Annotated in this window: 49 protein-coding genes and 1 pseudogene; 15 read left to right on the top strand and 35 right to left on the bottom strand. The window is 38.2% G+C overall.

All coding sequences use genetic code 11. The annotated features are described in order from the left end of the window. Positions 1 to 119 precede the first annotated feature (119 nt). Positions 120 to 1,205, bottom strand: a complete 1,086-nt coding sequence (locus CCE82_RS03320; protein ID WP_086428013.1) for a Glu/Leu/Phe/Val family dehydrogenase — start codon at positions 1,203 to 1,205, stop codon at positions 120 to 122. A gap of 577 nt (positions 1,206 to 1,782) precedes the next feature. Between CCE82_RS03320 and scdA the strand changes: the two genes are divergently transcribed. Beyond that, positions 1,783 to 2,457, top strand: coding sequence for an iron-sulfur cluster repair di-iron protein ScdA (gene scdA, locus CCE82_RS03315; RefSeq protein WP_086428012.1), 675 nt, complete (start codon positions 1,783 to 1,785; stop codon positions 2,455 to 2,457). 176 nt (positions 2,458 to 2,633) lie between these two features. Here scdA and CCE82_RS03310 read toward each other — a convergent pair whose 3' ends face one another. From CCE82_RS03310 to CCE82_RS03290, 5 genes are all read right to left on the bottom strand, one after another. Next, a complete protein-coding gene (locus CCE82_RS03310) occupies positions 2,634 to 3,167 on the bottom strand; it encodes a hypothetical protein (RefSeq protein WP_086428011.1) in 534 nt (177 codons plus the stop codon). A gap of 4 nt (positions 3,168 to 3,171) precedes the next feature. Further along, entirely contained in the window at positions 3,172 to 4,317 is a 1,146-nt protein-coding gene (locus tag CCE82_RS03305) for a glycerate kinase family protein (protein WP_086428010.1), read from the bottom strand. A gap of 193 nt (positions 4,318 to 4,510) precedes the next feature. Next, positions 4,511 to 5,113 carry a class A sortase SrtA gene (srtA, locus tag CCE82_RS03300; RefSeq protein ID WP_086428009.1) on the bottom strand — a complete coding sequence of 201 codons (603 nt, stop codon included), beginning with the start codon at positions 5,111 to 5,113 and terminating at the stop codon, positions 4,511 to 4,513. A 394-nt stretch (positions 5,114 to 5,507) separates the two neighbouring features. Next, positions 5,508 to 6,773, bottom strand: a complete 1,266-nt coding sequence (locus CCE82_RS03295; protein ID WP_086428008.1) for a pyruvate MFS transporter — start codon at positions 6,771 to 6,773, stop codon at positions 5,508 to 5,510. Between the two features lie 243 nt (positions 6,774 to 7,016). After that, positions 7,017 to 8,204, bottom strand: coding sequence for an MFS transporter (locus tag CCE82_RS03290; RefSeq protein ID WP_086428007.1), 1,188 nt, complete (start codon positions 8,202 to 8,204; stop codon positions 7,017 to 7,019). A 516-nt stretch (positions 8,205 to 8,720) separates the two neighbouring features. On the opposite strand from CCE82_RS03290, the gene CCE82_RS03285 reads away from it, so the two are divergent. The 5 genes from CCE82_RS03285 (at position 8,721) to CCE82_RS03265 (ending at position 14,954) form a co-directional block, all read left to right on the top strand. Beyond that, a complete protein-coding gene (locus CCE82_RS03285) occupies positions 8,721 to 10,676 on the top strand; it encodes a fructose-1,6-bisphosphatase (protein WP_086428006.1) in 1,956 nt (651 codons plus the stop codon). A 960-nt stretch (positions 10,677 to 11,636) separates the two neighbouring features. Then, positions 11,637 to 13,025, top strand: coding sequence for an alanine/glycine:cation symporter family protein (locus CCE82_RS03280; RefSeq protein WP_086428005.1), 1,389 nt, complete (start codon positions 11,637 to 11,639; stop codon positions 13,023 to 13,025). Positions 13,026 to 13,235: 210 nt separating this feature from the next. Beyond that, positions 13,236 to 13,664, top strand: a complete 429-nt coding sequence (locus CCE82_RS03275; RefSeq protein WP_086428004.1) for a pyridoxamine 5'-phosphate oxidase family protein — start codon at positions 13,236 to 13,238, stop codon at positions 13,662 to 13,664. A 19-nt stretch (positions 13,665 to 13,683) separates the two neighbouring features. Continuing rightward, positions 13,684 to 14,064, top strand: coding sequence for a VOC family protein (locus tag CCE82_RS03270; protein ID WP_086428003.1), 381 nt, complete (start codon positions 13,684 to 13,686; stop codon positions 14,062 to 14,064). Positions 14,065 to 14,213: 149 nt separating this feature from the next. Continuing rightward, a complete protein-coding gene (locus CCE82_RS03265; RefSeq protein ID WP_086428002.1) occupies positions 14,214 to 14,954 on the top strand; it encodes a MerR family transcriptional regulator in 741 nt (246 codons plus the stop codon). Positions 14,955 to 15,723: 769 nt separating this feature from the next. Here CCE82_RS03265 and CCE82_RS03260 read toward each other — a convergent pair. The 4 genes from CCE82_RS03260 to CCE82_RS03245 all read right to left on the bottom strand — a co-directional run bounded on the left by CCE82_RS03260 (position 15,724) and on the right by CCE82_RS03245 (position 22,079). Then, complete coding sequence (locus tag CCE82_RS03260; RefSeq protein WP_086428001.1) at positions 15,724 to 17,502, bottom strand: ABC transporter ATP-binding protein; 1,779 nt, start codon at positions 17,500 to 17,502, stop codon at positions 15,724 to 15,726. Beyond that, complete coding sequence (locus CCE82_RS03255) at positions 17,483 to 19,276, bottom strand: ABC transporter ATP-binding protein (RefSeq protein WP_086428000.1); 1,794 nt, start codon at positions 19,274 to 19,276, stop codon at positions 17,483 to 17,485. The genes CCE82_RS03260 and CCE82_RS03255 overlap by 20 nt, the downstream gene beginning before the upstream one ends. Before the next feature lie 114 nt (positions 19,277 to 19,390). Then, complete coding sequence (locus CCE82_RS03250) at positions 19,391 to 20,668, bottom strand: (Fe-S)-binding protein (protein ID WP_086427999.1); 1,278 nt, start codon at positions 20,666 to 20,668, stop codon at positions 19,391 to 19,393. Then, complete coding sequence (locus CCE82_RS03245) at positions 20,658 to 22,079, bottom strand: FAD-binding oxidoreductase (RefSeq protein ID WP_086427998.1); 1,422 nt, start codon at positions 22,077 to 22,079, stop codon at positions 20,658 to 20,660. The genes CCE82_RS03250 and CCE82_RS03245 overlap by 11 nt, the downstream gene beginning before the upstream one ends. 219 nt (positions 22,080 to 22,298) lie before the next feature. Here CCE82_RS03245 and CCE82_RS03240 point away from each other — a divergent pair, with 219 nt between their 5' ends. Beyond that, on the top strand, positions 22,299 to 22,727 hold the full coding sequence (locus CCE82_RS03240) for a 6-pyruvoyl trahydropterin synthase family protein (RefSeq protein ID WP_086427997.1): 429 nt from the start codon (positions 22,299 to 22,301) through the stop codon (positions 22,725 to 22,727). A gap of 351 nt (positions 22,728 to 23,078) precedes the next feature. Here the strand turns inward: CCE82_RS03240 and CCE82_RS03235 are convergent, their stop codons facing one another. The 11 genes from CCE82_RS03235 to CCE82_RS03185 all read right to left on the bottom strand — a co-directional run bounded on the left by CCE82_RS03235 (position 23,079) and on the right by CCE82_RS03185 (position 34,911). After that, the gene (locus CCE82_RS03235) at positions 23,079 to 23,810 is read right to left on the bottom strand and encodes a trypsin-like serine peptidase (RefSeq protein ID WP_086427996.1); all 732 of its coding nucleotides are present in this window, start codon (positions 23,808 to 23,810) and stop codon (positions 23,079 to 23,081) included. 410 nt (positions 23,811 to 24,220) lie between these two features. After that, positions 24,221 to 24,955: a trypsin-like serine peptidase gene (locus CCE82_RS03230; RefSeq protein ID WP_086427995.1), complete on the bottom strand. Its 735-nt coding sequence runs from the start codon at positions 24,953 to 24,955 to the stop codon at positions 24,221 to 24,223. Between the two features lie 447 nt (positions 24,956 to 25,402). Beyond that, entirely contained in the window at positions 25,403 to 26,113 is a 711-nt protein-coding gene (locus CCE82_RS03225) for an HAD family hydrolase (protein WP_086427994.1), read from the bottom strand. A 119-nt stretch (positions 26,114 to 26,232) separates the two neighbouring features. Continuing rightward, positions 26,233 to 26,982, bottom strand: coding sequence for a tryptophan synthase subunit alpha (trpA, locus tag CCE82_RS03220; RefSeq protein WP_086427993.1), 750 nt, complete (start codon positions 26,980 to 26,982; stop codon positions 26,233 to 26,235). Between the two features lie 2 nt (positions 26,983 to 26,984). Then, the gene (gene trpB, locus CCE82_RS03215; RefSeq protein ID WP_086427992.1) at positions 26,985 to 28,190 is read right to left on the bottom strand and encodes a tryptophan synthase subunit beta; all 1,206 of its coding nucleotides are present in this window, start codon (positions 28,188 to 28,190) and stop codon (positions 26,985 to 26,987) included. 2 nt (positions 28,191 to 28,192) lie between these two features. Next, a complete protein-coding gene (locus CCE82_RS03210) occupies positions 28,193 to 28,816 on the bottom strand; it encodes a phosphoribosylanthranilate isomerase (RefSeq protein ID WP_086427991.1) in 624 nt (207 codons plus the stop codon). 1 nt (position 28,817) lies between these two features. Continuing rightward, positions 28,818 to 29,597 (bottom strand): indole-3-glycerol phosphate synthase TrpC, encoded by a 780-nt coding sequence (gene trpC / locus CCE82_RS03205; RefSeq protein ID WP_086427990.1) that lies wholly within the window; start codon positions 29,595 to 29,597, stop codon positions 28,818 to 28,820. Beyond that, positions 29,594 to 30,598 (bottom strand): anthranilate phosphoribosyltransferase, encoded by a 1,005-nt coding sequence (trpD, locus tag CCE82_RS03200; RefSeq protein ID WP_086427989.1) that lies wholly within the window; start codon positions 30,596 to 30,598, stop codon positions 29,594 to 29,596. The genes trpC and trpD overlap by 4 nt, the downstream gene beginning before the upstream one ends. Next, complete coding sequence (locus tag CCE82_RS03195; protein WP_086427988.1) at positions 30,582 to 31,166, bottom strand: anthranilate synthase component II; 585 nt, start codon at positions 31,164 to 31,166, stop codon at positions 30,582 to 30,584. Before CCE82_RS03195 ends, trpD begins: the two co-directional genes overlap by 17 nt. Further along, positions 31,163 to 32,566, bottom strand: a complete 1,404-nt coding sequence (locus CCE82_RS03190; RefSeq protein WP_086427987.1) for an anthranilate synthase component I — start codon at positions 32,564 to 32,566, stop codon at positions 31,163 to 31,165. The genes CCE82_RS03195 and CCE82_RS03190 overlap by 4 nt, the downstream gene beginning before the upstream one ends. 701 nt (positions 32,567 to 33,267) lie before the next feature. Further along, positions 33,268 to 34,911, bottom strand: coding sequence for an alpha-keto acid decarboxylase family protein (locus CCE82_RS03185; protein ID WP_086427986.1), 1,644 nt, complete (start codon positions 34,909 to 34,911; stop codon positions 33,268 to 33,270). A 307-nt stretch (positions 34,912 to 35,218) separates the two neighbouring features. Here CCE82_RS03185 and CCE82_RS03180 point away from each other — a divergent pair, with 307 nt between their 5' ends. Further along, positions 35,219 to 36,208 carry a YeiH family protein gene (locus tag CCE82_RS03180; protein ID WP_086428238.1) on the top strand — a complete coding sequence of 330 codons (990 nt, stop codon included), beginning with the start codon at positions 35,219 to 35,221 and terminating at the stop codon, positions 36,206 to 36,208. A 790-nt stretch (positions 36,209 to 36,998) separates the two neighbouring features. Then, complete coding sequence (locus tag CCE82_RS03175; RefSeq protein ID WP_086427985.1) at positions 36,999 to 38,129, top strand: sugar diacid recognition domain-containing protein; 1,131 nt, start codon at positions 36,999 to 37,001, stop codon at positions 38,127 to 38,129. Positions 38,130 to 38,382: 253 nt separating this feature from the next. Here the strand turns inward: CCE82_RS03175 and CCE82_RS03170 are convergent, their stop codons facing one another. The 3 genes from CCE82_RS03170 to CCE82_RS03160 form a co-directional block, all read right to left on the bottom strand. Continuing rightward, positions 38,383 to 38,778: a hypothetical protein gene (locus CCE82_RS03170; protein ID WP_086427984.1), complete on the bottom strand. Its 396-nt coding sequence runs from the start codon at positions 38,776 to 38,778 to the stop codon at positions 38,383 to 38,385. A gap of 71 nt (positions 38,779 to 38,849) precedes the next feature. Continuing rightward, on the bottom strand, positions 38,850 to 40,007 hold the full coding sequence (locus CCE82_RS03165; protein WP_086427983.1) for an FAD/NAD(P)-binding protein: 1,158 nt from the start codon (positions 40,005 to 40,007) through the stop codon (positions 38,850 to 38,852). Positions 40,008 to 40,227: 220 nt separating this feature from the next. After that, the gene (locus CCE82_RS03160; protein WP_086427982.1) at positions 40,228 to 41,112 is read right to left on the bottom strand and encodes an SDR family oxidoreductase; all 885 of its coding nucleotides are present in this window, start codon (positions 41,110 to 41,112) and stop codon (positions 40,228 to 40,230) included. A gap of 390 nt (positions 41,113 to 41,502) precedes the next feature. Here CCE82_RS03160 and CCE82_RS03155 point away from each other — a divergent pair, with 390 nt between their 5' ends. Beyond that, complete coding sequence (locus CCE82_RS03155; protein ID WP_086427981.1) at positions 41,503 to 43,020, top strand: M4 family metallopeptidase; 1,518 nt, start codon at positions 41,503 to 41,505, stop codon at positions 43,018 to 43,020. Between the two features lie 223 nt (positions 43,021 to 43,243). Here CCE82_RS03155 and CCE82_RS03150 read toward each other — a convergent pair. Together CCE82_RS03150 and CCE82_RS03145 are read right to left on the bottom strand one after the other, a co-directional pair. Further along, positions 43,244 to 43,570, bottom strand: a pseudogene (locus CCE82_RS03150) (aldehyde dehydrogenase family protein); the annotation flags it as partial. A gap of 57 nt (positions 43,571 to 43,627) precedes the next feature. Beyond that, complete coding sequence (locus CCE82_RS03145) at positions 43,628 to 44,752, bottom strand: hypothetical protein (protein ID WP_086427980.1); 1,125 nt, start codon at positions 44,750 to 44,752, stop codon at positions 43,628 to 43,630. A 190-nt stretch (positions 44,753 to 44,942) separates the two neighbouring features. Between CCE82_RS03145 and CCE82_RS03140 the strand changes: the two genes are divergently transcribed. Further along, positions 44,943 to 45,152, top strand: a complete 210-nt coding sequence (locus tag CCE82_RS03140; protein WP_086427979.1) for a hypothetical protein — start codon at positions 44,943 to 44,945, stop codon at positions 45,150 to 45,152. 195 nt (positions 45,153 to 45,347) lie between these two features. On the opposite strand, the gene CCE82_RS03135 is transcribed toward CCE82_RS03140, so the two are convergent. Further along, positions 45,348 to 46,223 (bottom strand): alpha/beta fold hydrolase, encoded by an 876-nt coding sequence (locus CCE82_RS03135; protein WP_086427978.1) that lies wholly within the window; start codon positions 46,221 to 46,223, stop codon positions 45,348 to 45,350. Between the two features lie 121 nt (positions 46,224 to 46,344). Beyond that, positions 46,345 to 47,763: a phosphate--AMP phosphotransferase gene (locus tag CCE82_RS03130; RefSeq protein WP_167370956.1), complete on the bottom strand. Its 1,419-nt coding sequence runs from the start codon at positions 47,761 to 47,763 to the stop codon at positions 46,345 to 46,347. 422 nt (positions 47,764 to 48,185) lie between these two features. Here CCE82_RS03130 and CCE82_RS03125 point away from each other — a divergent pair, with 422 nt between their 5' ends. Both CCE82_RS03125 and CCE82_RS03120 read left to right on the top strand, forming a co-directional pair. Then, positions 48,186 to 48,893 carry a transglycosylase SLT domain-containing protein gene (locus CCE82_RS03125; RefSeq protein WP_086427976.1) on the top strand — a complete coding sequence of 236 codons (708 nt, stop codon included), beginning with the start codon at positions 48,186 to 48,188 and terminating at the stop codon, positions 48,891 to 48,893. 168 nt (positions 48,894 to 49,061) lie between these two features. After that, on the top strand, positions 49,062 to 49,619 hold the full coding sequence (locus CCE82_RS03120) for a M23 family metallopeptidase (RefSeq protein WP_086427975.1): 558 nt from the start codon (positions 49,062 to 49,064) through the stop codon (positions 49,617 to 49,619). Between the two features lie 341 nt (positions 49,620 to 49,960). On the opposite strand, the gene CCE82_RS03115 is transcribed toward CCE82_RS03120, so the two are convergent. Both CCE82_RS03115 and CCE82_RS03110 read right to left on the bottom strand, forming a co-directional pair. Then, on the bottom strand, positions 49,961 to 50,680 hold the full coding sequence (locus CCE82_RS03115; protein WP_086427974.1) for a GTP pyrophosphokinase: 720 nt from the start codon (positions 50,678 to 50,680) through the stop codon (positions 49,961 to 49,963). A gap of 339 nt (positions 50,681 to 51,019) precedes the next feature. After that, positions 51,020 to 51,649: a nitroreductase family protein gene (locus CCE82_RS03110; protein ID WP_086427973.1), complete on the bottom strand. Its 630-nt coding sequence runs from the start codon at positions 51,647 to 51,649 to the stop codon at positions 51,020 to 51,022. A 142-nt stretch (positions 51,650 to 51,791) separates the two neighbouring features. Here CCE82_RS03110 and CCE82_RS03105 point away from each other — a divergent pair, with 142 nt between their 5' ends. Continuing rightward, complete coding sequence (locus CCE82_RS03105) at positions 51,792 to 52,241, top strand: MarR family winged helix-turn-helix transcriptional regulator (protein ID WP_086427972.1); 450 nt, start codon at positions 51,792 to 51,794, stop codon at positions 52,239 to 52,241. A 226-nt stretch (positions 52,242 to 52,467) separates the two neighbouring features. Here CCE82_RS03105 and CCE82_RS03100 read toward each other — a convergent pair whose 3' ends face one another. From CCE82_RS03100 to cidR, 5 genes are all read right to left on the bottom strand, one after another. Next, a complete protein-coding gene (locus CCE82_RS03100; RefSeq protein ID WP_086428237.1) occupies positions 52,468 to 53,292 on the bottom strand; it encodes a hypothetical protein in 825 nt (274 codons plus the stop codon). Positions 53,293 to 53,607: 315 nt separating this feature from the next. Then, entirely contained in the window at positions 53,608 to 53,784 is a 177-nt protein-coding gene (locus tag CCE82_RS13025; RefSeq protein ID WP_167370955.1) for a hypothetical protein, read from the bottom strand. 197 nt (positions 53,785 to 53,981) lie between these two features. After that, positions 53,982 to 54,668 carry an LrgB family protein gene (locus CCE82_RS03095; protein WP_086427971.1) on the bottom strand — a complete coding sequence of 229 codons (687 nt, stop codon included), beginning with the start codon at positions 54,666 to 54,668 and terminating at the stop codon, positions 53,982 to 53,984. Beyond that, entirely contained in the window at positions 54,665 to 55,057 is a 393-nt protein-coding gene (locus CCE82_RS03090; RefSeq protein WP_086427970.1) for a CidA/LrgA family protein, read from the bottom strand. Before CCE82_RS03090 ends, CCE82_RS03095 begins: the two co-directional genes overlap by 4 nt. A 77-nt stretch (positions 55,058 to 55,134) precedes the next feature. Then, positions 55,135 to 56,064: a cidABC operon transcriptional activator CidR gene (cidR, locus tag CCE82_RS03085; protein WP_086427969.1), complete on the bottom strand. Its 930-nt coding sequence runs from the start codon at positions 56,062 to 56,064 to the stop codon at positions 55,135 to 55,137. A 157-nt stretch (positions 56,065 to 56,221) separates the two neighbouring features. Here cidR and CCE82_RS03080 point away from each other — a divergent pair, with 157 nt between their 5' ends. Further along, positions 56,222 to 57,451, top strand: coding sequence for an MFS transporter (locus CCE82_RS03080; RefSeq protein ID WP_086427968.1), 1,230 nt, complete (start codon positions 56,222 to 56,224; stop codon positions 57,449 to 57,451). The last annotated feature ends 220 nt before the right edge of the window (positions 57,452 to 57,671 follow it).

The following is a 57,671-nucleotide window of genomic DNA, read 5'->3' as shown; positions in this document are numbered from 1 at the left end:
AACTGCCCTCCTCTCACGCAAAAAAAGGAAAAGGGACTAGAACATAACATTGTCCCAATCCCTTTCCATTTAATGTGTATATATCATACGAAAACCTTTAACTTAATTCAGGTTTCATTTTATGATTGTTGTGGTGTTGCAGAATATTTACTATGTACACGCATCATCGTATCAATTCGTGTTTCTGCTAAATGTTCAGCGGCTTGTAAAGGTAAAATACCTTCTTCTTTCGCAATCGTGAAAATTTTGTCCATTTGCTCGTAAATGTTTTTCACTTTCTTTTCAGCACGTTCACGATTATATTGACCGTATAATTCATCGGCAACGTTAATCACACCGCCACTATTAGCCACAAAGTCAGGTGCATAAATAATGCCGCGTTCTTCTAACATTTGACCATGCTTATCTTCTTCTAACAATTGGTTATTTGCACTCCCACATACCATTTTGACTTTAAGCTCTGGAATCGTATGATCGTTTAAAATACCACCGAGTGCACATGGCGCAAAGATGTCAGCTTCAACTTGATAGATATCGTTAATACCCACTGCTTCGGCATTAAAATCATTCACTGCACGCTGCACTGCTTCTTCATTGATGTCTGTGACGATGAGTTTCGCGCCTTCCTCATGTAAAAATTTACACATATGATACGCAACATTACCTACACCTTGTACAGCAACAGTTTTCCCGTCTAAACTGTCAGAGCCGAATGCTTCTTTCGCTGTACGTTTCATCGCATAGTAAACACCTAATGCCGTCATAGGACTTGGGTTACCACTTGAACCGTAAGACTCACTCACACCCGTAACATGTGGTGTTTCTAAGCGAATCAAATCCATGTCTTCTACCGTTGTCCCTACATCTTCGGCAGTAATATAACGGCCGTCTAAACTGTCAATGTAGCGACCGAGTGCTCTAAAGAATGCTTCAGATTTATCTGTTTTTGGATCACCTAATACAACAGTTTTTGCACCACCTAAGTTAAGGCCGGCTGCTGCATTTTTATATGTCATCCCTTTAGCTAAACGCATGACATCGACTATCGCATCTTCTTCACTTTCGTAATTCCAAAAACGACAGCCCCCTAATGCTGGACCTAAAGTTGTGTCGTGAATACAAATAATTGCTTTTAATCCTGTTGTCTCGTCGTGGCAAAAAACTAACTGCTCGTAATCAGCTTGTGCCATTTTTTCGAAAATCATTGCCATTCCTCCTTTGTGTTTCACATTTCCCGTCGATGAAACCACATCATTTTAGAATGGAACGTCTTATCTATTCTATTAAGTGAGATATCCGTCCCACTCCACATTATCCAATATATCACATTTACTATTTTTTGACCCCTTCAGCAAATGTGGGACATGGATGTAAGCGGTTCCAATTTCTTATTATAGCATATTTGCATATTTTTGTATTAATGTACATTTGTATGATCAAGATATTTTTAGTATTCATTTTTAACACTCGTTACACATTTGACCATGTTTCAATACAAACACACTTTTTGATGGTTGGTCATAAGACGGTTTAAGTACTTCAAGATTCGCATAATATTTGATTGTTGTGACGACGCTACAAATCGGTCATCTCTATGCTGGCTCATTTTATGTCTGGTTATTACACTTTTACATTAATTGTCATTCTTAATTTTTTGAGATAAGGAGATAATTCTACAAAATATAGCCTTTTTTTCTGTTTAAACTCATCCATTTCCCTAATGTTCATTTTTTCACAATAAACCTATAATGAATGTATTCAAAGACGAAAGGAAGTTTTAGTATGATTGCGACCCAAGATATAGTGGCTGATGTCGTTACACGTTACCCTAAAACAGCTGATGTTTTCCGAAAACACGGTATCGATTTTTGCTGTGGTGGACAAATATCCATTGACGAAGCTGTCTCAAGTAATCCAAAATTGTCTCTCGCACCACTACTTCAGGAATTAGAAAGTGCAAGTCAGCAACAAGGTGAAGGGATGCAACCACAATATTTATCTGTTCCTTCATTAATTCAATATATACAAGCACGTTATCACGACACGTTAAGAGAAGAGTTCAAACAACTCACACCATACGTGACAAAACTCTCACGCGTACATGGTCCAAATCATCCGTATTTAGTGACATTAAAGTCAACATTTGATGAATTTAAATCAGCGATGTTGACACATACAGATGAAGAAGACCAAATCGCTTTTCCTAAACTGGTCCGTGCCGCAAATGGTGACGATGTGGAGGATATAGATGCCGTTGTTCAATCGCTTGTCGATGATCATGATGGTGCAGGTGCGTTACTTCAACAGATGCGTCAATTGACTCACGACTTTCAACCTCCAGCAGAAGCGTGTGGCACATGGCGTCTTGTTTACGACCGAATCGCACATTTAGAACGAGAAACCCATGCACATGTCCATTTAGAAAATCATGTGCTTTTCCCTAAAATAACAAGTTGATGACTATTGTTTCATTGCTATTTATATGTCATGCGCACGCTTGAATACGATTATAAATGATATTGTCACTGAGACGTAAATGGTTTCAGTGACTTTTTATTTTATGTCATTGTAGGTATAAATATTGCGTATCGAACTAAGACAGAAAAGTAAGTATAATGATGATAGTTTCAGCTTTAATGACTTTTTCTCGCGATGGACATAAATTCTTGTCCTGCTTGAAATAGTAATATCCATAATGCTGGATTTTTAACACTTTCGCGAATTTCAATACGATACTCAGGCTTTAATTTAAAAATTGAAGCATCGACATACATCACATCACGTGCCGATTCATCTTGCACTTCAGCATTGTATGTAAAAAAATGAAATTTAAACTTAAAGCGATGGCCTTCCTCCGTGTCAAAGTAGAAACGGGTTGGCAAAAGATGATTTACACGGAAACGGCCCATATACTGCTCATTTTGATATACCTTCCACTTCGGCAAAAACCAACCGAGAAAACCTTTGTCACGTGTTAAGTACAAGCGATTTTCTCCATCTTGAATTTCGTATTCTTGCCAAAAGTAACTACTGAATAATCGCATTTTAAAGCGTTGTTGTCCGCGTCCTAACTTCATTTGATACACTTGTTCATCTTTATCATTCCATACAGGTATGATTTTTTCTGTAACATCCCAAAAATGTTCTTTGTAATGAAATTTTTGCATACGATTACCCCTTCTCTTTAATGAGTTGATAAAATTTTGCCATATGGTATGCCCACTGTCTTAAGTGCACAGGACCTTCTTTTAAAGCTTGTGCGAGCGACATCGGTCCTGGCGACAAACTATATACCGCGTCGATACCGTGTCCTTCAACCGCTTCATACCCTGCACCCAATGTGCCAGCAACCGCGATAACAGGTTTACCATGTTTTTTCGCAGCTTTGGCGACGCCTACTGGTGTTTTGCCATACACGGTTTGTCCATCTATCGCACCTTCCCCAGTAATAACAAGATCTGCTTGTTGTACATGGTGGTCAAAGTGTGTGACTGACAACACAATGTCAATCCCACGTTTCAGTTCGACAGGGAGACAAGCCAACAAACCAGCCCCCAATCCCCCGGCAGCACCCGCACCTGGGATATCGGCCACTCGTCGCTTTAAATCTTGTTCAATGACAGTATGAAACCGTGTCAAAGCATGCTCTAAAATGACTTGTTCTTTCTCATCTGCACCTTTTTGTTGACTGTAAATCGCAGTTGCCCCATTTGGCCCAAGCAATGGATTATCGACATCACAAGCGACTTCTAGTTGGATGTGATGAAAACGTGGATCTAATTGTGACACGTCAATATGTGCTAATTGTGCTAAACCTTGACCCCCTCGAGGAATCGACTGGCCAACGTCATCTAAAAATTGAACACCTATCGCTTGAAGTAGACCTGCACCCCCATCATTTGTCGCACTGCCTCCGATACCTAAAATAATGTGTGAAACACCTTGTTCAAGTGCATCTAATAACATTTGTCCTGTCCCATATGTAGACGTCACGAGCGGATTCCGTTCTTCTGGTGTGACTAAATCTAATCCAGAAGCTGCAGCCATTTCAATGATTGCGGTTTGTCCTTGATTCGCGAGACTATATGTAGCTGAAATCGATCGACCTAAAGGATCTTGGACGGTTATCGTTCGCCATTCACCACTTAGCGCATCATGCAAAGACTGTGTTGTCCCCTCTCCACCATCTGCCATAGGGATTTTATGAAAAGTTGTCGTATCTCCTGTCACGTCACGCCAGCCTTGTTCGATTGCTTCAGCGGCTTGCATGGCGGTCATAGATTCTTTAAATGAGTCAGGCGCAATAAGTATGTGCATCGGTCAACCTCCTTCTATATGTTAATTCCTATATTACATGGCGAACGATAAGAATTCAAAAGATGCTCGAACCTTTGTCAACCACTATACACGCCCAAAACATTCATCGTCCTTTCCCAAAAATAAAAAGGCGATGTCCCGCATTCGCGATACGACATCACCTTTTAATAGTTAATATGATTTACACTTCATTTTACGAGTTCACGCGTTCTGCAACATAAATTTTACGCGTGAGCCACTGCCCTGTTTTCTCATCGTAATCATCACATGTAATGAGTGTGAGTTGATCTTTATCTTTCTTCATTTCATCTAACACTTCAACTTGATATGGGTTGACATCCTTGATAGATGTAATCTTGTATTTGCGTGTTTCTTTACCGACTTTAAAAGTCACCTCAGCGCCCTTTTTCGCTTTATGCAACTCTGTAAATTGATAGTTCAGACTATAATTGGTATGACCGGCAATAGAAATATTTTGGTCTTTCAGTGATTCATCCTTTTCTGCAAAACTGACACCTCGCTCAAGTTGTTCAGGTGTCGCTGGCCCAGGGTAAACCGCTTCTTTAATATGAACGGAAGGCACTTCTAATACACCGACCACTTTCGACGGATCTTTCGGAATTTCAGGCACTTCAGCTTTCTCTTTCTTTTGCTTTGCTTCATATTCTTCAATTTTTTGTTCATTTTGTTTATTCGTCAAATACGCATCAATTTTGGGCTTAAAAATAAGATAAATCCCTCCTACAATCAGTGCGATACCGATAATCGGGACAATCCAACGTGTTAACTTTTGCATTAACTAACCTCTTTCAAGATAATTTTATGCCTCTTATTATATCATGATTTTGCGTAACACCATCAAAAAAGGGAATTGGGCATAAAACTTTTTCCTGCGATTGGTGCAATATTTTTGTTAAACTTGCCCTTTCGCTATGAATTTTGTTTTTGATTGCCCTCATGGCTTTGCGTTCTTAGAGCAAGTTTATGAAATGAAGACAACTCACAGCATCCAATGATTACATCCAATTCATCCTCATTTTTGACGGTGTTATCATCAATAATGGGAATAAGTCCGTTCATTGAAGGAAATTGGACGGTCTAGTTCAGTGACGTCAACTTTGATTATTGACCCCTTGACAAATCGTAGGAATGGGCTGGGGTAACTTAATGTCCCAGCCCATTCTTATCAATTATGCTTCGTCTTTAATTAATGGTTGGTCTGGTTTAACGAAGAACCATAACACAATCGCAACGACAACTAAAACGAGCATCGAACGTAATGTTGGAATCCAACCGATCATTTCAGCAAGGTAACCGGCAAATATCGGACTCAACACCGCACCGATATTCCCCCATAAGTTCATCCATCCTGAAACTGTACCCGAATAGTTACGTCCTAAGTCGGCTGCTGAAGCCCAACTCATCACCATTGCTAAACCGATACTACTTAAACAGAGTGACATCCAAACGATATTTTTCACTAATGAATCTGATATAATCGCAAAGTTCAATGCAATGCCAAAAATAACAAATCCTGCAATCGCGATAATACCACGTGCCGCAAAGCGTGACTTACCACTACTTAAAATCTTATCTGAAATCGTACCGCCACTTAAAATGAACACGAACATCACTAACCAAGGAATACCCGCGATTTTACTCATCGTATCACGGTCAACATGGAATTGCTCCATTAAATAAGTTGGATACCAATATAAAAATAGTGTAATAGTGAATTGTACTACAAAATACTGTAGCGCAATCGCATAAAAACTAAAGCGTGAGAAAAATGTGCCCCATGGTGGTGTTGATTTTTTTGTTTTAACCACGTCACGATTTTCCATAATGAAGTGTTTCTCCGCTTCATTAACCATTTTATGTTGCTCTGGTAAGTCTTTTGCGATAATTGCCCATAAAATCGCAATTAAGAAACCTATCGCACCAAAAATATAAAATACTGCTTGCCAACCAAATGCATTATATATAGTGATTGTAACAATTGGCGCTACAACAGGACCAAAATAAGAACCTGCCAATAACGCGCTTGCCGCACGGCCTTTTTCATGTTTACTAAACCAATATGTATTGAATACCGCATTGGATGGAAACATTGGTGATTCACCCGCACCAAATAGAAAGCGGATGAAGAATATCAAACCATGATTTTTTACCATACCTGTAAAGATTGTAAATGCACTCCACCATACTAACGCAATCGTAATCATCTTTTTAGGGCCATATTTCTCAGCTAAAAACCCTGATGGCACTTGCATCAACGCATAACCTAAATAGAAAAATGAACCTAACAGTCCGAACTGTCCTTTTGTAAGGTGTAAGTCTTCCATCATTGGCGCAGCGATATATGAAATATTTGTACGATCCATATAGGCAATCACACCAATTAAGAAAAATATACCTGCAAATAGCCAGCGGACATTCGTTTTCTTTTGACTCATAATTTTGACCTTCTTTCATTTGGTCACCTGATGACCTTTCATGTAGCTATCTGAATATACCACATGAAGAAAGCGGTTACAATATAAATTTGAACATTTTTTGAACGTTTTTAGAAAATTCTTTAATAAATTACACTTTTATTAACCAAAAACGGCTTAACTCCCTTTAGTTGCAGGGAATTAAGCCAATTTTAAAATAAATTCGTTTTTATTTTTTGAAACTTTTACTATGCATGACAACTATTATGTCGCTTTTGGTTTATGTGGCTGACGGTGGCCGTGAATCACCGCATATAAGATGATGCATAATAATAAAATGATACCAATCGCCAAGTACATCATACGATAACCTATTGACGGTAAGATGAGCCCTATTAATGCCGGACCAAAACCAATGCCGACATCTAAGCCGATAAAGAATGTCGATGTTGCCAGACCGACTTGATCCGCACGAGATACTTTGACTGCTACCACATTACCGACTGCTGTCATACTTCCATAACCGATTCCAACGAGCGCACCGGATAACAGCAATGCCCATCCACTTTGTGCCATTGCTAACACTAAAATTCCTAATCCAAATAAGACTAACGCTGGATAAGCGACCCAATTTTCATGAAAACGATCCAAAATGCGTCCTACAAATGGGCGTGTCACTACAGAGGTCACCGCATAAAAGATAAAGTAGTAACTTGCCACTGTTGCTAAATCAATTTCTGCAGCATAAAGTTGTAAAAATGATAAGACTGACGCATAGCCTAAACCACAAATTAATACAACGATAGCAATCGGAATCGCTGGTACTGAAATAAATTGTGAAATGTGAAAGCCTTGATGTTCTGATTGTTGTTCAGCCATCGCAACATTGATTTTTAGAAACAATGCAAAAATTAAAGCTAATATCGCAACAACAAGACAAACTGTAAACAGCACAAATGTCGGATAAATATCCGCTAAATACAATCCTAAAAATGGACCAATTGCCGCACCAATCACTAAACTCAAACTAAATAAGCTAATTGCAACACCTCGACGTTCAACGGGTGCGATAAGCGGCACAATTGTCCCTGTCGCAGTCGTCGCAACAGCAAGCGCAATCCCATTTAAAAAGCGGGTCAAAAATAAGAAAACGAGACTGCCTTCAATAAAATAAAAACATTGCGTGATAATAAATAATACTAAACCGATCATCAACAAGCGTTTAGGACCGACTTCGTGAATAAAGCGCCCTGCCACAAAGCGCCCGATTAAAGCACCGACGATAAAAATACCTGTAATCAGTCCGGCAACACCTGTAGAAACGTCATATCGTTGAATCGCATATTGCGCAATGACAACAATGAGTAAATACATGGCTAAATAGACAAAAAAACTAACTAAAAAGTTGTAAATGTAATTTCTCATAAAGTGCTGACTCCCTTGATTTTGCACTTGTATTCCTCCTTCTCAATTTAGTGAGCTAGGCTAACTAATAACTTTGATATTATATCGTGCTTATAGCATAAAATCAAGCCCCTAACTCACAAATTAAGAATGGCACAATAGAATTGAATGACATGGTGTATGTTCATTGTATACAATCTATATATAAACAGGTTCGTTTAACTTCTATAAATAATATGGTTTAATAGAATTGAAACGGTTAGACACAGGTCAACTTCATATTCGATATATAAGGGCATCTTGGCTTGTCACGGTGATTTAAGACGGGTAAGAAAGATTCGTATTGTGCTAGCCGTACGACTTGATTTGAACGTGCGATTGAACACAAGAAATCATGCTGGTCTCAATAACGCGCATGATGTTTGCGAACACAACTCCCCACTTCTTAACTCCCTCTATGACTTAAGTCCATCCATTTTCAGTCATCTTGAAAAACAGATGTGTATCATTTATGCCCTGCAATAATTTAAAAGACAAACAATTATGGGTAAAGGAGAAATTCAAATGTCATCTCAAACAGAAAAAGAGTTAAAAAGACAGTATTTAGATTTAATCGCTGAAAAATACGATTCAGAAGAAAAAGTTGCGACCGAAATTATCCATTTAGAGTCGATTTTGGATTTACCTAAAGGCACAGAACACTTTGTCAGTGACTTGCACGGTGAATATCACGCATTCCAACACGTGTTACGTAATGGATCTGGTAATTTACAATCAAAAATCCATGACATCTTCCAATCGCGTTTAGATCCAAAAGAAATGAATGAATTGATTGCGTTAGTCTATTATCCCGAAGAAAAAATTAAGCGTATTAAAAATGGTTTTAACACAAAAGAAGAGCGCCACGATTGGTATGAAAAAACAATCAATCGACTACTCGAATTAGTAAAATATACATCATCGAAATATACTCGTTCTAAACTGCGTAAATCATTGGCGCCTGAATATACATTTATCATTGAAGAATTACTCTATAAAAGTAACCAATTTAACAACAAAAAAGCTTATTACGATGCGATTTTGAAACAAATTATCCAACTGAATCAAGCCGATAAACTCATTATCAGCTTGGCAAACACAACACAAAGATTAGTCGTGGATCACCTTCATGTTGTGGGTGATATTTACGATCGTGGGCCACACCCAGACAAAATTATAGATACGCTCATTGACTACCATTCTGTTGATATTCAATGGGGAAACCATGATGTGTTATGGATGGGCGCGTACTCTGGTTCAAAAGTGTGTCTTGCGAATTTACTGCGCATTTGTGCACGTTATGACAACCTCGATATTATTGAAGATGCATATGGGATTAACTTACGTCCATTATTAACATTGGCAGAAAAATATTACGATGATAATTTGGCATTCCGTCCGAAAAAACATCCAGAGAAAAATCCATCTGAATCCGAAATTTTACAGATTACTAAAATTCATCAAGCCATTGCGATGATTCAATTTAAATTAGAAGGCCCTATCATTAAACGCCGTCCAGAATTTGAAATGAATGAACGTTTATTGCTTGATCGCGTCAACTATCGTAATCGTACAATCGAAATTAACGGAAAAGTTCATCCGATTGAAAATACTTGCTTCAGAACAGTAGACCCGCGCCAACCTACTGCGTTACTTGAAGAAGAACAAGAAGTCATGGATAAACTGCTAACATCCGTACAAGAATCTGAAAAACTACGTCGTCACGTGGACTTCCTCATGAAAAAAGGTAATTTATATTTACGTTACAACGGCAATTTACTCATTCACGGTTGCATTCCAATTGATGAGCAAGGTGAAATGGAAGGGATGACGATTGATGGTCGTTTTGTCACTGGACGTGAATTGATTGATGAATTTGAAACACATGTCCGTCACGCTTATGAAAATAAAGAAGTGGAAGATGACCTTTCAACAGACTTAGTATGGTATTTATGGACAGGTAAATATTCATCATTATTCGGTAAACGTGCCATGACGACATTCGAACGTTACTTTATTAAAGATAAAAGCACTCACAAAGAAGAGAAAAATCCATATTATCGCTTGCGTGAAAATGAAGACGTTGTGAAAAAGATGTTGGAAGAATTCGATATGAATCCAGAACAAGGCCGTATCATTAATGGGCATACGCCTGTCAAAGAACGAGATGGTGAAAATCCTATTAAAGCAAACGGTAAAATGCTTGTTATTGATGGTGGTTTCTCTAAAGCGTATCAATCGACAACAGGTATTGCAGGCTACACCTTGCTGTATAACTCATTTGGTATGCAACTTGTGGCGCATCAACATTTCAATTCAAAAGAGAATATGTTAGAGACGGGCGAAGATGAGTTGTCTATTCGCCGTGTTGTGGATAAAGAATTGGAGCGTAAGTTGATCCGTGATACGAATGAAGGGGCTGAGTTACAGAAAGAGATTGATATGTTGAAGGCGTTGATGTCTTATCGTTATATGAAATAATGTTGTTTGAAAACGTAATCTACAGATAAATGAATAATTCTTGATATATAAGCTGCTCTTATTGATTGCTATCATAGGCTTGCGTTCATAGGGACTTACCTCAACTCAATTTGGCTTGATTGAAATGGACACTTGATGGAAGCCATATTGGATTTTGGGAGTAGTACAGAAATCTCATGTGTAACAAAGTTTTCGTCGTACTGCCCCCGCAAGGCTGACTAGACTTCTCAAAAGCGAACGCATTGAGAAGTCAGACAGCTACTGCGTTAAACAGTAACCCCTATCAAAGTTAAAAGACGACATTTTTTTAACTATATCCCACAGGAGCCTCGCCTTGTTCTGCAATTCAATAAGGCAGCTTTTTTCTATGTACGACCCGTTCATTCATCTTTCATTTGCCCTTTAAAACAAAGTAAAAATTACGTTTATTCACTTTAAACATCAACATTGCCGTTCCTACATATTGGAGTAATCAAAGTGTTTAGGCAGCTCTTGCCATTTTTGAATTACATTTTAAAAACAAGCCACCTTTCACATGTGCTTCTTATTTTCATCAAACGTATCATTTAGCCCTTCCTCATTGTGTGGGTATAAAAAAATAAAGTGCCCCATCATCTTTATTTATAGCTTTCGCCACATTCTTCAAATTATTTTTTGATTAAAACAAGTTAATCTGTTGTCTTCTCTAATGATTGAAAATGGATAATCAAATAAAAGTGGTAATGTTTGAAAGAAAGGTGTAAAATTTGAGAGTGCGTTTTTAATCGTATCGTGTGCTATCAACAACGTGTGATGTGGTAACGGCTAATATGTTATGGGAAATGGCATTTTCGATGTTGATATCTATTTAATTTAAAAGAGCAATAATTAGAATTTAGTATTATTTTACATTTCAAATCTATGTGTATTATAATGATGAAAGCGTTTACTTAAGAGAAGCAAATATTGGAGGGGTAATGTGTGATTAATATCCTAGAAAAATTAAATGCAATATTATGGGGCGCACCGAGTCTCATTTTATTAACGGGAACGGGTTTATTTTTAACCTTTGTGTTGAAAGGCATGCAGTTCACAAAACTGATTCATGCGTTCAAACTCGCTTTTGTTCCTAATAAAAAAGAAGCCGAAAGTGAAGGAGACATTAGTAACTTTAAAGCATTGATGACGTCACTTGCGGGTATGATTGGTAACGGGAACATCGCCGGGGTTGCGACAGCTGTCACTTTAGGTGGTCCTGGTGCGATTTTTTGGATGTGGGTTGTTGGCTTGCTCGGTATGACGACAAAATATGCTGAGGCGCTGTTAGCCATGAAATTCCGCGTTCAAAATGACAAAGGTGAATATTCCAGTGGTCCGATGTATTACATAGAAAAAGGATTGGGTCACCGCTTCAAATTTTTAGCAGTTGCATTTGCCATTTTCGGTGCCTTTGCTGCATTAGGTATCGGAAATAGTGTTCAGTCAAATACGATTGCTGACGTCATGACGAATAGCTTTAATGTGAGTGGTTTTATTACAGGAATTGTATTGGTCATTTTGATTTCACTCATCATTTTTGGTGGACTAAAACGTATTAGTAACGTTGCAGGTTTCTTTGTCCCAATGATGGCCATTTTTTACATTGGTGCTTCTGTAACGATTTTGATTATTAACTACGATCAAATTTTACCGGCATTCGGTTTAATTTTTAAATATGCGTTCACACCCGTATCTGCTGCAGGTGGTTTTACAGGTATCGTGGTGATGCAAGCCATTCAAAATGGTGTATCTAAAGGGATTTTTTCAAACGAAGCCGGTTTAGGTACTGTCGCATTGATTTCAGGTAATGCTAAAGCCGGACATCCTGCAACACAAGCACTCGTAGCAATGACAGGTACATTTATTGTAACGATTATCGTCTGTACGATGACGGGTCTTGTTCTACTTGTGACGGGTTACTGGGATCCAACAGGCGGCTTATTATCTGGTGTATCACATGATGCCAAATTAGAAGCTGGTGCACTGACAAGTATGGCGTTTGGCGCAAGCTTAGGAACTTTAGGCGAATATGTCGTGTCACTCTCTGTGATTTTCTTCGGATTTTCTACCATTATCGCTTGGTTCGTGTACGGTGCGAAATGTTTTGAATACTTATTCGGTGTAAAATACGTCATGCTTTATGGTGTCATTTATGTTATCGCTACATTCGTCGGTACTGTCGCAAACCTTAAAACAGTTTGGTTATTTGCGGATACTGCCAATGCGATGATGATGATTCCAAACTTAATCGGTATTTTATTCTTATATAAAGTCATTAAGAAAGAAACGGAGTCATATTTCGAACCTAATACACAAATCTATTCAAAATAAAGACGATTTTGAAACTATACGATCTGTAGTTCGTTGGCAGGTCGTATAGTTTTTTACGCACTATGTAGTTATTTGACAGAAACTTCACTAAAAGCCGCTATACAACAGACGAACGTGATAAAATGGATGATAAGTTTTGTCGTTATGCTCAACAATGTAGCTTCGTTTGTCATTATCGATTCAGGGTAAACTGACCTTGAGGTGATAACCATGAAACAACAAGCGATTGAAAAAATCAATCAAGTAATCGAACAGTCACGTATTGGCGTACTTTCTACTGCTGTTAACAATAAACCGAATAGCCGTTATATGATTTTTTATAATGATGATTTAGATTTGTATACGAAAACGAGCCGTTCAACACGAAAATTTGAAGAACTGACACAAAACCCAGATGCACATGTATTATTAGGCTATGAAGAAGGTTTAGGTCAGCCTTATGTAGAAATTGAAGGTCAAGTCGATATCATTACAAACTCTAAAGAAATCGATTGGTTATGGCAAGAACAAGACCGTACCTTTTTTGACTCTAAAAAAGACCCTGATTTAGTGGTGTTACGTATCATTCCATCACATATCACATTGCTGAATAGTGATGATACAGAAACCCCTTTTGAAATTGATGTAAGCCAACTGTAAAGAAAAAGGAAGTGTTTAGATGATTCAACGTTTACAAGAAGTCATGTTGTACGTGCAAGATCAAGAAAAAGCCAAACAATTTTGGACATCACATTTTGATTTCCAAGTCGCATCTGACGAAACGTTTCAAGGCATGCGTGTCATCACGTTAAAGCCAACAGCAGCGGCACAAACAGCCATCGTATTGCAAGATAAAGCAAAAGTTGAAGCAATGGGGATGGGCGTCAATACTGGAACCCCTTCCCTCATGTTCGGTACAACAGATATCGACGCGCTTTATGATGACTTAAAATCAAAAGGCATTCATGTCGGCGAGAAAATGACCTTACCGACAGGCACTGTTTTTAACTTTGCTGACGAAGAAAACAACTATTTTGCAGTCCGCCAAATCGAACAATAATGATAAAAAACACTATTCCTCCACAGTGCATTTTCAATACTTAGCGCTATGGGAAATAGTGTTTTTATTATGTTTTAAAAAATATGCTTGACCTTTACGTTACGTCAACCCTTACACTGACATTATTCCAAAAAGAGAGGAGGTTCAATATGTATACGATTAAAGCTGTATCCCAGCTAACGGGATTATCCACACGTACTTTACGCTATTATGATGAGATCGGGCTTCTCCATCCGAGCAACTATAATGAAGCTGGCTATCGTTTGTACAGTGAACAGGACATTGAGCAATTACAACATATTATGATTTATAAAAGTATGCAATTGCCACTTGATCGAATTAAATCCGTCTTACAAGAAACATCAAGCATTGAAGAAACGCTTAAAAATCATTTGCACTATTTACAACATCAACAAACTCGCATTGCCAAACAAATCAAACTCATCGAAAAACAACTTGGAGGAATTGAAATGTCACAAGAAGAAAAGTTTAGTCAATTAAAAGCTGATACACTCTCAGAAATTAACGCAAAATATGGTGAAGAACTGGCACAAAAATATACGTCAGACCAAATCCAAGCACAACATCAACATTTTGAAAACTTAACACAAGACGTATATCAATCAGCACAAACAGCTGAAGCAACACTATTTTCTTTGTTGAAAACGATCGAGACGCAGAAATTGCCTATCGAGCATCCAACAGCTGAACAAGCCTTTCTCGCACATCAAAGTTGGCTCAAGCACATGGTTCCTAACTATTCAACAGTCTATCATCAACAACTCGCCGACCTTTACATTCAAGACTCACGATTCAGTGCCTATTACCAACAATATGCCGGCGAACAAGCACCCTATATTTTAAACAAACTCATCAAACATTATACGTAAACATAAAAAAAGACGTCATCTTGGTTCTTCCAATTTGACGTCTTTTGATAAACAAGTGCTCTCCATTTTTAATTCATTCCTAGCAAAATTACACACATAGGCGCACTCACCCATCCCTCTCCTTAAGATAAGTCTTTGGTATGCATTAAGGTATCAATTCATAAAATGTTCAGTCAGACTCAATGTGACCATTATTTGTATATCTTAGTCACACATTCACTACTCAAACGCCAAACTCAGATTGCATGAACCTGTGCTCGCTTTCAACATGCAAGTAAAAAATGGATTGCTGAGCTGGGCGAGACTCCTGAGGCATAAAGTTGAAAGCAAAATGACGACTTTCAACCTTAATAGTGGCAACTGTTTAACGCAGTAGCCGTCTGACTTCTCAATGCTTTGAGAAGTCTAGTCGGCCTTGGAACGCGAAGCCCAAAGCGTGCATTCACCCATCTCTCTCCATAAAAAGAGACTTTGATATGCATTAAGATATCTATTTATAAAATGTTCAGTCAGGCTTAATATAAGCGTGATTTGTATATCATTATCGTAAATATTTGAGTATTCACGTTCAAACACAGATTGCAAAAAACGTGCAAGACTCCCGAGGGATAGAGCCGAAGCTGAAAATCCAATTTGGCTTCCATCAAGTGTATGCTTTAATCAAGCCAAATTTAGTTGAAGCAAGGCACCTGGGAAAGCCCTGCACGTTTAAGCAATCTGAAGATGACGACTACCACTAGATATATTCTCAAAATGATACAAACCCAAATCACTCACCTTTAAGCTGCAACTGATACATTTTATAATAAATGCCACCTTTGGCAATCAACGACTCATGCGTACCTCTTTCCACAATCTCCCCTTGATTCAACACTAAAATCTCATCTGCATCTTGAATGGTCGACAAACGATGGGCAATCGCAATCGTCGTCCGTCCAGCACGCATCCGATTCAATGACTGTTGAATCGCTTCTTCCGTCTCAGAATCAATATTGGCAGTCGCTTCATCTAAAATTAAAATTTTCGGGTTAATCGCCATTGTACGCGCAAATGCAATCAATTGACGTTGACCACTTGAAAAGGCACTTCCCTTTTCAATCACTTTATGATCATAACCCCCTTCTAAATTTTCAATAAACTGATCTGCATGAACAAATTGTGCAGCAGCTTTCACTTCTGCCTCTGTCATAGTCGGATGATACAATTTAATGTTAGAAGCAACGGTACCATAAAACATAAACGGATCTTGCAAAACAAGACCAATGTTACGCTTTAAATGTTCATGTGGAAAAAACTTAATCGACTGCCCATCAATCAAAATGTTGCCACGATGAAACTCATAAAAACGCATAAACAAGTTGATAATCGAGCTTTTCCCAGAACCTGTATGACCGACCAATGCAACTGTTTGTCCAGGTTCAACGGTAAATGAAATATGCTTAAGGACATCATGCTCACCGTCATAACTAAATGAGACGTCATCAAAGACGATACGCCCTACTGTAATTTCACTACTGCCTTCTGGTGCTTGTAATGGCGCATGTGTTGGGTTGTCCATCATTTTAAACACACGGCTTGCTGAGACAATAGCTTGTTGGAAAATATTTAAGTTTTGACTGACTTGGTTGACGGGTTCGAAAAAGCGTTGCATGTATTGAATAAATGCATACACGACCCCTGCTGTCACCGTCGTCGAAAAACTTAAAATACCGAAATACGCTAAAATCATCACTGTTGAAAACGTCGACAACATAGTTATTGCTGGGCGTAACAGCATCCCATCTAAGCGAATCGTTTTCATAGAGTATTGATAATGAGATTGGTTGATCGTTTCAAATTCATCTCGTAACCGGGTTTGTTGGTTGAATACTTGAATGATTTTCATGCCTTCAATGGATTCACCGAGTTTCGCATTCAAATCGGATAATCGGCGTCTCGTTTCATAAAAGTAAATCGATGCATATTTACGATAAATAGCAAGGACGATAAAGACGATCGGCGTGAACAGTATCGCGAAAAATGCCATGCGCACGTCGAGCACGAACATCATCGTAAAACTTGCGATAATCATAAAAAATGCGATTAAAAATGATGATAGTACACCTGTAAACATTTCTACGATGGCCTCTGTGTCATTCGTCAAACGGGACACAATACTCCCACTCGGTGTCGCATCAAAAAACTTCATTCCTAAGCGACTAATGCGACGAAAGGCATCGATTCTCAGTTGTTGAATGACTTTAAAGGCTAAATATTGTAAATAATAAATGCTTAAATAGGTAGTCACGGCACCAACGAGTTGGATCCCGATAAACACAGCTAATAAAATGGCGATATCATTACCCGGGAAATATCGAGGTGTTAAATATTGGTCGATAAATATTTTTACTAAATACGGAACTGACATGCTTGAAACGGTGGATAACGTCAACATACTTAAAGTTAAAAAGATCAATTTCTTAAACGGAAATGTATATCGGAGCAGTCGATACAATGTCCGTCCTTGTTCTTTCGTCGTCAATTGGGGATTACTTTCTTGTTGTTTCATTCATGTCACCTCCATTGACTTCACTTTCTAAATCTTGCGTCAACCGACTTTGCATCGCTTGAGATTGGAATGTTTCCGCATACCAGCCATTTTGTTGTAATAACGTTTCATGCGTGCCGCGTTCGATAATTGTACCGTCGCGCATGACAATAATTAAATCTGCATGCATCACCGCACTCATTCGATGGGCCGTAATAATATTTGTTTTGCCTTGACGTTCTTTTTTCAAGTTTCCTAATATCGCCGTTTCAGTTTCGGCATCAACTGCAGACAACGCATCGTCTAAAATCAATACTTGAGGCTCAGTCAATAACGCACGGGCAATGGAAATTCGTTGTTTCTGTCCACCTGATAACGAGACACCACGTTCACCGACGACTGTGTCATACGCTGCGGGTAACGTTAAAATATCTTGGTGAATATGACTCATCGCACTCGCATGATACACCGCTTCATCATCAATATCTGGTTGGCTGAACGCGATATTCCCACGAATCGTTGACGAGAATAAAAAGTGTTCTTGTGGGACATACCCAAACTGTGCACGCAACTTGCGAATATCATAATCACGTATCGGATGATGACCATATTCAATATCTTCAGGGCGCTCTGTATCAAATTCCCGGAGCAATAACCGAATGAGCAAACTTTTTCCCGCACCAGTGTGCCCAACAATACCGACTGTCATCCCTTGTTGAATCGTAAACTGAATGTCGTGTAGACTGGCGTGTGCAGTATCCTCAAACTGAAATTGTTTTAAATTAAACGTTATATCACCAGTCGGAGCATCATCTTGTTGGTAGGTCGTCACAATACCACTTGGCACACTTGCGATGTCTTGGATCCGATCATATGACGCAGACCCTCTTTGAATAATATTAAAGAAAAAGCCCAGTGCAAGCAGTGGCCATACGAGCATCCCTAAGTAAGTTGTGAACGTAATCAACTGGCCAATCGTAATCGAACCATCAATCACCATATAAGCACCAAATACAACGCTCAGTAAATAACTCGCCCCAATGACCAGCTCAATTGTTGGATCAAACAGCGCATCAATTTTAGAAACGACTAAGTTTTTCGCAACAACACGATCACTCAATTCGCGGAAGTCATTTTCGTCTTCTACTTCATATCCGAATGATTTCGTCACTTTTACACCAGCGATACTTTCTTGCGTTTTGTCATTCAATTCACTAAAAGCGCCTTGTGCCTCTTTAAAGCCTTGATGCAATAAACGACCGTAATAACTTGTTGAAATGACAAGGATTGGGAGTGGAATCATCGCAATGAGCGTTAACTTAGGACTAATCGTTAAAAACATCATTAATAATGTAATGCCACCTGTAATCATTGCTTCTGATATCGTCATGACACCAATACCCGCCGTATTTTGTACTGCACGGATATCGTTTGTCGCATGAGCCATCAAGTCACCTGTCCGATATTTTTGATAAAATGAAGGACTCATTTGTGTGTATTTATCGTACAATTGTTCTCTTAAAATACGTCCTAATTTAGCACTTGCTCCGAATAAGCGGGTGCGTAAAAAGTAACGCAAACCATAGACGATTAAGCCCACTGAAAAAATGATGAGCAAATACATCGTCAAATTTTGCGGCGTTAATGTCTTCGCCGTAATATGGTCGATGACAAAGCCGATAATTTGTGGGGGAACTAAACTTGATAATGCCGCAATCAACAACGCAAATAACGCTGTCACATAACGCCATTTCTCTTGTTTTAGAAACCACCCCAATTGTTTAAAAACTTTCATGCTGTCACCTGCTTTCGGTTCTTCCGTGTCTATACTTACAATTGATGATGTAAGTCTTTAAAAATACCATTCATTTGACCATGTTGGCAATTTTGCTGTTTTTAGCAATTGTCATCACACACGTATACCACACGCTGCTGCAACAACTTCCACGATATGCTTCACTGCCACACGTTGCGTTAGTCCTTCTCGTTCAACGCCTAACTTCATCTGTAAGTGACAGCCTGGGTTCGACGTAATAATCAACTCAGGTCGTGCTTGTTTGACGTTTTGCATCTTGTCATCCAAAATCTGCATCGACGCATCATAATGAATCAAATTATAAATGCCTGCCGAACCACAGCACATATGTTGTGACGGCATGTCGATAAGCGTCAAACCTGGTACTGCTTTTAATACATTTTCCGGTGCTTCAAATACCTTTTGCACATTTTCTAAATGACACGACGGTTGATAAACTGCGCGATAAGCAACTTCATGTGTCAATTTCAAGTCAATTTGTGCCATCAACTCTGAAATGTCACGCACTTTTGCTACAAATTGTTCCGCACGCTCACGCCAATGTGTGCCTTTGTCAAACAACAAATGATATTCCTTCAATGCCGCACCACAACCTCCTATCGTATTCACAATATAATCGAAATCATATTGTTCATACGCTTCAATATTCGCCTTCGCAAGTGCAATCGTATGTGCTGTTTCACCTGCATGATGTTGAAGCGCACCACAGCATGTTTGTTGCGGAACATTGATCACATGGACATCATGTTGACGCAAAATCTTCATTGCGAGCGTATTCACTTCACTGAAAAAGGCATCCATCATGCAGCCTTGAAAAAAGCCCACTTTCATTTGATTCGGTTTTCTTAGGTCATGCGTTTCAGTAATCGGATGACCGAGGCGTATCGGCGGTAATATTTTTTGAAGCGCTTGATACTTAGGAAATGACTTTAATACTTTGGTCGCTGTAACAGCTTTTTCGATACCTGTACGTTGATAAAAATAGAGGCCTTTATTCACGAGACGTAGTGCCTTTTTATTTTTAAGTAATCCTTCAAATGCAACCGTGCGCATTACTTTTTCAACCGGCGATTGTGGACGTGTTTCATGAAGTACTTCAACTGCCGAACATAAAATGTCACCATAGCGGACATGCGTCGGACAAATCGTTTCACACGCACGACATCCTAGGCACAAATCAATCCCTGACGCCATATCTTCTAACATAATTTTTTCTTCCGCAGCCATTTTCACTAAATTGATACGCCCACGTGGAGAATGCTTTTCACTTTTAAATGACACATACGTTGGACATACCGGCAAACAATAACCACACTGTACACAGTCAAACGTCGCTTGATAGTCTAAACGGTCTTTTAAGTTAGTCGTCATGGTTTAACACCAACTTTGTTTCACCTTCTGCCGGAAAAATTTTCCCAGGATTGAGACGATGATCCGGATCTAAAGCATCTTTAATCGCTTTTTGAAATGCCAAACTTGCTGAGTCAAACTCACGTGTCATAAACGGCTTTTTCATCATGCCAATACCATGTTCCCCAGAAAGTGTACCTCCTAACTGGATGGCATAGTCAAAAATTTCTTCAACCGCACGCTCTACATTTTTCACCGCTTCAGGATCACGCATGTTCGCACTAATCGTCGGATGCAAATTGCCATCACCCGCATGACCAAATACGACTAAATTCAAATCGTACTTTTGTTTAATTTCATCAATTTTTTCAAACATATCTGGAATTTTACTTAACGGTACAGTCGCGTCTTCTGAAATTTTAGTAAAGCCACTTTCCACAACAGCAGGTGACACTGCTTTACGCACTTGCCACAGTTCTGCTTCTTGTGCTTTGGACGCTGCAATGTCAACACGATGGACACCGATTTCAGCGAGCGCCGATTTAATAATGCCGAGTTCCTTTGATAAAATGGCTTCATCGCCGTCCACTTCGACTAAGAGTACCGCTGCTGCATCTCTCGGTAAATCCAATCCCGCATAATCAACCACTTTGTTAATCGCATGATGGTCTAAAATTTCCATTTTGGATGGACGAACACCTGACGTTAAAATTTTAGAAATCGAACGGCCAGCTGAACTAAGGTCCTCAAAGACAATCAGAGCCGTTTGTGTCGCTTGCGGTTTCGGTATGAGTCGCAATGTCGCTTCAGTAATAATACCGAGCGTCCCTTCTGCACCAATCAACAATTTCGTTAAATCATAGCCCGTTACATTTTTAATCGTATTACCCCCTGTGCGAATAATATCCCCTTGCGCCGTAACCACTTCTAAACCAATCACATAATCCTTCGTTACACCATACTTTACACCATGTGGCCCCCCTGCATTTTCAGCTAAATTACCACCAATCGTACAAACGGATGAAGATGAAGGATCGGGTGGATACATGAGTTGATGTTGCGCTGCCAACGCATGAATATCCGCCGTTTTAACACCTGGTCGCGTCTTAATGATTAAATCATCTGGATAAATCGTCACCTCGTCATTCCATTGTGAAAAATCAAGGACAATCCCGCCATGTACCGGCAACGAGCCCCCTGACAAATTCGTTCCAGCACCTCTTGGATAAATCGGTAAATCATACACATTCGCTAGTTTTACAATTTGTTGCACTTCTTTCGTTGCTAGCGGTTGCGTCACAAAATCAGGTAAATACTGTCCAAACGAACCATCATACCCGTATGACACCCGTTCAGCAATATCGACAAACACCCGCGTTCCCACAATATCACGCAATTTTTGTTCAATTTCAAACAGTTGTTCCTGTTGCATTGAAATCCCCCCTATTCTTGCTAGATGTCGGAATATTTCGATAAAGTTGTCATTTTCTATTCTAGCATAATTTCAAAAATGTAACATGGCGAATATATTTACAAATGAAAATAAACAGTTTGATACAAAGTCGTGTTATGAAGGTAGCCAACGCGCATATGCGACATTGATGAAGGCGTATGTTAAGCTAGTACAAAAGAGAGGAAAAGAGGAGAAATCATGTCAAAATTTGATCATGTGCAACCACCTGAAAATTTTGCACGTCACCATAAAACATTAATCGTTACGACACGTTATCAATTTACAAGTGATAATCGCATTTACTTTTCAGATACGCAACATGTTGATTTGGAAAACCATACGTATACACTTGAGGTCGAATTATGGTCTAAAACAGATGAACATGGCATGGCAGTCGATTTTAAAGATATTGATAAAGTGTACCGTGAACATTTGGAACCCTTATTAGATGGTCAATTAATTAATGATACATTGCCAGATATGAATACGACTGTGGAAAATATCGCGCATTGGATTTGGTTACGTTTTAATGAATATTTGCCAGAAGGTGTGTCACTGAATACCATTGCGTTATACGAGACACCTGAACAAGGTATAAAATTAACACGTAATATTATGGCGCAGTAAGGTCATATCTATTTTCATACATGACAATGACTGAATGAGGATTATACGCGTTTGAGAACACAAATAAGACTGGCATTTAAGCAATGGGCGCTTAAATGTCAGTCTTATTTTTATCGGGACTTCACTCAATTCATTTTGAGAAACGCATTTCATCTCACAACATTCCCAATGATATATGTTGGATATACATCTTTTCAGACAAGTTTTAGTTTGCGCTATGTCTAATATAGGCAATAGATGACTGAACTGAAATGATACCTTTTCAGTCCAAGTCATCATCGCCGTAATGAGGAGACAACATTTAAAAAATTGGAGGTCGGTCTCACTCTTTTGTTTTTGAATTACGATAAATTATTCTGATTTGTTGCTGTCAATCCATTTTTTCAGTCTTGCATCAATAGTTTGTACTTTACCACTTCTGAAACCTTGTGTCGTCTCAGTAGCGTACAATATGCCTAAAAATTGACCATCTCCTAAAAACACACCAGACCCTGACTGCCCTGGTGATGCAGGCATAGTGGTACTTAACTCTCTAGTAACTGGATTAACTTTTGTAATAACGCCTTCACTTTTATATTGCTTCGTTTCACCTTTATCACCAGGATAACCGTAACTGTAGACTTTTGTTCCTATTAATGCGTCAAGTTGATCTTTAGTATAAGCAACAATTTCTGTCTTATACCCTTTAATATAATACTTATACGCGTCACTTTTATCTTTGTCTTCGCCTTTGATAATAGCAATATCATCTGCTGGGTCAGGTAGATATGTGCTAATATTCATCATTCCAAATGGTGTCTGTATCCCTGATTGTCCTGGATATACCGCACCGATATAACCTGTTTTTTTCTCATTACCTGCACAATGTTTTGCGGTTAACCACGTATTGGAGTTAATTAAAACAGCGGAACAATAAAGTGAGTAGTTAGGATCATATCTTGCATTTAATCTTCCATTTGGATCTGTTTGCGTATCCACTAAAGTCTGAGTCCCAGGTTGAGGTCCTTGAGCAAGTGCATTACTGAATGTTAACATAGGCAGCAAAAAACATAAGCAGAGTATGATTGAAATTTTCCGTATCATTTTCATTCCACCTTTACTTTTTAGATTTTCAACAACATACAGCATATGCTTTTAAAACTTAACTAAAGCTTGTCATGACATCTCTATCATATACTTATTACATATAAATTGTAATACTATATCATAAGTAAATATTTCAAAATAATGAACTTTACGTATAACAACTTATTAAATTTATTATAAACATACCGGGATACAATTCACAAAATACAACACATTATATTCAACATTCACTTTGAAGTGTTAATTTTATTTTGATAAATTTAACAATCTACATACTTTCGTGCGATTCACCTAGCTTCTTCAATTTTTTAGCTATATCAAAAACAAAAAAAAAGGCAAAACCTCTTTAAATAGAAGCCTTGCCTCATTTTTACTTATCATTTGTAGCTATAGTTTATACCAAAGATTTAATTAGCTTTGTATTTTTCAATCCAGTTTTTCAATCTATCATCAATTGGGTGAATCTTTGCAGTTAAATAACCCAGTTTATTTTCAGTTGCATAGAGTACACCTAAAAAATGACCGTTTTCTAAAAATACGCCAGAGCCTGATTGTCCCCCTTCTGCAGGCATTGTCGTGCTCAGCTCATGCGTCACTCGATTGTAATTCGTTATCGTTCCCGTACTTTTGTATTGTTTAAATCCTCCTTTGCCACCAGGATAGCCATAACTATAAATTTTTTGTCCTACTAGTTTTGGTAAATCAGCTGGATTATAAGCATATATTATCGTGTTATACCCTTTAATATAATATTTATAAGACCACGATTTATCTCTCTCTGTCCCCTTAATAATCGCAATATCATCAGCACCATCTGGTATATAATGACTAATGAGCATCATGCCAAAAGGTGTTGACCACCCTGATTGTCCCGGATACACTTCACCAATATAACCTGTTTGTTCTTTACTTCCTGCACAATGTCTTGCGGTTAACCACATACTTGTTGTAATCAATACCGCAGAACAATAAAGTTTATTGCTCGGATCGTATCTCGCATTTAACCTACCATTTGGATCCGTAGTCGTATTAACTAAAGTTTGAGTCCCTGGAGGCGGTCCATCTTTAGCACTGACGCTACTGAGTGTGAACATTGGCATTAAGAAACACACGCCTAAAACCATTAAAATTTTTTTCTTCATTTTTACTCCACCTTTGTTTAGTTTTCTTGCATCAAACTGCTGAATATCCCTTTAAAAATAATGTCACAAAATGTACTACTTCTTAATAATATACTTTTTACACTACAAAAAGAATAGAATATCGTTTATAAATGTCACAATTTTCAAAACTTTATGTATGACAATCTTTTAAGCTTATTATCAATAAACATCCTACAATGCACACGATGATACGAATGATGCGATATTCATTTATCTTTATACCGGTATAATATTAAACAACTAGTAATAACTTAATTATCACTTTTAAAATAACGATTGATGTCATAGCCAAGCTCAGCATTGACGAGTCGAGACAAGTCCCCTAGGAAAGTGTCACCCTAGAAGCAATCTAATAAATCACCAACACCATCATAAATTAAAAAAAGCATGCGAAAGAATTTTAAAATCCCTTCACATGCTTTCAAACTACGCACCTTCTATTATATTTTGAACGACTTCAAATAATGCACTTTCCGTCATCACTTTTGCGGTCGGTGCTTTCGTCATGTCTGTTTGTGGGCGATTGCGTCGGTTATACCAAATGGTTTTCCAACCGACTTGCATGGCGCCTAAAATGTCGTTATCAAAATGGTCACCAATAAAGTAGGTCTCACTCGAATCGACTTCCAACTGTTTGCCAACTGTTTCAAATATCGCTGGGTCTGGTTTAGACAAGCCGAGCTCAGCTGACACAAACATATTCGAATCTGGAATGTATTGATTGAGTCCTAAAGCTTTAATTTTAGCACGTTGACGGTCTGACTCCCCATTTGTCAGTAAACCTAATTTGACGTCTTTCTCAACTAAATACTCCAACATTTCAATAATCGTATCTGACAATTCGATATGTTGTTGCGCGTACTCATAATCACGTTGAAACGCCCGTGCTTTTTCTTCAGGCAACGCAATGTCAAAGTCCGCGACTGCACGTGTGATACGTACAACATGCATGTCAGGAACCGACAATTTTCCTGTTTGTGTAGCTTCGAATAATTCTTCGCTGTATAAACGAAAATGACGATACAGTCTTTCTACACCGATATCCGTATCACCAAAATGGCGATAATAGGCATATTCAAATCCCGATAATTGATCATATAATGTATCATCTAAGTCAAAAATCATCACTTTATTCATATTCAGCACCTCTTTATCTCAAAACTCAGTCATGTAAGTATCATTTTTATACTGACACTTATTATATAACGCGTGTGTCTGAATGAATAGCGTTTGAACTTCACTACCTGCTCAATGAATTACTGTGCAGCTTGACTTACGCTGTCGAGTGCCTCACGAATCGTCGTTAAATATGTTTTCGTTGCTTCGATGCCTTCTTCATTAAAACGACGGACAATTTCACTGCCAATGATAATGCCGTCCGCCACCTCGGTAATATCTTTTACATGTTCAGGTGTGCGAATACCAAAGCCCGCCATGACCGGAACAGAACTATGCGCTTTAATGTCTAAAATATTTTGTTTCAGTTCAGGGTGGAAATTGCCATTTTGACCGGTAATTTGGTTCATCGTAATCGTATAAATGAACCCTTCTGCTGCTTGTGCGATACGTTGACGACGTTCAGGTGCGGCAGTCATCGCGATGAGTGAAATCAATTTCAACTGTCTTTCCGGATATCGCGCTTTGAACTGCTCGATATATTCAAATGGCATGTCAGGAATGATTAAGCCTTCTACACCGGCCGCTTCAGCTTCAGCCATAAATGCCGCTTCTCCATACGTTTCAATCGTGTGATAATACGTCATTAACAAATAGCGCGTGTTCAATTCGTCCTTTACTGCTTTCAGTTGATCAAAAATTTTCTGTGCCGTCATGCCTGCTCGAATTGCCGCTTGACCTGCTTCCATAATGATTGGACCATCTGATACGGGGTCAGAAAAGGGAATACCGATTTCGACATAGTCCGCACCCACGTCATCCAATGCTTTCAGTTGAGCAATAAAATCGGGACCGCCCATAATGTACGCAACGAATTGTTTCTTCTGCATATTTAATACTCCTTTCCTTCCATATAATTTTTAATCGTTTCCATGTCTTTATCTCCACGACCAGATACTGTCACGACGAGAATGTCATCTTGATTCATTTGTGGCGCTAACTTTTCCACATAACTTAACGCATGTGCACTTTCGATAGCCGGAATGATTCCTTCTGCTTTTGTAAAACGTACGAGTGCATCCATCGCTTCAGTATCGTCAGCTGTGACATAATCCACGCGGCCGATATCGTGATAATAACTATGCTCGGGACCGACACCCGGATAATCTAAGCCAGCTGAAATCGAGTGTGCTAATTTAATTTGGTGGTTGTCATCTTGAATTAAATACATTTTCGTGCCATGTAACACACCTTTTTTCCCTTTATTAATCGCTAATGAATGACGTTCTGAATCAACGCCTTCACCCGCTGCTTCTACCCCGTACAATTTCACTGACGCGTCTTCTATAAATGGATAAAATGTACCGATTGAGTTGGAACCTCCGCCAACGCATGCGACAACAGCATCGGGTAAACGACCTTCTTTTTCTTGAAGTTGTGCTTTTATTTCATCCCCAATGACACGTTGGAAATCACGTACCATCGTTGGAAATGGATCTGGTCCTAATGCTGAACCAAGTAAATAGTGCGTATCGTCGACATGTGCGACCCAATATTGTAACGCTTTGTTCACGGCATCAGATAATGTCCCTTGTCCGTCTGTCACCGGTACGACTTCCGCTCCGAGTAACTCCATACGAAAGACATTCAACTGCTGACGACGGATATCTTCTTCTCCCATAAAGACAACGAGCTCCATATCAAATAATGCGGCAATCGTTGCACTTGCGACACCGTGTTGGCCCGCCCCTGTTTCAGCGACCAACTTTTTCTTACCCATTCGTTTTGCGAGTAGAGCTTGACCAATCGCATTATTAATTTTATGTGCGCCGGTATGATTCAAATCTTCACGCTTCAAATAAATTTTCGCACCGCCCAACGCTTTCGTATAAGAATCCGCATACGTCAGTGGTGTTTCGCGTCCGACGTAATGTTTTAAATAATGATGATATTCGCGTTGAAATTCAGGGTCATGTTTAGCCGCTTCATATGCTGCTTTTAATTCATCAATCGCAGGTACGAGGGTCTCTGGCACGTATTTCCCACCATACTCCCCGAAAAATCCGTTTTGATCTGCTTCTAATTGTATTTTTTTCATCTTCATTCTCCTTTCAAAACTTTTGCAATGTGTGCCATTTTGAATTTATCTTTTTGCCCTTTAGCCATTTCAATTCCACTAGCAATGTCTACTCCCGCAATATGAGGGTAGCCTTGGATTAGTTGCTGTACATTATCACTGTTCACGCCACCTGCCACGAGATAGTTCGATGTCGACAATTGTTGTAAAGTGCGCCAATCAAACACTTCACCTGTCCCACCAAAACTTTGAGATGGCGTATCAATGAGTATCCGATCGACAATATTTTGATACGTTTCAATGTTGTCACTTAAATGTTCATCTGCAGGGATGGCTTTAAATAATTGAATGTCAGGATAACGTGCTTTGACTGACCGGATCATCTCTATTGATTCGTTACCATGAAATTGAATTGTATTAATCTCGGTTTGTTCAATCATATCTTCAAGTTCCGCCATCGTTGCATTGACCGTTACAGCTACCCGATCTATCGTTTGTGGGACGAGCGATGTCAGTTTTTGAAGTTGCGTTAAATCAACGTAGCGGGCACTTTTCGGATATGTGATAAAACCAATCGCTTGCACGTCATGTTGTATTGCATCACGGACATCATCTTCTTGTGTAAAGCCACAAAATTTCAAATACATGTTACACCTCTTTAGTTAATTTAAAGCTTTGTAATTGTGCTTTCGGATCATCGGCTTTCATTAATGTTTCACCGACGAGTATACCTACAACCCCTGTTGGCACGAGCGTCTCAATATCTGATACCGTCTTAATACCACTTTCTGAAATATAGTGAATATTCGGCTCACGCGCTGTTAAAATTTGTCCGGTATGATGCACGTCTGTAGTAAAGCTTCTTAAATCACGATTATTCACACCGACAAGTTGGGGTTGAATTTGATGCGCACGTGCAAGTTCTGCTTGGTCATGCACTTCCACTAACACTTCTAAACCGAGTGCTGTCGCATAATCATACAAACGGGCTAATGCTTCGTCTGTTAAAATATTGACAATGAGTAAAATAATGGACGCACCTGCTTTTTTCGCAACATCGATTTGTCGTTCATCAATCATAAAGTCTTTACATAATACGGGGACATCAGTTTGTTGAGTTAAAGCCGCAAGTCTTTCGTAACTCCCACCAAAATACTTTTCATCCGTTAAAATCGATATCGCTGACGCACCGCCTGTTGTGTACAGTCGCAATTGTTCTTGTAAATTGCGTTCTGGTATATCCGAAACAGTCGGGCTTTTTGACTTGATTTCAGCGATCACACCGATTGTATGGTCATTTTCAAATTGTTCCGCTAGAGTGGGCTTATGCGAGACATCCACTTCTTCTAAACTGTCCAGCAATCTTTCATAATAACCTTCATCGAGTAATTGCTTTTTATATACAACAATGTCATCTAATATCGTCATACGACTACACCTCTTGCTTGTTCATATTGTTTAAATGCTGCTCCTGAATCAATACATGTGGCTGCATGGGCAATGCCTGCTTCAATCGTGTCGACAATTTCAGCTGTGTAAAATGCAAGACCCGCATTAAGTAATACTACGTCTCTTCTTACAGATTGGTCCGTACCATTTAAAATGTTCAGTGTTATTTCCATATTTTCCTCTGGTGTGCCGCCTTGAAGTGCTTCATCTGGTGCATAACGCAATCCATAATCTGTCGCATTCACTGTATATTCACGAATCCCTGTTGTTTGATCCATTTCAACGATTTGATTGTCACCCGATAACGTCGCTTCATCCATACCATTTGCACCATGAATCACAATCGCTCTTTTGCGTCCTAAACGTTGTAACACTTCGGCAATTTTCGTCATTCTTGTCGGATCAAACACCCCCATCGACTGATAATCTAGCGCAAACGGATTAATCATCGGACCGACCAAATTCAAAATCGTAGGACGTCCTACTTTAACGCGAACAGGTTGCATATTTTTCATCACAGGATAAGATTCTGTCGCACTGACAAAGGCTAAATGTGTATCTTTCAACTGTTGCACAACGGATTGTACAGGTGTAGTTGATACACCCATCGCTTGTAAAATATCCATACCACCTGATTGTGACGTCACGCTTTTATTCCCATGCTTAACGACTTCAATCCCTCCACTTGCGACAACAAATGATACAGTTGTCGAGATATTGAAACTGTTTGAACCATCGCCACCTGTACCACAAACACACATACTACCTGGATATTGTGGTTGTTCACTGTACATCGTATGAATCAAGTTTTCACATAACGCATACAATTCGTCTGATGTTTCACCTTTCATTGTGTATGCTACGAGCAATGCCACTTTATCTTCTAACAGCGTCGTTTCAGATAATAACGTCGCTACAAATTGTCCCATTTCTTCATGATTGAGTGCTTCAAAATTCATCATTTTATTCAGTAACGTCATGTGTCAACACACCTTTCTTAACGATTGCTAAAAAGTTTTCTACAATGCCTGCTACAGCGATACTTGCAAATGATTCTGGATGATATTGAATGCCATAATGCGGTCGTACTTGATGTTCAAAAGATTGAATACTATCACTAGTTCTTCCTGTAATATGAATATCTTGCGGTAGCGTTTTTTCTTCACAAATGAGCGAATGATAACGCATAATATCAGAATGTTCTGAAATCCCTTTATATAACAATGTTGGCTTTTCAAATTGTAACGTATCAATTTTGCCATGCATGACTTTTTCAGCGACGACGACTCGGCCTCCATAATACCGGTACAATGCTTGTGCACCGAGACAAATACCTAAAATCGGAACATTTTTAAAGTGTTCAATAATATCATGGAGTCGGGTCGTATCATCGGGATGTCCTGGCCCTGGTGAAATGACGAGTGCATCTGGTTGAAGGTCAAACAATGTATCATCATCAGGATATTTCACGACGACCTCTTCCCGTAGACGAAACATATCAACTAAGTTATAAGTGAATGAATCATAATTATCGATAACTAATATCATAGTGTGACCTCCAATAAACTTTTTGCTTTCAGTTGTGTTTCTGCTAATTCTTTTTCTGGAATAGAATCATAGACGACACCACACCCCGCTTCAGCATGGACATAGGTCTCATCAATGACCATCGTACGAATCGCAAGTGCTAAATCTAACGTATGATCACAATTAATATAACCGACACCACCACTATAAACGCCGCGCTTCAACGGTTGTGTCTCATAAATACGTTGAATCGCACGCAATTTTGGTGCACCTGAAACCGTTCCAGTTGGTAGTAGGCTCGCGATTACATCAATAGGAGATAGGCTCGCGTCCACATCACCAATCACTTCACTCACAATATGCATCACATGTTCATAACGTTCAATCGTCATCAATTTCGTCAATTCCAAGCTTCCTGGTCGCGCAATTCGCAAAATATCATTTCGTCCTAAATCCACGAGCATCCGGTGTTCACTTAATTCTTTTTCATCACTCAACAAGGTTGCTGCCAATTGTTGATCTTCCTCATCAGTGCTCCCTCTTTTTATCGTGCCTGCAATGGGATTCGTCATTACTTTGCCTGCTTTCACTTTGACAAAGCTTTCAGGAGAACTACCTACTAAAATTGGACCGCCCATGTTGAAATAAAACATGTATGGACTTGGATTGTTCCGTTTCAATTTTTGATATAACTGATACGTTAATGGATACAACGCTGTACCAAAATGATGTGCGTAACGATAAATGCGTGATGGCACGACTTGGAACATATCTCCTTGTTGAATACGTGCTTTAAATTGCTTCACCTGTTCGATAAATGTTGCCTCGTCTAGGTTCGGTTCAATAACTTTTTCTGGCAAATGAGGGACCGTTGTCGTTTCAAATAACTCAATCTGTTCAAATTCAGCAATCATTTTATCTAAACGTGCATGCATTTCACTTTCCGCCTCTTCAGAAAATAGATTTGTCGCAATCACGTAAATTTGTTCTTTATAGTGATCAAATACATAAACCGACTCAATCATATGAAAATGCACATCATTCGTTGTCCCCGCTGCTGGATATTGTTGTAACACTGGAAACGCATGTCGCACTAAATCAAAACTACAATAACCTACAAACCCTGAAATAAAAGGCAATTCTTCAAGTTCTGGTTCTGTAATATGTGCATGATACTGTCCAACAAAAGCTTTCAATTGTTCAAACGGTTTTGTTGTTTCTTGAATCGTTTGATGAGGGGTCCAAATTGTTAATTGTGATTCTGTTAAAGTGACTTCACCATAGGCATCAAAAGCGACTACAGAATATCTCCCTTTCGTTTGTGAAGTTGTCGCACTTTCCAATACAATTTTATGTTGACGATGTCGTGCTAAGGTTTCTGGATTTATCGGTGCGTCTAAAACGCGATAGACAATGTTCATTTGGATCCTCCTTAAATTTTGAAAATAAAAAACGCGCATGATTGCCCTTCCAAAAAGGACGCTCACACGCGGTACCACCTTTGTTAACAGCATTGCTACTGTTCACTTTAAAATATCATTCAGTTGGTTGCTTCAAGTAAGACCCAATTCATTTGAGGTCGGTATAGACTCGCATCAACCGTCTATTTTCTGGAACTACCGATTGTTCAAATTACTTATTCTTACCTCACAAATTTTGTTAGTTTGTTTAATCAGTGATTGTTTCACCGTTTTTCGTTTTCCATGCGTATGTGAGTGGCGGTCGTCCTTCACTGAAAGGTAGGCCGCCACTTCAAAATCAAAGTGATACGGCTATTTCATCAATGATTGAATGCACTTCTCGCTTTAACCTTTATTGCTCGTGCTGTGATATCAAAAAACACCACGGCATACGTCTCTTCTTTAAGGACGCGTTACCGTGGTGCCACCTTAGTTAACATGGATTTAAATCTCATGTTCGCTCTTTTAAGTCACATTCAATTGGTCGTATATTGCGATTGCCCAATTCATCTCTACGCTGTGCTAACTTACATCAACCGTTAGCTTTCTGTATGCTACAGCCGTAAAAACTACTTATCAATCATACGATTTTTTAAGTTACCCAACACTATACATGCATTTAAATAACATGTCAACAGTGAAACTTCATCATCTACAACTTATTATTTGTTTTGAGCAGCGAATGCTTTAGAAATTTCGTTAAGGTTTGAAGGTGCATCTAATACATCCATGTGTACTTCTACAACATGCATTGTATCAGGGTTTTGATCGATTTTATCCATTGCTGCTTTTAATTCGTTAGCTGTTTTTACATCGTATGTTGGGATGTCTTTGTTACCGAATAATGCTGGTAATAATTTGTAGTCCCACATTTGAATGTCGTTATATTTCGCATTTTCACCGTGGATTTTTTTCTCTACAGTGTAACCGTCATTGTTAATAATAAAGATGACTGGGTTTAAGTTTTGACGAATCATTGTAGACATTTCTTGTGCTGTTAATTGTAATGAACCGTCACCAATTAATAATACGTTACGACGTTCTGGTGCTGCGAGCATTGTACCTAATGTTGAAGGTAATGTGTAACCGATTGAACCCCATAAAGGTTGACCGATAAATGTTGTACCTTCTTGAAGTGCTAAACGGTATGCACCAAAGAATGATGTCCCTTGTTCACCTAATACGACGTCACCTTTACGCAAGAAGTTTTGCATTAAGTTAAAGTAGTTTTCTTGTGTTAATGGTTCATCGTTAAGCACTGCAGCTGATGCTTCTGGCCATTGATATTGAGGGAAGTCACCTTCGTATTTGAAATCAATACCGTTTAATGCTTCGATAATTTCAGCTAATGATGGTTCAGTTGTAGTGTAATCGCCTACTTTGACATCACGTTGATTTAAAATAATTGTTGCTTCATTCGTAAATTTTTGTGAGAAACCTGCTGTCGCTGAGTCTGTCAATTTTGCACCTAAAGTGATGACAAGATCGCTACCATCTACATAGTTACGGATGCTATCTTCTGCAATTTTACCGTCGTATACCCCCATATATTGTGCGCTTTCTTCGTTAAATGAACCTTTACCAAGTGATAATTGTGCAACTGGTAAATTTAATTTTTCAGCTAATTGTTGTACTTCTTTTTGTAAACCATAGCTGTTGATTTGATGACCGACAATGACAGTCACTTGTTTTGCTGCTTTTAATTTATCCGCTACTTTTTCTACCATTGTTGAAAGATCTTCTGTTTTACGAGTTTCAGGATATTCAACTTCATCTGGCACTTCGATTTCTTTTGCTGCGATATCAATTGGTAAGTGTACATGTACCGGACGTTTTTCTTCCATAGCTACTTTAATAATACGTGGAATTTCTGTTAAAGCATTGTCTTCAGATAATACAGTTTGTGTTTCTGTAATTTGTGCATACATTTTTTGGTAATCATCAAAGTTACCGTTACCTAAAGAGTGGTGTACATATTTTTTAGCTTTTTCAACAACTGTTGTAGGGGCACCTGTAATTTGAATCACAGGCACATTTTCTGCATATGATCCTGCAATACCATTTACTGCACTTAATTCACCTACACCAAAAGTTGTGACCATTGCTGCGAGTCCGTTAATACGTGCATAACCATCTGCTGCATAACTTGCGTTTAATTCGTTAGTATTACCGACCCATTCAATTGTATCGTGCGCTTCGATATCGTCTAAAAATGTTAAGTTGAAATCACCAGGCACACCAAAGATTTTATCTACGCCTTGTTTTGCGATTTCGTCTATTAAAAATTGTCCTACTCGTTTTTTCATTTTAACCCCGTCCTTTTCTCTTGTTTTGATTACAATTTACATTTTATACCTCAATTTTATATAAGTCAACAATATTGACCTTTAAGATTTGAAAAGCTATTGAAAAACCGTTTTGATACGCCTATACTTGAGGACAAACGGGGTTGAAAGCACGATTAAGATAACTTCATTTTTTCATTCCGCCCTCTTTTTTCTTACTATTAACAATACGCGCGTCACGCAAATATCGTTATTTTTACATTGACGTCACGTATTTTGTCAGGTGCATCACATGTTGCTATGTCATTTCACGAAAGGATCGATTGCTATGTCAAAAGTTAAAGGATTACTCCTTACGCTTACTATCGCTATTATCGCTACAATCTTAGGTCACTTTTTTCCAATTGTAGGAAGTGCTATTTTTGCAATGCTCATTGGCATGATTTTGAATAATACAGTTTCCTTACCCCAATCATTCAAACCAGGCATTCAGTATAGTAGTAAAAAGATACTCCATTACAGCATTATTTTGCTCGGTTTTACACTCAGTTTTCAATCTATCGGGACAGTCGGGCTCAAGTCACTTCCTATACTCATTGTGACACTGCTTGTTGCATTTATCGTTGTCACATTATTAGTGAAGTTATTCAAGATTGATTTACATACGGGTATTTTAATCGGTGTTGGTACGTCTATTTGTGGAGGTTCAGCGATTGCCGCAACGAGTCCTGTCATTAAAGCGAAAGACAATATTATCGCTTTTAGTCTTTCGACGGTGTTTTTATTCAACTTAATCGCGGTCATCATTTTTCCACCGATTGGCCATTTCTTTCATATGAGTCAAGAAGCTTTTGGTTTTTTCAGTGGAACTGCGATTAATGATACATCGAGTGTCGTTGCAGCAAGTGCGCTATACGGTTCGAAAGCACTTGAAGTGGCAACCATTGTCAAATTAACACGTACACTCTTTATCATTCCAATCACGATAGGACTTGCGTTTTGGATGGCCAAGCGTCAACAAACGACATCAGACGGTGGACAGCGCCGAAAATATTTTGATATGATTCCAAACTTTATTATTTGGTTTATCGTAGCCTCACTCATCAGCACTGTTTTTAACTTTTCTGATGGCGTCATTGCGATTTTCAAACAAGCTGCACTCTTTTTCATTACGATTGCACTTGCGGGTGTAGGTTTATCAGTAAAATTCAGTCAATTTAAGCAAGCAGGCATTCGCCCGATATTGTTAGGCTTAATGACTTGGGCTGCTTTAATTGTGACAAGTTTAGTCATTTTAGCCATGATTGGTATGCTTTAAATACTTTCAAGGGAGAGACATACTGTGCAAAAGCACTATGAGTCCTCCCCCTTTTTTCAGTCACCCTTCTTCTTAAAAAACGTTGATTTGACGCCATTCTTCATTTTACAACCTCTCTTTTACACCCAAAAAATACCACACATTTTTACAAAACATTTTAAATAAGAAAATTTTCCCTTCCCTACTTTAAAATTTAATTCGTATTGTTATAATATAAAATAATGTAACTTTTCCCTCGTCATCATAACTAAAATACACAATTAATAATATATAACTTCTAAGATAATTAGATATAAATTTGCATAAGAAGTAAAATGTGCTTTATTATAAAAGAATAGATAACACTAAAAAAAGAAAGATTGAATTGCATCTTTACATTGTTATTCAGAGAAAACATTGTTCTAAAAAACTTAATGAAAAGATTTCGGTAAACTTATTACAATTAATTCTTTCTATGATATGATATATACATTTAATAAGACTCATGACAAAATTAAGCGTAATAGGACAAAAAAGTTATATTCTAAAATCTTTTCTGATTGTGATTTAGAAAATATCATGTCGTTTCAAAAATGTGATTCATCCTTCTCAACATCTCAGATAATTGACCATTTGTAACAAGCTTGGAAGTGGCGATATTCCGCCATTTATGAGACGATGCAATATAAAGTAGTATTGCTACAAATGCAACAGGCCGACTTACCTTCTTATGTACTTTTTCTAAACTCAACAAAGGGGACTGCTTTGCCTTTTGATTCAGAATACATATAAAAAATAGGAGCTGGAGTAAATGATAAAACAACATTGGGCTCAAAAAGTCGTAAAAAAAGCATCATCCATCATTAAAGCTGAAGTACTTATCGCCAATCGAGGTGGTCAAATCATCGCAACGTCTAACCCTAACCGTGTAGGCGAGGTGCATCAAGCGGCGCGTCACTCGATTGAACGTAACTTGCCCATTGATATTGAGATAGAAGATATGCCTTTTTGGAACGTGAGTCAACCTGGTATCATACTTCCTATCGAACTACATGGGAGGGTCCACGGTGCCCTTCTCGTCAGTGGTAACCCTGATGAAATACGAGCTTATTCACATTTATTAAAGCTCAATGCCGAGTTTATTGTTGAAGAGGAGTTAGAACACTACTCTCGTTTTCAAGAAACTTTGTCACGTACACAGATGTTGGCACATATTTTATTTAATCCTGACGTTTACTTTCAAAATTACCAACGTAAAAGTTTGATTGATCGTTTAGGCTTGAATGATGAATTTACAGTTGCCTTGATTTCTATGCAAAGTTCTAGCAAATCTAAAACCGCAGCCTTACGTGACGCCTTAGAAGCATTGAGATTACCTGGGGATGATATTGTTGAAATTTCGCCACAAGAATATATTTATATCGTCAAAGCAAACCCTAATCGCGGTAAATCTCATGAAGAATTAATTGATGGTTTTGATAAAAATGTACAAAATGAAGTGTTTGACCGTACATTAATTACACTTGGCTCATTTACGACTGGCATCAAAGGCTTAGTACAGTCCTATCACGAGGCACGCTCATTGCAGTCCCTATTGCATGATTTAAAAATTCAAGAAGGGTTACACACTTATAAATCACATGAGCTTGCAACAATTTGTAATAACATTAAAAAGTTCACACCAGAAAACGAAACGACATTGGTCGCAAATTATAAAAAGTTGCTACATTTGGGTGAGGATAAATATTTAGGTGAAACGATTGAAGCCTATTTTAGAAACCATGGAAAATTAGTGAAAACAGCAAATGATTTGTTTATCCATCGTAATACATTGAATTATCGTATTAAGAAAATCCACGAAATTACAGGTTGGGATCCGAATACAATTGATGGCATTGTGTTATTAAGAATCGCACAATTGCTTTATGAAGGCTCGGAATAGAAGACCACATGATAATATTTGAAACATAAAAAGAGGATGACTGAACCGAAAATAGCTTAATTAACGCTTATTTTCAGCTCAGTCACCCTTATTTTTTGTATACCATTCATCCTCATTTTCCAACTGCTTTAAAGTCATTAATGAATCATCAACCTCTGAATGGATTGAGGCTTAAAATTTTCAATGTCCAACCCCTTTTCACTCAGTTTTTTGGCAACTCAAAGAATGACAAAAACGTGTTCAATCCAAACAATTATTGCTCGATTTTATACAAATTAGGATGCATTCCGATACTTGGGAAATCAAATCCAATCGTATACACTGTTGCTACTTCACCTTCACGAATCTCTTTTTGCTTTGCCTGACTATCCCATTTCCCATGCAATAAAATATCACTATTTTCTATCTTAATCGTACGATCGCCTTGTTTCAGCTCAATAAATTGTGTCGTACCTGTCGTCATGCCATGATCTTCTCTATATTTTTCAACCACAATTCCTTTATAAGTGTGACGATTGAGCTCTGGAATGACTGTTCCCATACCGATGAACAATACCAACAAGATGAGACCTATGATGAATAGGATACGCATCATACGATTACTTATTTTCGGATACTTTGGGGATGTCTTATCTTTAGATTTTTTCATAGTCATCGCTCCTATCACTCGCATTATATAGGATTTACGATGAATTTCATAGCATCGTTTGTAAAATAGGCTTACACTGCGTTCTGATATGAAGCTGTACTTTCAGTGTACGCTTGGCCGATACGTAACGCCGCTTGACGTCCACCCATAATGTTGCGTGCAAATGGACCTAACGCTAAGTCAGCGAGCATCCCTGAAACATATAAACGCGGGACCCACTCGAGTTGTGTGGTGATTTTCGGATAACCTGCGACGAGTTGTGCTTCAGGTAATCGTAACACGTCTTGGATAAGTGGCTGCGTCATGAGGTCAAGGACAAAACCTGTCGCTAAATAAATGCCATCATAAGCCACACGTGTATCACCTGCAACGATACAATGATCTTCAAGTTTGTCGATAGGTGTGTGGTGTACAACGAGGCGCCCTGCTTTTTCGTAATTTTTCAAGGTCATGTACATATCTCTTGGCATTGACCCTTTATGGCGCTCTTGTTTGTTGACATGTATTCTTTCAGATAATGGCATTGCTTCAAAAGGTTTCATATTTTTCGGTCCTAACCATGCAGGGTCGGCATCGAAATGGTGGATATCAAAATCTTTTTTCATCCATAAATGAACCGTTTGCTGTGGGTTCTCTTTTAATAATTTAATAGCAAGGTGACCTGCTGAAATACCACTTCCTACGACATGTGAAGCTTTCATTGTTGTATCGAGTTCACGACTATGAATATGTTGCACGTGCGGTTGACCTTGAAATGCAGGCGGAATATTTGGGGTATGATGTGTCCCCATGGCTAAAACGACGTGCGCTGTTCGAACTTTTTGTTGATTATCTAACGTAATTTCCCAATGTTCAAGACAACGACATAAGCGCACTGCCTTTTGACAAATGTGACACGTGTCTAATTGATAATAACGTATCCAACGTCGCGTGTGATCGAAAAACATATCTAATCTCGGTCGTTGATACGGACCAATCATGGCTTGTGAATAGCCTTCCTGTTTAGCAAATTTTTTCAAATCAAATGGTTCAGGATGACAATGATGCACTAACGGTGAACGTAAATAAGGCATCCCGATACGCTGTGTCTGTCTATCAAATTGATCTAATAAATTGGCATGTGGATCAATCATTCTGAGTCGCTCCACTGGTAATCCAAGTTGTCGAAGTTGTAATGCAATCGTGGTCGCATGGACACCACCACCGATAATAACCCAATCGTATGTCATAAAATTCACTCTTTCTAAATAGTAATGATTACGATTTATAATAAAGGACTTTCCCTTCTGAATCAACAATTTTTGAAAAGGAATTGTGAAGTTATCGTTAACCACGTCACGTTGGAAAATATCAATCATAGACAGTACTGTTCAATTATCCATAAAAAAAAGAGCTAAGACACCCTTTTTAATGGACGTCCTAACTCTTTAAAGCTAAGCGACAATTCATTTAATTGATCGGTGCACCACCAGTAATACCATAAACTTGACCTGTAATGTAACTTGCATTATCAGAAGCAAGCAATACATACACATCCGCAAGCTCAACCGGTTGACCTGCACGTTGTAACGGTTGATTTTGACCAAATTCAGGAATGCTTTCTTGTGGCTGACCACCTGAAATTTGTAATGCTGTCCAAATCGGTCCAGGTGCGACAGCATTGATACGAATACCTTTAGGTCCTAATTGTGCTGCAAGACTTTTCGTTAATGAAATGTTACATGATTTGGTCATCGCATAATCCACTAAATGTGCACTCGGTTTAACACCTTGGATCGATGACGTCAAGATAATGCTCGCTCCTGGTTCAAAGTATTCTAAAGCTTGTTGAATAGAATACACTGTTGAGAATACATTCACTTCAAACGTATCTGTTAATTGTTCAGCAGATAATTTTTCAATTTCATGTTCGAATTGTTGCATTCCCGCATTTAAGACGAGGATGTCTAAACCATTCAGTTGTTCATGCGCGTCTTTCACCATTTGTTTTGCATAATTTGAATCTCGTAAATCACCTGGTAACAATATGGCTTTTTGTCCTGCCTTTTCGATGACTGCCTTCACTTCATCTGCATCAGCTTGTTCGTCAGGATGATAAGCGATTGCGACATCCGCGCCTTCTTTCGCATAAGCGATTGCCGCTGCTCTACCAATACCTGAGTCTCCACCTGTCACTAACGCTTTTTTGCCTACTAATTTATGCGCACCTACATAAGTTTCTTCACCACAATCAGGGACCGGCGTCATTTGATTTTGCAAACCTGGATATGCTTGATATTGCTTCGGATAATCTTCATTGTAAAAGCGGTTTGTCGGATTTTTTTGAGTCATCATAAAACTCCTTTTCAATAGTTTACTTTTAAAATTCCCGCTCTCACTCATTAGGAAACATTATTTTTAACTACAATCCAAAAGCCTCGTACACCTTAAATTTTATTATCAAATTTCTTTTAAAACCTAAAACTAGAACTAAATACAATTTAATTTTTCCTTTTTTATCAACTTTTATCTGTGAAAAAAATTTATTTAACGCCCTATTTTTAAACAAAATTGTTTTTAATTGCAAAAATTAACGAAAAGGCATGCACTAACTGTCGAAAATGCTGCCTAAAAATCAAAAAAATTACAATTAGGAATAAAATGACAACACTTAGGCAAAAACGTGCCTCGCAATTTATAAATTTATTAAAATTTAATTATACTAAAAGTTAAGGAGTTGTTTAAATGTATAATTTGTCAAAAAAAGTTTTATTCGGTACTTTATGTTTTTCAGTTTTATCTCTATCCCCAGCCGCTTACGCAAAAACTTCAACGGATCAACCTCTAGACCAAGATTTTAAAACGATTGTCAAACAAAAAGCAGATGCAAACAAAGCCTTGAAAGAATTACCAACTGAAGTGAAAGAAAATTATAAAGACTATGAAGTAGTAGATGAAAAAAATGATGATTTGGGTTACACCCACTACACGCTTCAACCTGTTGTCGATGGTGTGTATGCTAAAGATCAAGAAGTGAAAGTCCATGTCGACAAAGACGGTCAAGTCGTTCTCATCAACGGTGCTGTCAAAGCTGAAAAAGTTGACCCATCAAACAGTGTGAGCATTTCTAAAGAAGATGCGCTTTCAACTGCCTTCAAAGCAGTAGATATGAAACAATCTGAAGCGAAAAACTTAGATGAAGATGTCGTTAAAGTGAACGAGGTCGAAATCGATGGTGACGAAAACAAATATGTGTATCATCTTGAATTAGTAACGATGAAACCAGATGTATCACACTGGGATCTTAAAATTGACGCTGAAACAGGAAAAGTTCTTGAAAAAACTGACTTAGTTGCACATGCAGCAGCTACAGGTACAGGTCGTGGCGTACTTGGTGATACAAAACGAATTAACATTAATAGCATTGATGGTGGTTATTCTTTAGAAGATGTAACTGGTTCTGCAACAATGGCAGCTTATAACCTTAATCCTGCGACAGGTTCTGCAAACTTAATTACGGATCCTGACACGAACTTTACAGATGATGACCAAAGAGCTGGTGTAGATGCAAACTATTACGCTAAAAAAGTATATGACTACTACTTATCAAAATTTAATCGCCATTCTTATGACGACAGAGATAGCAATATCATGTCAGTTGTTCATGTGAATAACTTCCAAGGTGAAGACAACCGTAACAACGCCGCTTGGATTGGTGACAAAATGATTTACGGTGATGGTGATGGCTCAACATTCACAGCTTTATCAGGTGCAGACGATGTTGTTGCCCATGAAATTACACACGGTGTAACACAACATACAGCTGGACTCGTATACCGTGGCCAACCGGGTGCCTTAAACGAAAGTATGTCAGACACGTTTGCATACTTTATGGATCCAGGCGATACATTAATTGGTGAAGATGTATATACACCAGGACGTTCAGGTGACGCGTTACGTAGCATGTCAAACCCAGAACAATTTAACCAACCTGGACATATGAGAGACTATGTCAATACATCAAGTGACCATGGCGGAGTACATACGAACTCAGGTATTCCGAATAAAGCCGCTTACCTTACTGTTCAAAAGATAGGTCAAAATCAAGCTGAACAAATTTATTATCGTGCTTTAACAGAATATTTAACTTCTACTTCAAACTTTGCAGATGCGAAAGCGTCATTAACTCGTGCAGCAATGGACTTATATGGTCAAGAAGTAGCTAGCCAAGTACAAAGCGCTTGGGAAGAAGTCGGCGTTTAATCACTCGACACTTAACTAACAGATTTTATTTGATACATGACTTGTCCTTCCATTTCCCAAGGCAGCTTTTCAACGAGACAATACTTCATTGGATTGTTACATAATAGAATTGTTGATAGCTTGCTTAGGAGTTTTGGACAAACATGCCAACCTTACCCTCAAAACCCTTAAACAATAGAGGGCTGTGACATTTCAACTGAAATGTCACAGCCCTCTTCCCATATTATGATAATTGCATGTAAACAATATGCGTACGTAGATATTCTTCTAAACCATGCTTACCGTCAGCCCCACCGATGCCAGAGTGTTTTACCCCAGCATGAAAACCTTGCATCGCTTCAAAGTTTTCACGGTTAATATACGTTTCACCAAATTCAAGACGTTCTACTGCTTTAAATGCCGTTTGTAAATCTTTCGTATACACAGAAGACGTTAATCCGTATTTCGTATCGTTCGCTTTTGCAATGACTTCATCAAATGTTTTGAACGTAATTAATGGTAAAACTGGACCGAAAATTTCTTCCTGTACAATTTCCATGTCATTCGTACATTGCTTAAAAGGGGATGAGATATAGAAAATTTTTATGTCCATCTCCTTACTTCCTTTTCATCTTCTAGTTTGTTGAATCCATGTCCTGACAGTCATAAAATTTTGCCAATCCATCTCACTGAACAACAGAACGCCATATTTTTCTAACTGTTGTTGTACAGCTTCGCGAATAGACTTCTCCATATAATGTAATACGCCAGGATAATAGCGCTCATAAAATTGAAAATCACATTGTTGAACTAATGTCTCTGCTTCTACTGGAATATGCTGGACTAACTTTTCAGCTTGTGCTCTCCCGCCATATTTCAAAATATAGAGCGCTAAAAAATCCAATCGCTGATCCGTCCCCCAAGAGATATGCGTCGGTTGAACTTGATTGGCATAGGTACCTAATCCAAGTCGGCCTCGCTCGTTTTCGATATCAATGAGCATACGTTGTTGTGCACCAATATAAGGTTGCGATGTTCTCACTGCATCACACGCTTGTTCAAGCATATGTGGCCAACGTTGACACGCAATTTTCGTATGACCTACTGCCGTCAATCCTAGTGAATGCGGCATGTTAATCATCCCTGCAATCGCCTGTTCCGCATCTATTTTTGTCATGTTTACCGTCAAAGGATTGAGTTGTAAGCCAGTCACCATATAAGTCGTATTGAAAAAGTCTTTGTACAAAATACTCCCTATCATATAGTAGTCCGACGTAATGAGGGGAAAGTGTGTATCCATCACATTGGTTTTGACTATCCGACTTTGCCATTCATCAAACATGTCATACATATACGCAGATTCTTGACCAAAATCTAACGATACATAATTCACATCACCAGGTGTCAGTGCTAATGCGGATAAATTGTACACATCCCCATTGAAATTGAGTGTTTTGACATCTTGTCGCATCATTTTGTTGATATTCCAAAAGAGCATGCGCGTTTTACACACGAGCTGAGCTCCCGTTCGCTTTTCAATCTGCTGCTTCGTTCGTTGAGATACTTTCCATTCCATTTCAATGGTGTCATAATACTGACCACATAGCGCTGCCAATGCTTCCGCTACCAAATCATCGCGCACTTCGATAGGATCTGCCATTTCAAATCGAATCGTCCCTTTATGCATCTCATCATAATAAACCGCTTCAATCCAACCTTGTTGATGTCGAATCGCTTCGAACGTCACTTTCACATCATGCGCCTCCTTATATTCCCCTTTCCTTTTATCGTAACGTAATGATGTTAATTTGATGTAAAGCTGAGTCGTATTGACTAGCTGTGTCTCATGCTAAAGTTGGAGAGGCTGTTGTTGCTGTAGACGCATGTCACACAATAGCAATTCATGTATGATTAAATTATCATGCTAAAAGGAGGTCTCTACAATGCGTGTACTGTTACGTGCTGCCATTGCAATAGGTGTTATACTTTTTGCCGCACACTATTTACAAGATAGCGAAAACTTAGCAGCTATCGAAAATTACAAAAATGATTTTGTTCAGTCTTCTTTCGTGCAAGACTTTTTAAATAGTCAGCCCGTTCAAAAAATAGAGCATTTTGAATTTGAAGATTTATTACCTTCTGATTTCTTTTAATTGATAGTATTCAAAAATTTGCTTTCCTGAGCTCGCGTTGCTTAATGCCATGGAAAACAAACTTAGCTAGCAATAGTCAAATGCAATATTTTAATTATTCAATGAAGCTAAAATTTCAATATTTTTAATCATAGAAAAGACTGGGAAACTTTGATGGTTCCCCAGCCTTTTTCTATTTTTCGCGTCTTGTTTTCATCATTCTGCCAACAGTTGATTAATATGGTGTGTCATACTTCCTTGCTCAGCGACACTTGAATCATCAAGGACACGTAAAAAGTCGAGATGACCCACATCAGGATAGATAATCGATTTGACATCTGCACCTAATGACTCGAACTTTTCATGTGTAATTTTGGAGTCTTTGTTCGGAAAGATGACGTCATCTTCACCAAGTAAAAAGAGCACTTTCGGCATTTCTTTAATTTGATCAATATCTGCTAAATAATCCGCGCGTAACGTATACATCAAATCCGTAATCATCGTTTCCATTGGCGCAAAATATCGTGAAAAGTTAAAGCCTTCTTTTTGCTTTTTAGAAACGCCTTGAGACAATACGAATTCAGGAATGCTGTTGATCATTTGATTTTGTTCGCCAGGTTTGACGTCTTTCATAATTTCATAAAGTAATTTAGAAAAACGCAACTCTTTATAATCAATTTTGGCGGCACTATTTAAATAGATTAAATGTTTAATCGGCAGCGTATTATAACCTGCAAGTTTTGTCGCAATTAAACCACCCATCGAATAGCCTATCATCGACACTTCTGAAATATTAGAAGCCTCTACAATATTGACGAGTGCTTCGTTAATGCGAATTGCATACTCAGAAAGGTCATGGTCTTGTCTATCGATGCCAGTACTCTTTCCACGTCCAGGACAATTAATAAAAATCAGTTTGACATCATGAATATATTTCGCAAAAATCGTCATAATTTTATAATTCATAATCGCACCATGGAGGAGCACAACAGCTTTATCTGTCTCTTCTGCACCCATAATGGCGACTTCCAATTCTGCATTGCTTGACTGTGATAATTTCATAATATTGGTTTCATAATTAGCTAGTGACATATTTTCCCTCTATCTCAGTTCTATTCTATTCTTTAACGCATGTGCGATTTGGTGTTGGTGATATGCCTATATATTATAGTAGAAAACCATCACAATGAAAAAGGGCTTGAGTCTGATTTTCTTAATATTGTTGCACACCCCAAAGCTTTTCTTCACATTTTTGAATGATGTACTTCAATACTTCAATACGTGCTGTCTTTTTATGGTCAGCCGCCACGACAAGCCATGGTGCTTCGGCTGTATCGGTCTTTTGAATCATGTCGTAACTCGCCTCAAGATATTGATCCCATTTATCACGGTTACGCCAATCTTCATCCGTAATTTTCCACTGTTTATCCGCATCTGTCTCGCGCGCTTTAAATCGTTTCAACTGCTCATCTTTATCTAAAGAAAGGAAGAATTTCAAAATAATGGCACCATCATCGGTCCACATCTTTTCAAACGCATTGATTTCATCATATGCTCTAGACCACTCTTTTTCAGTCGCAAATCCTTCCACTCGTTCCACTAACACACGACCATACCAACTGCGGTCAAAAATACCGATATGACCACTTTTCGGCATTGTTTTCGCAAAACGCCATAAATAATGATGATTTAATTCCACATCTGTCGGTGCACTTACCGCATTCACTTCATAGCCTGTGGGGTCTAACAACTCACGAACGCGCTTAATGTTGCCACCTTTACCTGCCGCGTCCATACCTTCGTATACTAACACCAGCGGAATTTTTCTTTCATATAAGGCAAATTGGAGTTCTCGCATCCGTTTTTGTAATGCGGTCAATTTCTCTTTATAGGCCTCTTTCGAAATTTTAGTTTGTGTGTTATCAAATAAATCTGTCTTAAATGTATTTGAAAAGTGACCGTCTCGATGTGTGTCACGTTGCTGATGTTGTGAAATCGCGTGCGTCAAACGTTCGTGAATATGCGTATACATTCGGATGAGTGCTTTTTCACGTTCATCATAATCAATCACTTCCCAAGAATCATCAAGTAAAGGTTGCATATATTCTAAATATGTATCCGGTGCAACGACTTGTTCGTATTCTTGTGCTTTCCAACTTGTTAACGGATTGGCTTTCATTTGCGTGATATGTTCTTGGCGCTTGTCTTCATTAATCTGAATAAAAAACTTAATCATTTCATGGTGGTCATTCTCTAACATCGTTTCAAAGTCATCTATTTCAGTTTTTAAAACTTGTGGATTTTTAAACAATGGATATTTAATTTGATGTACTTGATAGTCCACATAATGTGAATACCAACTTCTAAAATAAATGTTAATGTGACCTTTTTCCGGTAAAGTTCCCCAAAAACGCTGTAAAAATGGATATCTTAAATCATAGTCCGATGGTGTTTTTGTCGCAATAAACTTTGTATACTTTGCATCTAAATTGAGCAATAGTTCATTCGTTAACCTTGTTTTACCTGAAGCAGGCACCCCTTCAAAAATAATAATCATCGGTATCCCAAGTGCGTGTGTTTGTCTCGTTAATCTCGCAATTTCTAAACGTAAAGTATCCAGTTTTTTCATCATTCTCACCTCATTACTCTTATTATATAAAAGTCGATTTTAAATGAGCAATGGTATACCCCTTTTTACCTCTTTTTTGGATTGACAAATCGAATTCCCCTTCAATATGACCCCATATTTTCATTACAATTCAACTTTGTTCTGTAATATTTGTAATATATGTCAATTTTTATTTATTCATAAAACATTCCAATAAACCTTATCAAAACCGCCTTTTTCAGCATTATAAATTTCAAACGACTTTTTAGAAAAATGACAGGAGTGTTACAAAACCACAAATTGAAAAGCGATTGTAATGTTTTGTTATTTACGCGTAATTTACAAAAGGCCATTTCATTGGTAGAGTGTGGTTGTTGAATTTTTTACTACGCAAACTTTTGAAAATGAAAATATAAAAACTTACTTTACTGGAGGACTTTATTACTATGAAAAAATCATTACTCTTAACTACTACACTTGCAGCAACAATCGGAACAGCAGGATTCGCAGCAAGCGCACACGATGCAAATGCAGCAGAACAAGGGATTGATCAAGTAAAATTAGCAGAAATGGCTCAACATAACGATCCATCATTAAACCAACACCCAATTGAAGAAGGTTCATACGAATACAACTTCACTTTAGACGGTGTATCATATAACTTCTGGTCAGACGGTGTACAATTCGGTTGGTCATACAATGGTTTTGGTCAAGCAACACAAGACCATTCATCAGTTGCACAACCATCACAAATGGCTGATATGAGCGCACAAGCTTCACAACAATCATACAGCAATGGTCCATCAATGACACAACAAACAACTGGTCAAGCACCACAAAAACAAGCAGCACCATCTTACAAAACACAATCAACTTCAACTGGTTCAGTTAGATTAGCAAATGGTAACACTGCTGGTAGCTATGGTTCAAGAGCTGCTCAAGATATGGCAGCACGTACTGGTGTTCCAGCTTCAACATGGGAAGCAATTATCGCACGTGAATCAAATGGGCAATTAAATGCACAAAATCCTTCAGGCGCATCTGGTTTATTCCAAACAATGCCTGGTTGGGGTCCAACAAACACTTATGAGCAACAAGTTGCTGCAGCTGCAAAAGCATACAAAGCACAAGGTTTATCTGCTTGGGGTATGTAAGCCTAACTTATAGATAAAAAGAACTTGAAGTGTTCGAAACACTTCAAGTTCTTTTTTTATTTTCTATACCTTTATCATCCGCTATGCGTGTGTTGTCGTAAACAAAATCGTTGCACTGACTGACGATGACCTATACAATAGGAACAATCTAAAAAACAAGGTGAGCTTATGAAGCAATGGCTTTTTTCTATTCTCTTTTTAGGTGTTGTCGTCGGTATTGCTATCACAGTGTTAACGCATTACGATTCGATTCAGCGCCAAACGTCGAATTGGTACCACACTTCTACTAGTAATTGGCTTCATCAAGATCGGAAAACACATGGCTTTGGCACATACAACCACAATTTATCTTTCGATGGTGACAATCGCCATTACGGCAATGATTACCGTTTACCCGAAAATACACCGGTCCTTGCACCAACAAAAGGAACTGTGACACGCACTTTTAAAAATCGACTCGGCGGTAATGTATTAGAAATACGCGAAGATAATGGACAATACTTTCAATGGTTTATGCATCTCAATGAATTCAAAGTGAAGGCTGGAGATACCGTATCCCCTGGCGATGTCGTTGCGTTGTCTGGAAATACGGGTGAACAAACGACAGGACCACATCTTCATTTTCAACGGATGAACGGTGGCATCGGAAATCGTTTCGCTGAAGATCCTGATGACTTTATTGACCAACTGCCTGATCAACAGCGGAGTCTTTATAAACTGAGTTAATATGATCCATCGATTTTTAAATAAAATTAAAAACAGACGCTTTGAGAAATGATGTCTCTTTGCGCCTGTTTTTTTATAATGTTACAAGTTTTCCCATTCTATCCATTGAAATGAAAAATAAAAATATAAGACAATATGAGCGAGATGGGTTTAACGTTTTCAAATATGCTGTCCGAGTATGGATTAGAAATGCTTTCAAGTATATCCTTTTCCACCATGTCACATTGACGCAATCAATACTATACATACACTGACTATCGTTTGGACTCTCAAACTGCCTATTCAATGCCCTAGTAAGCATAGCACGATTCAAGTCATTATCCCAAATACATCTATCTCCATTAACAAGTTCCTAGCTTTTCCCTGCCACGCTGAATACTCAAATGAATTCGTTGCATTTTCTGTTCTACGTCACCAATTTCTAACGCACATTCTTTCAAAGTATCACAATACACTTCTGAATCACCCCGTTGATTTTTATAATGCAACTTGTGCTCTAAACTTGCCCACATGTCCATGCCAATTGTGCGTAACTGGATTTCGACAGGTGTGTCAATCATGCCATCTGTAAGAAAAATCGGCACAGAAATGACGATATGTAAACTTCTATAACCATTTTTCTTTGGATTTTCAACATAATCTTTACGCGTTAATAACTGAATATCCGTTTGTTTCAATAATAATTGTTCGACTGTGTAAATGTCATCAATGTAGTTACAAACCACTCGAATTCCGGCGATATCCATAATATTTTCTCTTGCTGCTTCTGCGGTTAACGGATATCCTTTTCGTTTCAATTTTTGCAATAAGCTCGGAATCTCTTTGACGCGACGTTCCATATGGTGAATTGGGTTGTGTGCGTATTTAATTTGAAAATCTTCATCTAAAATACGTAACTTTGTACTAATTTCTTCTAAAGCAGCACGATATAAATGTTCTAGTTCGATAAATGCGACAATTTCTTCAATACTTCCAATATCCTTCAAATCACTGTTCATATATTTGGCAATTTCTTGTCTTAAGCGCTCTTCATTAAAAGGTGTGTTTTTATCTACGAACATTTCTTTCACCTCAACATAACTGTATTTAAAATCTAAGTCCTAAATGCTATGTTATCTTTCATCATCATATCAGGTTAGTTAGGTCTTTACTACTTTTCCTTAAAGATAATGTAAAGGCTAAAATTTATACAAAAACTTGTCTTTAAATATTAGTATTTTTCGATAAAATCACGATTTTTCATTATTTTAATGTGCATAAGTTGTTGTGCGTTCGCCTAAAAAATATTGCCTCTTTGATGAAGGATGTGTGAGATATGTCACTTTGAACGATACTTTGCGCATAAAAAAATACAGCTGAATGGCTATCACTCAACTGTATGTCTACACGCATCATTAAAATTAACGATATTGCACAATTCTTTCTACGTCTAGACGAGATGTTGGTCGACCTTCTTCAGCTGCTTTACCGATTGCGATAATCATCACTGGAACATAGCGTTCAGGATCTAAACCAAGACCTTCAGCGATTTCCTCACGATTGAAACCACCGATTGGATTTGTTTCATAACCATGTTCACGTGCAACGAGCATGAATTGCATTGCCGCTAAGCTACTATCAACTTTAACAATATCGTTCATAGATTGTTGATCTAGGCCTTCATACATTGCAACAAATCTACCTACTAATTCGTCTTTTACTTCTTGTGGCATATAACCTTTTTCAACTGCTGCACCGTAAATTTCTTCAGCATGTTCATAGTTCAACATGTCACCAAAGATAACAACCATTGCCGCAGAGGTATCATTTTGACGGCTATTGAATTGTACGAGTGGACGTAATGTATCTTTACCTTCTTCAGTATCCACAACAACAAAACGCCATGGTTGCATATTAATTGATGAAGGCGCTAATGTTGCTTTTCTAATCATTTCATTCATTTCTTCACGTGGAATTTTTACATCTGTATCAAATAACTTTACAGAACGACGGCCTGTAAGTATTGTTTCAAAGTTTTGATTGTGTGCCATAAAAGTCACCTTTCCTCTTATTAATGTAAACATCGCATTAAATAAAGCGCGATTCAATTATATTTTATACATAGTTTTGAATCAAGAAAAAAGTATGTATAATAGTAGTAACTATTGTTAAAAAGTATTGGGGGTCTTCAACATGACAAATCATCCAAAAGCACTTCATGACGAATTATGTTTCTTATTTTATGTTGCGTCTAAAGAAGTCATCAAAAAGTATAGTGCTTGTTTAAAAGAATACGAACTCACATATACAGGCTATATTACACTGATTTCAATTGGTGACCATGAAGTCGTCAACATAAAACGTCTCGGCGATCGCATTTATCTTAATTCTGGCACTTTGACACCGCTAACGAAAAAATTAGTGGCACAAGGCTTGATAAAAAAAGTGAGAAAGCCCGAAGATGAACGCAATTTGAACATCTCATTAACAGACAAAGGACGCGAATTGAAACAACAACTCAGTCATCTGAACGAAGAAGTACATGCCTCACTTTCATTGGAAGAGGCCGATATGACAGAATTAGTCGGAATCTTACAACGATTTCTTGAAAACAACTTTCCTTCACACCCTGTAACAGTTTAATTTTACAGCTGCATCACCATGATGTTGACGACGGGACAATGCTCTATAGATCTAAATATCGCTACCTCCCCAATATCATTGCAGTTATTTCATTGAACGATATTGTTTATAATAGCGCAAATCTCCATTGATAGTCGGACTCATGGAGTAGAATGACTTTACTTCACACATTTCTACTCCTCCGATGTCGTTGTCGCTTCTCACACCTTATTTCCAACCAACTTTATTATTTAAATTGCTGCCAATACTGACGAAATAGATAAGAGACAAATCGATGCATCGGTGCTTGTGTCACACGATATACGCGCCATGGCAGTCGTGGTACAAAGTCGTGCAATGCAATTAAACAGGTCGTCGTATCCCCTTCTAAGCGTCTAAACTCCATGCGAGCTGTACGTCCACTTTGTTGTGCAAGCCATCCTCCAGTAATATTCAAAATCACGCGTTGTGATAAGTCGCTGTTCGGATGATGACGCATTTGAATGAGCGGAATTTTAAACGGCACGAGCACAATTGTAAACTGCTGCCCATCATAAATCCCATTCACGAGACGTCCATTTAATGTTTTTAAAAATCTGCCATACATCGCAGTGACCGCTTCCATCGAGACATTTTGCGGAATATCCAATGCTTGAATCGAACGTACAGTTTGACGCTCCTCGCTCCACTGATAAAGGACGCGACGTTGCGGAAACCATTTCGTCGTTTTAAGTGGATGATGAACCACTTCTATTTGAAAAGCAGCCATCGTTTGTTCGAGTATCGGTTGCAAATGTGATTGCCAAACGATACATTGTTTAATATTTGCCTGTTTCATCGCAACACCTAAATTATCATATATCAATCGCTGCAATTGCATTGAATGGCTTTGTGTGAGCTTCGTATTAGAAAATAATGGTACCCCAATCACTACCACAAGTGCAATATCTTTTAATGCTTCCACCGTATTTGAAAGGTCAAACAAGTCTATCTCACGTGTTTGTGCGACTGTCGTTTGTCTCATCGTCGGTGGCGTTTGCACGAATACATCATGTCCTTCAGCAACGAGCATTTCCACATAATTATGCGTATAAGGATGACCATCAGTAATCACTAAAATATTCACTACGTACTTCACTCTCTCATCTGTTCTCATTTTCTAGTATTATACCACTTCTTATCTGACATACACCGAAATAACATGGATTCTCAATAAAAATTAACATTCGACATTCTTTGTCAACAAACTGTCCTTTTCCACTGCTAAATGAGCATATGTTTAAATGTATATGTAAAAAAGACAAATGTCTAAAAATGCGAATGCACTTTCACACATTTGTCTTTGAACTGTATGATTCACATGACGTTTTACCATAAAATGAAATGTTTAATTTTGACTGAAAATAAACATCATCATGATCGTCAATGTTGTCAATACTGCGCCAATGATGACCCATGTATTTGGGTTGATTTTGCCCTTTTGCCCCGTCTGACGAAAAGCACGAATGGCCATAATCCAAGCAATGACGGTCAGCACTGTCAAAATGATTAAAATTGTATACACCTTAAGCACCTCCCGCGTTCAATCATGAATAACTTCATATTATCATAGAATGAATCATAGAAAAATATAAAGCCCGCGTGACACAAAAATGTCGAATACTAAAATTTCGAGGTTGAGGCATCGCGATAGTATTCTTTTCAATCCAAACAAAAAACCACCACGGCATGAATAGGGGTTGGCCATGATGGTTTTGAATATTAATAGAACAACATCAATAATATTGGAAGCATAACAGAACTCATAACGGCTGATAATATCATACCGATTGAACTAAATGCGCCTGACTCTAAATCCATTTCCAAAGCACGCGCGGTTCCAAATGCATGAGAGGAATTACCAAATGTCATGCCTCGTGCGATGGAAGATTGAAATTTTGTCATACGTACAAGGGATGCACCCATCATACTTCCTAATAAGCCCGTAGCGATAATAAACAGGATGGTAATGGTATCCTCGCCGCCGAGCTGATGTGACACTTGAATGCCGACCGCCGCTGTAATTGAACGGGGTAACAATGTCACAATATCTTCGCGTCCATAGCCAAGTAATTTTAAAGAAAAATAAATTAGGGAGAAATTTAAAATTACGGCTGTAAGTACACTAACGAAGATTGTTTTGAAATACTTTACAATCTTATGCCGGTTTAAGTACAGCGGGAAAGCTAAACACACTACTGTGGAACTCAATAGCTGATTAATCCATTGCCCTCCCACCATATAGCCGTGATAGTCGATATTAAAAAGTAATAATATCGCAATAACGCCGATAGATGTCATCAAAGCGGGGTTGAGAATAGGTGATTTAAACTTAACATATATTTTTTTGGACAACATAAACATCACGACTGTCAGAACAATCATCGCAATACCTTGTAAGATAATCATGATTGATTTTGTCCTTTTTGAAAGATACGACCTGTCACCATTTTTTCAGCCACTAATCCAGAAGTATATGCGACGAGTACCGTACCTACAGCAACTAATGTAAAAAATATAATAAAGTTAATGTTAATTTCTGAGACGACATCCATCAATCCTATCACGGAAGGAACGAAGAAGAACACCATCGTCGCGAGTAGAAAATTGGCACCTTCTTTAATCCATTCCACTTTAATAATCTTGAATTGAAGCAAAATGAAAAACAAGAACAACCCAATAATACTACCAGCTAGGGGGATGTTGAAAAATTGCTGGATTTGATTACCTAACATCGTAATCCCATATATGATGAATAATTGTGTTACAGTTTTCAATAGCCGTTTCATCTTTGCCATTTCAATCATCCTTTCTTCGTTCGAATGATTCTATTGTAACGGGTAATCAATCATTATAAAAATATTGGTTTTTCATGTTAATCATTACTTTTATCTATGGAACTGCTTTCAGGAACTTTGGTTAACGGTAAATGGATATTCAGATAATCTAAAAATGTTTGTGTCGCATGATTTAAATAGACGTCCTTACGCCAAATCACCCCCATCGTCCAATCCACTGTACTGTCCTCAATCGACAACACACGAATTTCCGGATTGCGACTAATGATACGTACGATGTTATTCGGCAAAATACTGATGCCCATTTTCGCGGTAATCAAATGTTCGATAAATTGCCATTGGGAAATTTTAGAAACGATATGCGGTACGAAGCCTGCTTGGCGTGTGAGCGCAATGATTTTGTCATTAATATAAAAGTCTTCATTAAACATAATAAAATCTTCATCTTTTAACGCTTTAAATGCCACCGTTTGTTGTTGTGCCAGTGGATGGGTATGATGCATGACGACTTTGAACTCCTCTGAATACAATGGAAATGAATCAAACAATTTACCATCAACAGGTAAAGAGGTCAGTCCGAGGTGAATTTCATTGTTGCGCACTTGATTTTCAATTGTTTTGCCTCCATTTTCGTCTAAATTAAAAACAACATTTGGATACTGTTGGTGAAACTGTGCGAGTACTTGTACTAAACGTTCCATATCCATCAACGCAGAAATACCGATAGAAATATAACCTTTCTCAAGACCGAGCAAACTACTGATCTCATTCGGCAAGCTTTCGTATAATTTTAGTATTTCAACGGCTTTATGGTAAAACACTTCCCCCACATCCGTCAGCAACAATTGGCGGCGTGTACGATCAAATAGCGGTTGACCAATCTCAGACTCGAGCTCTTTAATCGCTTTACTAATCGTCGGTTGTGCAATATACAACGTCTCAGCGGCACGGGTCATTCCACCTTGACGTACAATTTCTATAAAATACTTCATCTGTTTAATATCCAACTGTCACCCTCCATTCTTTCTCTTCATTATAGCGTAGTGTCTCTTACAAATTGTATCGTGCACAGTCCATTCATACAAATTTTGACATACTTACACATTAAGGGTAATATAATACTAATTTTACATATTTTTTATCTTATAAAATGGAGATATGCCTATGACTTTACCTAAAAATGTGAAGCTTCGTTTATTGATGTTGTTTATTCAAAATGCGTCTGTGAACGCCGTGTTCCCCTTTATGGCCTTACTATTAACACACTATTTAGGCGGTAAAAAAGCAGGTATGATGCTTATCATTGGGATTTTATTAAAATTTAGTGGCTCCATTATCGGTGGTTATTTAAGTGATCATTTACCATTTAAGAAATATGTCATTGCTTGTTTGACGTTAATGAGTGCACTGCTTTTCTTAGGTATGGGGGCCGTATTAGCACAGATAGAAGGGTCGCAGTCGTTTCAACTGTTGTTTCTAATTTTCTTAGGCTGTTATCTTCTCAATGAGCTCTTTACCGCTTTAGCCAAACCCATGTATAATGCTTTAGCTTTAGACAGTATTGACGAGACTCATCGACAACGCTACGCCCGCTTCAAATACTGGATTTCAAACACTTCTACGGCTTTGGGGATGCTGATGGGGGGATTATTTTATAGTTCATTCAAAGTAAGTTTGTTTGTGCTCATTTTTATTTGTTTATCCGTGAATGTGTTGATTCTCTATTTTGGTGTACAGGAAACACGACGCACGATGGGTCATCCATCAGCAAGTCGCTTTGTAGCGATGTTTCAACGTTATCAAGTGGCCTATCGGAATCGTCCATTTGTGTTGTTACTGATTAGTAGCATGCTCATATTAAGTGCGGAAATGTCGCTCTCTTCCTATGTCGCGGTCCGTTTAGAACATCAATTCAAAACGATTCAGTTGTTTGACTTTCCGATTGATGGCGTACGTATGTTTTCAATATTGTTATTAATCAATACGTTGACGATTATTAGTCTCAGTTTTGCGATTTTACATTACTTTAAACGTTTCAAAGTCGCGACCATTTTAAATATCGGCTTCCTCTTTTTTGCTGGGGGCTATACGGTCGTCATGAGTAATAATCATGCACTCGTCCTCGTCCTCTTTATGTTAATGGCAACGATTGGCGAAATATTGTTCACGCCAACTGTGGAAGCAGAAAAAATACGTTTTATTCCTGCTGATACACGTGGAGCACATTCTGCATTAGACAGTTGGGTGCCGATTGGTGCAGAACTTGTATCTCGGCTATTTTTAATTATCGGTACCGTACTCACGCCTTTAATGATGTCTGGAGTCGTTTTAGCAACGGTCGTATTGGGGTTTGTCTTGTTACTCGCAACCGTCAAACGTTATGAGGCGGTTTAAAAAGCTGAGACATAAAAATTTTTGATGCTATTGATGTAGTATTTTGTTTAACTTGCCCTATTCTTAAGATTTATGTTTTTGGATTGCCCCTATGGCTTCCCTTTCTTACTGTTTTGCAAGTGTTTTTTTAAGTATTTTGGCATCACTGAACTACACCTAGCTAATTTTAAAAATTTTTTCTAGGTGTTATACTAAATATGTAGGAAAATGATGAGTTGTT

Origin of the sequence: Staphylococcus cornubiensis (assembly GCF_900183575.1) — a bacterium.
GTDB lineage: Bacteria > Bacillota > Bacilli > Staphylococcales > Staphylococcaceae > Staphylococcus > Staphylococcus cornubiensis.
Note: the sequence above shows the minus strand (reverse complement) of the source record. Positions and strands in the feature narration are given on the sequence as shown.

Excerpts from the sequence above, each read along its gene's own strand:
- CCE82_RS03320 (WP_086428013.1), bottom strand. The coding sequence starts at position 1,205 with ATGATTTTCGAAAAAATGGCACAAGCTGATTACGAGCAGTTAGTTTTT.
- scdA (WP_086428012.1), top strand. The coding sequence starts at position 1,783 with ATGATTGCGACCCAAGATATAGTGGCTGATGTCGTTACACGTTACCCT.
- CCE82_RS03310 (WP_086428011.1), bottom strand. The coding sequence starts at position 3,167 with ATGCAAAAATTTCATTACAAAGAACATTTTTGGGATGTTACAGAAAAA.
- CCE82_RS03305 (WP_086428010.1), bottom strand. The coding sequence starts at position 4,317 with ATGCACATACTTATTGCGCCTGACTCATTTAAAGAATCTATGACCGCC.
- srtA (WP_086428009.1), bottom strand. The coding sequence starts at position 5,113 with ATGCAAAAGTTAACACGTTGGATTGTCCCGATTATCGGTATCGCACTG.
- CCE82_RS03295 (WP_086428008.1), bottom strand. The coding sequence starts at position 6,773 with ATGAGTCAAAAGAAAACGAATGTCCGCTGGCTATTTGCAGGTATATTT.
- CCE82_RS03285 (WP_086428006.1), top strand. The coding sequence starts at position 8,721 with ATGTCATCTCAAACAGAAAAAGAGTTAAAAAGACAGTATTTAGATTTA.
- CCE82_RS03275 (WP_086428004.1), top strand. The coding sequence starts at position 13,236 with ATGAAACAACAAGCGATTGAAAAAATCAATCAAGTAATCGAACAGTCA.
- CCE82_RS03270 (WP_086428003.1), top strand. The coding sequence starts at position 13,684 with ATGATTCAACGTTTACAAGAAGTCATGTTGTACGTGCAAGATCAAGAA.
- CCE82_RS03265 (WP_086428002.1), top strand. The coding sequence starts at position 14,214 with ATGTATACGATTAAAGCTGTATCCCAGCTAACGGGATTATCCACACGT.
- CCE82_RS03260 (WP_086428001.1), bottom strand. The coding sequence starts at position 17,502 with ATGAAACAACAAGAAAGTAATCCCCAATTGACGACGAAAGAACAAGGA.
- CCE82_RS03255 (WP_086428000.1), bottom strand. The coding sequence starts at position 19,276 with ATGAAAGTTTTTAAACAATTGGGGTGGTTTCTAAAACAAGAGAAATGG.
- CCE82_RS03250 (WP_086427999.1), bottom strand. The coding sequence starts at position 20,668 with ATGACGACTAACTTAAAAGACCGTTTAGACTATCAAGCGACGTTTGAC.
- CCE82_RS03245 (WP_086427998.1), bottom strand. The coding sequence starts at position 22,079 with ATGCAACAGGAACAACTGTTTGAAATTGAACAAAAATTGCGTGATATT.
- CCE82_RS03240 (WP_086427997.1), top strand. The coding sequence starts at position 22,299 with ATGTCAAAATTTGATCATGTGCAACCACCTGAAAATTTTGCACGTCAC.
- CCE82_RS03235 (WP_086427996.1), bottom strand. The coding sequence starts at position 23,810 with ATGATACGGAAAATTTCAATCATACTCTGCTTATGTTTTTTGCTGCCT.
- CCE82_RS03230 (WP_086427995.1), bottom strand. The coding sequence starts at position 24,955 with ATGAAGAAAAAAATTTTAATGGTTTTAGGCGTGTGTTTCTTAATGCCA.
- CCE82_RS03225 (WP_086427994.1), bottom strand. The coding sequence starts at position 26,113 with ATGAATAAAGTGATGATTTTTGACTTAGATGATACATTATATGATCAA.
- trpA (WP_086427993.1), bottom strand. The coding sequence starts at position 26,982 with ATGCAGAAGAAACAATTCGTTGCGTACATTATGGGCGGTCCCGATTTT.
- trpB (WP_086427992.1), bottom strand. The coding sequence starts at position 28,190 with ATGAAAAAAATACAATTAGAAGCAGATCAAAACGGATTTTTCGGGGAG.
- CCE82_RS03210 (WP_086427991.1), bottom strand. The coding sequence starts at position 28,816 with ATGTATTTGAAATTTTGTGGCTTTACACAAGAAGATGATGTCCGTGAT.
- trpC (WP_086427990.1), bottom strand. The coding sequence starts at position 29,597 with ATGACGATATTAGATGACATTGTTGTATATAAAAAGCAATTACTCGAT.
- trpD (WP_086427989.1), bottom strand. The coding sequence starts at position 30,598 with ATGACGTTACTGAATAAAATGATGAATTTTGAAGCACTCAATCATGAA.
- CCE82_RS03195 (WP_086427988.1), bottom strand. The coding sequence starts at position 31,166 with ATGATATTAGTTATCGATAATTATGATTCATTCACTTATAACTTAGTT.
- CCE82_RS03190 (WP_086427987.1), bottom strand. The coding sequence starts at position 32,566 with ATGAACATTGTCTATCGCGTTTTAGACGCACCGATAAATCCAGAAACC.
- CCE82_RS03185 (WP_086427986.1), bottom strand. The coding sequence starts at position 34,911 with ATGAAAAAACGAGTAGGACAATTTTTAATAGACGAAATCGCAAAACAA.
- CCE82_RS03180 (WP_086428238.1), top strand. The coding sequence starts at position 35,219 with ATGTCAAAAGTTAAAGGATTACTCCTTACGCTTACTATCGCTATTATC.
- CCE82_RS03175 (WP_086427985.1), top strand. The coding sequence starts at position 36,999 with ATGATAAAACAACATTGGGCTCAAAAAGTCGTAAAAAAAGCATCATCC.
- CCE82_RS03170 (WP_086427984.1), bottom strand. The coding sequence starts at position 38,778 with ATGAAAAAATCTAAAGATAAGACATCCCCAAAGTATCCGAAAATAAGT.
- CCE82_RS03165 (WP_086427983.1), bottom strand. The coding sequence starts at position 40,007 with ATGACATACGATTGGGTTATTATCGGTGGTGGTGTCCATGCGACCACG.
- CCE82_RS03160 (WP_086427982.1), bottom strand. The coding sequence starts at position 41,112 with ATGATGACTCAAAAAAATCCGACAAACCGCTTTTACAATGAAGATTAT.
- CCE82_RS03155 (WP_086427981.1), top strand. The coding sequence starts at position 41,503 with ATGTATAATTTGTCAAAAAAAGTTTTATTCGGTACTTTATGTTTTTCA.
- CCE82_RS03140 (WP_086427979.1), top strand. The coding sequence starts at position 44,943 with ATGCGTGTACTGTTACGTGCTGCCATTGCAATAGGTGTTATACTTTTT.
- CCE82_RS03135 (WP_086427978.1), bottom strand. The coding sequence starts at position 46,223 with ATGTCACTAGCTAATTATGAAACCAATATTATGAAATTATCACAGTCA.
- CCE82_RS03130 (WP_167370956.1), bottom strand. The coding sequence starts at position 47,763 with ATGATGAAAAAACTGGATACTTTACGTTTAGAAATTGCGAGATTAACG.
- CCE82_RS03125 (WP_086427976.1), top strand. The coding sequence starts at position 48,186 with ATGAAAAAATCATTACTCTTAACTACTACACTTGCAGCAACAATCGGA.
- CCE82_RS03120 (WP_086427975.1), top strand. The coding sequence starts at position 49,062 with ATGAAGCAATGGCTTTTTTCTATTCTCTTTTTAGGTGTTGTCGTCGGT.
- CCE82_RS03115 (WP_086427974.1), bottom strand. The coding sequence starts at position 50,680 with ATGTTCGTAGATAAAAACACACCTTTTAATGAAGAGCGCTTAAGACAA.
- CCE82_RS03110 (WP_086427973.1), bottom strand. The coding sequence starts at position 51,649 with ATGGCACACAATCAAAACTTTGAAACAATACTTACAGGCCGTCGTTCT.
- CCE82_RS03105 (WP_086427972.1), top strand. The coding sequence starts at position 51,792 with ATGACAAATCATCCAAAAGCACTTCATGACGAATTATGTTTCTTATTT.
- CCE82_RS03100 (WP_086428237.1), bottom strand. The coding sequence starts at position 53,292 with ATGCTCGTTGCTGAAGGACATGATGTATTCGTGCAAACGCCACCGACG.
- CCE82_RS03095 (WP_086427971.1), bottom strand. The coding sequence starts at position 54,668 with ATGATTATCTTACAAGGTATTGCGATGATTGTTCTGACAGTCGTGATG.
- CCE82_RS03090 (WP_086427970.1), bottom strand. The coding sequence starts at position 55,057 with ATGGCAAAGATGAAACGGCTATTGAAAACTGTAACACAATTATTCATC.
- CCE82_RS03080 (WP_086427968.1), top strand. The coding sequence starts at position 56,222 with ATGACTTTACCTAAAAATGTGAAGCTTCGTTTATTGATGTTGTTTATT.